49 protein-coding genes and 1 pseudogene (1 of these 50 running past the window's edge) are annotated in these 57,671 nt (G+C 37.8%); 5 read left to right on the top strand and 45 right to left on the bottom strand.

All coding sequences use genetic code 11. From position 1 onward, the window contains the following. Positions 1–561 precede the first annotated feature (561 nt). The 8 genes and pseudogenes from ACFFIX_RS14620 to pucL all read right to left on the bottom strand — a co-directional run bounded on the left by ACFFIX_RS14620 (position 562) and on the right by pucL (position 9,601). Entirely contained in the window at positions 562–1,317 is a 756-nt protein-coding gene (locus tag ACFFIX_RS14620) for an IclR family transcriptional regulator (protein ID WP_378935198.1), read from the bottom strand. A 1,025-nt stretch (positions 1,318–2,342) separates the two neighbouring features. Beyond that, positions 2,343–2,567 (bottom strand): hypothetical protein, encoded by a 225-nt coding sequence (locus ACFFIX_RS14625; protein WP_378935200.1) that lies wholly within the window; start codon positions 2,565–2,567, stop codon positions 2,343–2,345. A 116-nt stretch (positions 2,568–2,683) separates the two neighbouring features. Further along, entirely contained in the window at positions 2,684–2,848 is a 165-nt protein-coding gene (locus ACFFIX_RS14630; RefSeq protein ID WP_378935202.1) for a hypothetical protein, read from the bottom strand. Positions 2,849–2,956: 108 nt separating this feature from the next. Beyond that, the gene (locus ACFFIX_RS14635; protein WP_378935204.1) at positions 2,957–4,282 is read right to left on the bottom strand and encodes a nucleobase:cation symporter-2 family protein; all 1,326 of its coding nucleotides are present in this window, start codon (positions 4,280–4,282) and stop codon (positions 2,957–2,959) included. A 562-nt stretch (positions 4,283–4,844) separates the two neighbouring features. Then, a complete protein-coding gene (locus ACFFIX_RS14640) occupies positions 4,845–6,302 on the bottom strand; it encodes a catalase (protein ID WP_378935206.1) in 1,458 nt (485 codons plus the stop codon). 42 nt (positions 6,303–6,344) lie between these two features. Beyond that, positions 6,345–7,670, bottom strand: a complete 1,326-nt coding sequence (gene hemA / locus ACFFIX_RS14645) for a glutamyl-tRNA reductase (protein ID WP_378935207.1) — start codon at positions 7,668–7,670, stop codon at positions 6,345–6,347. Positions 7,671–7,772: 102 nt separating this feature from the next. Beyond that, the gene (uraH, locus tag ACFFIX_RS14650; RefSeq protein ID WP_378935209.1) at positions 7,773–8,132 is read right to left on the bottom strand and encodes a hydroxyisourate hydrolase; all 360 of its coding nucleotides are present in this window, start codon (positions 8,130–8,132) and stop codon (positions 7,773–7,775) included. Next, positions 8,129–9,601 (bottom strand): annotated as a pseudogene (pucL, locus tag ACFFIX_RS14655) (factor-independent urate hydroxylase). Before pucL ends, uraH begins: the two are co-directional and overlap by 4 nt. A gap of 254 nt (positions 9,602–9,855) precedes the next feature. On the opposite strand from pucL, the gene ACFFIX_RS14660 reads away from it, so the two are divergent. Next, positions 9,856–11,076 carry a PucR family transcriptional regulator gene (locus ACFFIX_RS14660; RefSeq protein ID WP_378935211.1) on the top strand — a complete coding sequence of 407 codons (1,221 nt, stop codon included), beginning with the start codon at positions 9,856–9,858 and terminating at the stop codon, positions 11,074–11,076. A gap of 131 nt (positions 11,077–11,207) precedes the next feature. On the opposite strand, the gene ACFFIX_RS14665 is transcribed toward ACFFIX_RS14660, so the two are convergent. From ACFFIX_RS14665 to ACFFIX_RS14785, 25 genes are all read right to left on the bottom strand, one after another. Then, on the bottom strand, positions 11,208–12,410 hold the full coding sequence (locus ACFFIX_RS14665) for a PucR family transcriptional regulator (RefSeq protein ID WP_378935213.1): 1,203 nt from the start codon (positions 12,408–12,410) through the stop codon (positions 11,208–11,210). Between the two features lie 336 nt (positions 12,411–12,746). Then, positions 12,747–13,730, bottom strand: a complete 984-nt coding sequence (locus ACFFIX_RS14670) for a quinone oxidoreductase family protein (RefSeq protein ID WP_378935215.1) — start codon at positions 13,728–13,730, stop codon at positions 12,747–12,749. A gap of 124 nt (positions 13,731–13,854) precedes the next feature. Further along, positions 13,855–14,466: a flavin reductase family protein gene (locus ACFFIX_RS14675; protein WP_378935216.1), complete on the bottom strand. Its 612-nt coding sequence runs from the start codon at positions 14,464–14,466 to the stop codon at positions 13,855–13,857. An 85-nt stretch (positions 14,467–14,551) separates the two neighbouring features. Then, positions 14,552–15,637: a tartrate dehydrogenase gene (locus ACFFIX_RS14680; protein WP_378935218.1), complete on the bottom strand. Its 1,086-nt coding sequence runs from the start codon at positions 15,635–15,637 to the stop codon at positions 14,552–14,554. 166 nt (positions 15,638–15,803) lie between these two features. Beyond that, positions 15,804–16,550, bottom strand: coding sequence for a sulfite exporter TauE/SafE family protein (locus ACFFIX_RS14685; RefSeq protein WP_378935220.1), 747 nt, complete (start codon positions 16,548–16,550; stop codon positions 15,804–15,806). Positions 16,551–16,729: 179 nt separating this feature from the next. Next, on the bottom strand, positions 16,730–17,380 hold the full coding sequence (locus ACFFIX_RS14690; protein ID WP_378935222.1) for a malonate decarboxylase holo-ACP synthase: 651 nt from the start codon (positions 17,378–17,380) through the stop codon (positions 16,730–16,732). Between the two features lie 11 nt (positions 17,381–17,391). After that, positions 17,392–19,077, bottom strand: coding sequence for a biotin-independent malonate decarboxylase subunit beta (locus ACFFIX_RS14695; RefSeq protein ID WP_378935224.1), 1,686 nt, complete (start codon positions 19,075–19,077; stop codon positions 17,392–17,394). Next, positions 19,070–19,366, bottom strand: coding sequence for a malonate decarboxylase subunit delta (locus ACFFIX_RS14700; RefSeq protein WP_378935226.1), 297 nt, complete (start codon positions 19,364–19,366; stop codon positions 19,070–19,072). Before ACFFIX_RS14700 ends, ACFFIX_RS14695 begins: the two co-directional genes overlap by 8 nt. 15 nt (positions 19,367–19,381) lie before the next feature. After that, positions 19,382–20,239 (bottom strand): triphosphoribosyl-dephospho-CoA synthase, encoded by an 858-nt coding sequence (locus ACFFIX_RS14705; RefSeq protein ID WP_378935228.1) that lies wholly within the window; start codon positions 20,237–20,239, stop codon positions 19,382–19,384. A gap of 14 nt (positions 20,240–20,253) precedes the next feature. Further along, positions 20,254–21,915, bottom strand: coding sequence for a malonate decarboxylase subunit alpha (gene mdcA, locus ACFFIX_RS14710; protein ID WP_378935231.1), 1,662 nt, complete (start codon positions 21,913–21,915; stop codon positions 20,254–20,256). A 14-nt stretch (positions 21,916–21,929) separates the two neighbouring features. Further along, complete coding sequence (locus ACFFIX_RS14715; protein ID WP_378935233.1) at positions 21,930–22,862, bottom strand: malonate decarboxylase subunit epsilon; 933 nt, start codon at positions 22,860–22,862, stop codon at positions 21,930–21,932. 27 nt (positions 22,863–22,889) lie between these two features. Further along, complete coding sequence (locus tag ACFFIX_RS14720) at positions 22,890–23,537, bottom strand: GntR family transcriptional regulator (protein WP_378935235.1); 648 nt, start codon at positions 23,535–23,537, stop codon at positions 22,890–22,892. A 533-nt stretch (positions 23,538–24,070) separates the two neighbouring features. Continuing rightward, entirely contained in the window at positions 24,071–24,973 is a 903-nt protein-coding gene (locus ACFFIX_RS14725) for an ROK family protein (RefSeq protein WP_378935237.1), read from the bottom strand. Positions 24,974–24,990: 17 nt separating this feature from the next. Next, positions 24,991–26,388 carry a 6-phospho-beta-glucosidase GmuD gene (gene gmuD / locus ACFFIX_RS14730; RefSeq protein WP_378935239.1) on the bottom strand — a complete coding sequence of 466 codons (1,398 nt, stop codon included), beginning with the start codon at positions 26,386–26,388 and terminating at the stop codon, positions 24,991–24,993. Positions 26,389–26,464: 76 nt separating this feature from the next. Then, the gene (locus tag ACFFIX_RS14735; RefSeq protein ID WP_378935241.1) at positions 26,465–27,916 is read right to left on the bottom strand and encodes an ABC transporter substrate-binding protein; all 1,452 of its coding nucleotides are present in this window, start codon (positions 27,914–27,916) and stop codon (positions 26,465–26,467) included. 41 nt (positions 27,917–27,957) lie between these two features. After that, the gene (locus tag ACFFIX_RS14740) at positions 27,958–28,812 is read right to left on the bottom strand and encodes a carbohydrate ABC transporter permease (RefSeq protein WP_378935405.1); all 855 of its coding nucleotides are present in this window, start codon (positions 28,810–28,812) and stop codon (positions 27,958–27,960) included. Positions 28,813–28,998: 186 nt separating this feature from the next. Then, positions 28,999–29,880 carry an ABC transporter permease gene (locus tag ACFFIX_RS14745; RefSeq protein ID WP_378935407.1) on the bottom strand — a complete coding sequence of 294 codons (882 nt, stop codon included), beginning with the start codon at positions 29,878–29,880 and terminating at the stop codon, positions 28,999–29,001. Between the two features lie 171 nt (positions 29,881–30,051). Then, on the bottom strand, positions 30,052–31,560 hold the full coding sequence (locus ACFFIX_RS14750; RefSeq protein WP_378935243.1) for a response regulator: 1,509 nt from the start codon (positions 31,558–31,560) through the stop codon (positions 30,052–30,054). Then, positions 31,553–33,349: a sensor histidine kinase gene (locus tag ACFFIX_RS14755; protein WP_378935245.1), complete on the bottom strand. Its 1,797-nt coding sequence runs from the start codon at positions 33,347–33,349 to the stop codon at positions 31,553–31,555. Before ACFFIX_RS14755 ends, ACFFIX_RS14750 begins: the two co-directional genes overlap by 8 nt. Before the next feature lie 83 nt (positions 33,350–33,432). Next, positions 33,433–36,573 (bottom strand): alpha-mannosidase, encoded by a 3,141-nt coding sequence (locus ACFFIX_RS14760; protein WP_378935247.1) that lies wholly within the window; start codon positions 36,571–36,573, stop codon positions 33,433–33,435. A gap of 19 nt (positions 36,574–36,592) precedes the next feature. Next, the gene (locus tag ACFFIX_RS14765) at positions 36,593–37,237 is read right to left on the bottom strand and encodes a YesL family protein (RefSeq protein WP_378935249.1); all 645 of its coding nucleotides are present in this window, start codon (positions 37,235–37,237) and stop codon (positions 36,593–36,595) included. 68 nt (positions 37,238–37,305) lie between these two features. Then, a complete protein-coding gene (locus ACFFIX_RS14770; protein WP_378935251.1) occupies positions 37,306–39,963 on the bottom strand; it encodes an endo-beta-N-acetylglucosaminidase in 2,658 nt (885 codons plus the stop codon). Between the two features lie 74 nt (positions 39,964–40,037). Next, entirely contained in the window at positions 40,038–41,366 is a 1,329-nt protein-coding gene (locus ACFFIX_RS14775; protein ID WP_378935253.1) for a glycoside hydrolase family 125 protein, read from the bottom strand. Positions 41,367–41,371: 5 nt separating this feature from the next. Next, positions 41,372–44,089, bottom strand: coding sequence for an alpha-mannosidase (locus ACFFIX_RS14780; RefSeq protein ID WP_378935256.1), 2,718 nt, complete (start codon positions 44,087–44,089; stop codon positions 41,372–41,374). Beyond that, positions 44,079–45,029, bottom strand: a complete 951-nt coding sequence (locus ACFFIX_RS14785) for an ROK family protein (protein ID WP_378935258.1) — start codon at positions 45,027–45,029, stop codon at positions 44,079–44,081. The genes ACFFIX_RS14780 and ACFFIX_RS14785 overlap by 11 nt, the downstream gene beginning before the upstream one ends. Before the next feature lie 426 nt (positions 45,030–45,455). Here ACFFIX_RS14785 and ACFFIX_RS14790 point away from each other — a divergent pair, with 426 nt between their 5' ends. Both ACFFIX_RS14790 and ACFFIX_RS14795 read left to right on the top strand, forming a co-directional pair. Next, positions 45,456–45,878 (top strand): hypothetical protein, encoded by a 423-nt coding sequence (locus ACFFIX_RS14790; RefSeq protein ID WP_378935260.1) that lies wholly within the window; start codon positions 45,456–45,458, stop codon positions 45,876–45,878. A gap of 121 nt (positions 45,879–45,999) precedes the next feature. Further along, a complete protein-coding gene (locus ACFFIX_RS14795) occupies positions 46,000–46,620 on the top strand; it encodes a PdaC/RsiV family protein (protein WP_378935262.1) in 621 nt (206 codons plus the stop codon). An 85-nt stretch (positions 46,621–46,705) separates the two neighbouring features. Here the strand turns inward: ACFFIX_RS14795 and ACFFIX_RS14800 are convergent, their stop codons facing one another. The 8 genes from ACFFIX_RS14800 to hutP form a co-directional block, all read right to left on the bottom strand. Further along, positions 46,706–47,068: a hypothetical protein gene (locus ACFFIX_RS14800; RefSeq protein WP_378935264.1), complete on the bottom strand. Its 363-nt coding sequence runs from the start codon at positions 47,066–47,068 to the stop codon at positions 46,706–46,708. A 73-nt stretch (positions 47,069–47,141) separates the two neighbouring features. Further along, positions 47,142–47,534, bottom strand: coding sequence for a C40 family peptidase (locus tag ACFFIX_RS14805; protein ID WP_378935266.1), 393 nt, complete (start codon positions 47,532–47,534; stop codon positions 47,142–47,144). Between the two features lie 118 nt (positions 47,535–47,652). Beyond that, the gene (locus ACFFIX_RS14810; protein ID WP_378935268.1) at positions 47,653–48,336 is read right to left on the bottom strand and encodes a cell wall hydrolase; all 684 of its coding nucleotides are present in this window, start codon (positions 48,334–48,336) and stop codon (positions 47,653–47,655) included. A gap of 532 nt (positions 48,337–48,868) precedes the next feature. Beyond that, on the bottom strand, positions 48,869–49,819 hold the full coding sequence (gene hutG / locus ACFFIX_RS14815) for a formimidoylglutamase (protein ID WP_378935270.1): 951 nt from the start codon (positions 49,817–49,819) through the stop codon (positions 48,869–48,871). Next, positions 49,785–51,029, bottom strand: a complete 1,245-nt coding sequence (gene hutI / locus ACFFIX_RS14820; protein ID WP_378935410.1) for an imidazolonepropionase — start codon at positions 51,027–51,029, stop codon at positions 49,785–49,787. Before hutI ends, hutG begins: the two co-directional genes overlap by 35 nt. Before the next feature lie 50 nt (positions 51,030–51,079). After that, positions 51,080–52,747, bottom strand: coding sequence for a urocanate hydratase (gene hutU, locus ACFFIX_RS14825; RefSeq protein WP_378935272.1), 1,668 nt, complete (start codon positions 52,745–52,747; stop codon positions 51,080–51,082). Beyond that, entirely contained in the window at positions 52,744–54,276 is a 1,533-nt protein-coding gene (hutH, locus tag ACFFIX_RS14830) for a histidine ammonia-lyase (protein WP_378935274.1), read from the bottom strand. The genes hutU and hutH overlap by 4 nt, the downstream gene beginning before the upstream one ends. 217 nt (positions 54,277–54,493) lie before the next feature. After that, complete coding sequence (gene hutP, locus ACFFIX_RS14835; protein ID WP_378935276.1) at positions 54,494–54,943, bottom strand: histidine utilization transcription antiterminator HutP; 450 nt, start codon at positions 54,941–54,943, stop codon at positions 54,494–54,496. A 338-nt stretch (positions 54,944–55,281) separates the two neighbouring features. Here hutP and ACFFIX_RS14840 point away from each other — a divergent pair, with 338 nt between their 5' ends. Both ACFFIX_RS14840 and ACFFIX_RS14845 read left to right on the top strand, forming a co-directional pair. Then, a complete protein-coding gene (locus ACFFIX_RS14840) occupies positions 55,282–55,788 on the top strand; it encodes a DnaA N-terminal domain-containing protein (RefSeq protein ID WP_378935278.1) in 507 nt (168 codons plus the stop codon). Positions 55,789–55,835: 47 nt separating this feature from the next. Continuing rightward, positions 55,836–56,087, top strand: a complete 252-nt coding sequence (locus ACFFIX_RS14845) for an alpha/beta-type small acid-soluble spore protein (RefSeq protein ID WP_378935280.1) — start codon at positions 55,836–55,838, stop codon at positions 56,085–56,087. A 103-nt stretch (positions 56,088–56,190) separates the two neighbouring features. On the opposite strand, the gene ACFFIX_RS14850 is transcribed toward ACFFIX_RS14845, so the two are convergent. The 4 genes from ACFFIX_RS14850 to ACFFIX_RS14865 all read right to left on the bottom strand — a co-directional run. Next, complete coding sequence (locus ACFFIX_RS14850) at positions 56,191–56,457, bottom strand: hypothetical protein (RefSeq protein ID WP_378935282.1); 267 nt, start codon at positions 56,455–56,457, stop codon at positions 56,191–56,193. Positions 56,458–56,484: 27 nt separating this feature from the next. After that, on the bottom strand, positions 56,485–56,820 hold the full coding sequence (locus ACFFIX_RS14855) for a hypothetical protein (protein ID WP_378935284.1): 336 nt from the start codon (positions 56,818–56,820) through the stop codon (positions 56,485–56,487). Positions 56,821–56,920: 100 nt separating this feature from the next. Continuing rightward, a complete protein-coding gene (locus ACFFIX_RS14860; protein ID WP_378935285.1) occupies positions 56,921–57,256 on the bottom strand; it encodes a hypothetical protein in 336 nt (111 codons plus the stop codon). Positions 57,257–57,274: 18 nt separating this feature from the next. After that, on the bottom strand, positions 57,275–57,671 hold the 3' portion of the coding sequence (locus ACFFIX_RS14865) for a YfjC family protein (RefSeq protein WP_378935287.1). It continues 431 nt past the right edge of the window; 397 of the gene's 828 nt are visible here — the last part of the coding sequence; its start codon lies beyond the right edge, outside the window; it ends in the stop codon at positions 57,275–57,277.

Consider the following 57,671-nt stretch of genomic DNA (forward strand, 5'->3'; position numbering starts at 1 on the left):
TCATAGTAAAGAGTTAGTAATAGTTCTGTTGCAGAAAGTGATCCTCCTGGATGACCACTTCCAGCATGATTGGTCATTTTAACTATGTGACGGCGAATTGTTTTGGTTAGATCATTATAAAATGCGCTTTTCTCTATCGAAAAAACCACTTTTATTCCTCCTTTTGTTTCGTAATAAGCAACGTCGTTTCTTTTTTTAATTAAAAAAATAAAGCGATTTGTTGCTTATTGACTAACTGTGTTCCTTATTTCGATATTATCATCGTTTTCTTAATATTTCAAGTATTTTTTTATTATTAAATTTTTCATAAAAATTGGTCGAAGATCAAAAGCTTAGAGCACTATCAAATAAGAGACTCTCGAGCTTTTTTGACGTTGGAAAGTGTAGAAAAAAGTGCGAATTTCACCGAATAATCGATAAGTTGAAAATTCCGAAGATAAATTAGTTGTTTTCGTAGATACAAAATATCTGAGATAAATCTTTAAATTTCGAAGATAACTCACCTATAATTTACTGCATTTAAAAAAGAACTGGTTTAATACCAATTCTTTTTTATATCATTTAATTGTCTGTGTAACCAAGCCGCTTGGAAATCTTTTTACCTATATCCACTATAATTGGTTTAATTTCAGCCAATCTTTCTTCAGTCATTCGGGTACTTGCTCCTGAAATACTGACAGCAGCAGTAATTTTCTTCCGATTATCAAAAATTGGTGCTGCAATACAGGTGATTCCAGGTTCATTTTCTTCAATTTCTGTACCAAAGCCTTCGTTCCTTATTTTTCCCAATTCTTTAAAAATAGATTCTTTATCTGTAATCGTTTGTTCAGTATGTTTTGATAAACCATACTTGTCAATTATATCTAAAATCTCATTTAACGGCAGATGTGCTAAAATAACCTTCCCAACACTTGAACAATGCATCGGGGCCCTTCTTCCTACTTGTGAATGTGTTCTAAGGGTTTCACTTCCCTCAAGTTTTTCAATATAGATTACCTCTCCTTGATCATATACGACCAAGTGGATCACTTCTTTAGTATATGATTCTAACTCTTCCAAAAAAGGTTTAGCTTGAGTTCTCAAGTCAATAGATTCAAGTAGCATCGAACTTAATTCTAAGTATTTATAGCCTAATCTATATTTTTTAGTTTCAGGATTTTGTTCAATGAATCCATGTTCTACAAGAGTACTTAATAATCTGAATATAGAGCTTTTATTTAAATCTAGGTTGGAGGCCAGCTCAGTAACACCCACCCCTTCTTTACGCTTACTTACTAATGAAATAATTCTTAACGCTCTATCTACTGACTTAACCATTTATATTAACCTCCGATTAAAGCCTAAATTACTTATCCTGTTTCTTTATCTTACCACAAGAGCAATAACGTCCTTATTTATACTAAAATGACCAACTGTAATCTTTTTAATTTCTTCATTTTATCAGAAAAAACGTTGCGTAGGAAGCAATAATGTTTTATCAAACTACCGCACTCAGTATTTTTAAATAGAATTTTACCATAAAGTCGCAACTATTCAAATATTTTAAAATTCCTTTTTGACTTAATTATTTGATTTGAAAGTAATTACTAGAGACATAACACCATTCAAAATTTATATTTTCTGATAAAACGAAAAGAAGGTATGACGCCATTACGAGCACCTAAGTGCCCTTATAGGTCAACCTTCTTTTGACGGGTTTCTTCTATTAAATAGTGATCTATTTAGAGTCTTTTTCATATTCCTTAACCAACTTATAAAAAGTCGTCTTTTTAACGCCTAATTCCGCCATGGCTTTAACTGCTTTCATTTCTCATGCTTTCCAAAAATCATAAACTTCTTTAAACTCTTCCGTAAAATCTTTTCCACTTTGTTTGTCAAAAAGATGTCTCAGACTCAAGGCACCAGGGAGTATGGATTAAAGCAAGTAAGCGGCCTTAATCCGAAATTAGAAAAGGAAAAGCTTTCTGAGTTTTGCCCGCTCTATCATGTTCGTACTGATTTTCGCAACCCTTCTCTTGCACGGTACAATGGATGAAGATGTCCCATATGAATAATCGCTTAAACAATCAGTCCCTTATCTCTAACTTATAGATTTGATTGCATCAACAAGTTTACAATTATTTCTCAAATATCGTACCCTTTTTGAATCTTGAAATGCAAACTTCATCAGAAGAATATATGCAATACCTGCCACAACAACGCCGATAATCCATGCCAGTTCCACTTTATCACGGTTTAATATTGATAGATTTTATAAGCTTAAATCAAACAAGAATATCCCAAAATATATTATTAAAATAAGAATAAGAAAAACCGGGCAAATGCCTCCCGGTCCTTTTTGTCTAGCGAATGTCCGATAGTTTGTACTCTATGCCATGTACTCCCTTGTAATATTCTGGATACATTTGTTCTCCGCATTTTTCACATGAGAACATCGGAGGAGTCGTCGGATCTCCACCATTCATTAAGTCAAAATCTTTTACTACATTTAAAGGGATCTCTTCTTTTTCATGACACGCTAAACAAACATAGCTGACTTTAATCCCTTTATTAATGTCAAAAAACAACTGTCCTCTAACAAATGTTCTTGTGACTCGACAGTTAATTGTTCGCCCTAAGTAAGCGATAGTATAGATTCTCTTCGGCCACTGTATAGGATTGACTTGGATCTACGATAATGATATCAGCATCTTTCAAAACCTCTATTTACCTTTCGTCTAAAATTAAAATGTTCTGCGGGTTTTGTAGCAATTGCAGAAATCTTTCCTTCTTTCACAGCTATATCAACTTGTTTTACTTCATCATAGAAGTCAACATTACCGTTTTTGATTATTAAATCATATTTCATGAATTTAAATCCTCCTCTTTGTTCACACATTGTTAGCAGATTGATAGAAAAAGGATAAATGATAAAATAACCCCTACAAACCAAGAAATATTAATACCCCAGATACATTTACGCCCCTAGTTCAATATCCGGTTCAATAACATCTTGATCATGTACTTCTTCCTCTCCTTTTCCGTTAAGTAAAAGATTTAAAACGAACAACACGAGGGTTCCCATAACGACCCCATTACCTACAAGCAATCTTGCCGTGTCCGGGAATAATACAAATGCGTCCGGAACGCCTTTTATTGCTAGGGCAGTACCAATTCCTACTGCAATTATCAATTGATTAGTAGGTTTATTCAAATCCGATTTACTAATAATTTTTAATGAGGCTGCAATTAACATTCCAAACATAGGAATCATCGCCCCCCCAAGAACTGGTGCTGGAATCATCGTAGTGACAGCCGCCACTTTTGGCACTAATCCTAAAATAATTAATATAAAACCCCCAGTTGCTACAACATATATACTAGTTACTCTTGTTAAGAAAACTAGACCTACATTTTGTGAAAAGGTTGAATGATTAAAAGAGTTGAAGATTCCGCTGAAAACTGCAGCAAACCCCTCTGCACGAAGTCCTTTTTTGACTTCATGCTCTCCAATTTTCTTTTCACAAACTTCTCCAAGTGCCAAGAAAACCCCTACACTTTCGATTGCAATAATAAGAGCAATAATTGTCATGGTAATAATAGAAGAGAGTTGAAAGGTCGGAACGCCGAAATAAAACGGTACAATCGGTGTAAACCAGTCGGATTGCCCCAATATTGAGCCATCCACTTTCCCCATGAAATAGGCGACAATGGAACCTGCTAACATGGCTATCAGAATTGATACCGCTTTCATAAATCCTTTGAAGAATGTATTTAGGACTAAGAAAAGTATTAATGTGAAAGCTGCTAAAGATAAATTAGAGAAAGAACCGAAGCTTTCCGATCCTGCACCACCAGCTGCGTTTCTCATAGCTACTGGCATCAGTGAAACCCCGATGATAAAAACAATAGATCCAGTTACGATATGTGGGAAGTAGGGTAGAATCTTACCTATTAACTGGGATGAAAGGGCAACAACTATACCAGACACAATAACTGCACCAAATACTCCCTGGATACTATGAATTTGCCCAATCGCAATAATAGGCTCAACAACTATAAATGAAACAGCCATCATTGCAGGCAATCTAATACCTACTCCTTTAAAACCAATAACCTGAATTATCGTCGCAACTCCACAAGCAAACAAATCAAAAGAGATTAAATAAACGAGTTGTTGTTGAGTTAAACCAATTGCAGGTGCAATGATTAAAGGTACCGCAACCGCTCCACCATACATAACACACACATGTTGTAGCCCTAACAAAATTAATTTCCAAATACTTAATTTTTCATCCTTCACATAAACCCTCCTAAATAAATTCCCTTTTCACTTCTCTTTTTTGTTTTATCTGCTAACTCTTAAATTCTAGTACTCTTTAAAAAATCGCAAATCAACGATCAAGTACCGGCAGATCTCTCTTTTATCCCTTTACATTAACAGGTGATTAACCTATCAACCGATTCCTCTCTTTCCATTCACACAGCCCTCTACATCAAATTAAAAGATGATATGGTTTCTGGTGAATCATGGGATGTAATATGTTTAGGGTTCAAAGTTACTTATTGAGATTTTTTATCTAGTCTAAGGTATATTTTTTGCTTCATATTAAGAAACTTTGTTTGGTGCTTTTTTACAATCTTATTAAAGTGCCAGACTGTGCGCTCTTTAGTATACTCAGAATATTCAGATATTTATTGTTCTGTACCACCTTATTTGTGAACCTTTAGTAGAAAAGATCATCTTTTTGATGATCCTTTCGCTCTGATATTGAACTTACATTTTAGAATAAAATGAGAATTGAGCTAAATTTCCGAATTAAGATAGTTTCAACTATCCGTGTCTCTCCTATTATATGTTCCCCCTAAGACGGAACATTAGCTAAGAATGAACGAATATCAACTTTCAAAGCTTCTGCTAGACGTTTGCCAAGTTCGGTATCGGCTCTAAAGAAATTACAAATAACAAGTAATTTTGTCTTTTCCTCGACTCCCTCGAGATCTCCAGATAGATTATTGATTAAGTTATCTTGCTCGGGTTTTGAAAATGTTCGGTAACGTTCTCCTGCCTGTTGAAAATCGTTTGATTTCTCAATTTTTTCACGGCTAACATACCCTTCAATCTTAGTTTCACTTTCTTTATAAATTGGGTTATCTACAGGCTCATCTTCATAACGGTTTGGTTGATAGTTAATCGTTGATACTTGTTGTCTAGTTTGCATAGAACCATCTCGTTGGTTGTTCCTAACAGTCGCATATGGGCAATTAACAGGTATTTGTAAATAGTTTGGCCCTAAGCGATACCGTTGTGTATCCGGGTATGAAAATAATCGTCCTTGTAATAGTTTGTCCTCCGATGGCTCAATTCCGGGTACTGTGGCACTCGGGGAAAACGCAGACTGTTCTACCTCAGCAAAGAAATTATCTGGGTTTCGATTTAGCTCCATAGTTCCCACTTCTAGTAGTGGAAAATCGTCTTCTGGCCAGAGCTTCGTTGGATCTAATGGATCAAAAGCAAGTGAGTCTGTTTCATCAATCTGCATAATTTGGACAAATAAATCCCATTTTGGATAATTACCTTTTTCGATATTGTCAAAAAGGTCCTTTGTTGCATGGCTAAAATCTTTCCCTTGTACTTCTGTCACTTCTTCTGCTGAGAAGTTTCGAACCCCTTGAAGTGGTTTCCAATGATATTTCACATAAACGACTCTACCTTGCGCATTAATCCATTTAAATGTATGAACCCCAAACCCTTCCATTTGTCGGTAATTCGCTGGTGTTCCATAATCTGAGAATACCCAAGTTAACATGTGAGTGGATTCTGGAGTTAACGACATGAAATCCCAATAACGATCAGGCGTTTGAATATTTGTGTTTGGTGCTGGTTTCAAAGAATGGACCATGTCCGGGAATTTTAATGCATCTCTTATGAAAAAAACAGGAAGATGATTCCCAACGATATCATAGTTTCCTTCCTCCGTGTAAAACTTAACAGCAAATCCCCTAGGGTCCCTGGCAGTCTCAGGTGATCCTTGGCCATGAATTACTGTAGAAAAGCGTACAAACACCGGTGTCTCTGTTTCTTTTTTCTGAAGGAATGCTGCCTGTGTATGGGTTTTCATGCTCTTTTTTGTAACAAACGTTCCATAAGCCCCTGCACCTCTAGCGTGAACGACTCGCTCAGGAATACGCTCACGATCGAAGTGAGCTAACTTTTCAAGTAAATGATAGTCTTCGAGAACAGTAGGACCTCCTCTCCCAGCAGTTCTAGAGTTTTGATTGTTTCCGACAGGAACTCCTTGGTTTGTAGTTAAATGACTCAAAGATTAAAACCTCCTCTTTCTTTTTAATTAATATATGAGTAGCTAAAGAGCCATTTCCTCATGTTGATACGCTTCTTTTATTTGCCCTATTATTTCCTCTTCTAAAGCAAATATTTTTATAAAAAGCTCTAAAATATCTTCCCTATCCTTTTGATTGCTGTGTGCTACCAATCCCTTTATTTCTTTAAGAGGGCCATGAATCATTTGATTTACGATTGATTTCGTGTGTTTACGGATGGTCTTTAGTTCTCTTTCACTAAGACTCGGTAATTTATTTTCGATACTCCTTAATGCCTCTTCTTGTATCGTAAATGATTTTGAGTGTAATGCGGTTATTAATGGAACTACCTCTAGAGAGTTCAACCAGGTTTTAAACAACACTACTTCTCCATCGATCATTTGTTCAATTTTTTCCGCTTCTTGGGCTCGTTTTTTAAGGTTAAATTTTACAATTCCATTCAAATCATCAATATTGTATAAGATGACATTGTCCAACCTATTAATATCAGGATCAAGACTTCTAGGCACTGCAATATCAACCATATATAAAGGGCGATGGCTTCTCTCTTTTAGGACCAACTGAAGGTCTTGACTGTTAATAATATAGTTCTCTGCACGTATTGTACTAAAAACAATATCAGCCTTTTTGATCGCTAGTGAAAGATCCTCAATCGCTAAAGCCTTAACCTTGAGTCGGTCTGCCAAACGCTTTGCTCTCTCATAAGTGCGATTAACAACCGTGATATTGCTAATTTTGTATACATCCAAAAGCTTTGCCGTTAGTTCACCCATTTTCCCTGCCCCAAGGATAACAACTGATTTATTGTCAAAATCTTCAAAAGTCTGCTTGATCAACTCTATTGCAGCATAACCTACAGAAACAGCATTCTTCCCTATACTTGTATTTGTATGAACACCTTTGGCAAATGTAATAGATTGTTTAAATAATCTATTAAATATCTTACCTGTTGCCTTAAGGTTTTGACTTTGGAAGAAAGAGCTTTTTACTTGTCCTAATATTTGTGTTTCTCCCAAAATCATCGAATCTAACCCACTAGCAACACGGAATAAATGATTCACAGCATCCTGCTTTTCTTTACTATATAAAGACTTTTCTAATTCTACTTTGCTTATATTAAACCAAGTAGATAAAAAGCTTTTAATATAATGTTTTCCTGTGTGTAAATTGTCTACTACAGCATAGATTTCAGTACGATTGCACGTTTCTACTATTACACATTCTTGAACACTCTTAGTTTTGTGCAACGTCTGAATCGCTATTGTTTTATTTTCTTCATTAAATGTAAAGCATTCCCGAACTTTCACTGGAGCTGTATTATAATTAATCCCTATTACGATGATGTTCACGACGATCAGCCCCGCTTATAGGTGAATCTAAAATAAAAGAGAGAGCTTTCGTACGGGCAGTTCCTCACTTTTAATTAGATTCACAATTAGTTGTTTTCAAGACTAACTTCCCCGATAAGTACTATATCCTCCAGGGGCCATTAATAGAGGTATATGGTAATGTGCTTTATTATCATTAATCCCAAACCGTATTGGAACTAGATCTAAAAATGGTTTTTCCAAAATTTCAAGATTTTTTGTCTGAAAATAATCTCCCACATAAAACAGTAGTTCATATTCTCCTATTTTTAAATCTTCTCCTTCAAGAAGAGGTGTTTCAACCCGGCCATCGTGATTAGTGTAAACAGTTTTAACAAGATTACGATTATTCTCACTTCCCAAGTGCCATAGCTCTATTTTTAATTCCTTCGCGGGTAAACCTTTAGATAGATCTAAAGCATGTGTTGTTAAGCGCCCATTCATGATTGAGAGTAGGCAGATTCAGGAGTTGACAGCTCCAATTCAAGATCTTCACGTGTTACAACGAACCCTTGGAATCCATATGGAGGACGTGGTTCAGTAAATACGCTACCTTCAGAGTTTGGAATTGTTTCCACCACCGTATCCCAAGTTCGGTTATTTGTTTCAAATTGAATTTCAGCCAACTGTGGGAACCGCTCAAGTACTCTTAAACCAATGTGATAGATTAATTGTTGAATCGACCGGTTTTCCAGTTGATGGAAAACAACTTGAGAAATATCACGGACTTGTTCTGCAGCTACATAACGTTCTGGATCTGTTCCAAGAGCATCAACTCCATTTGAATACTTCCAATTAATATTTAGATAGATAAATAAAGGACGATCGAAAGCTTCTGGTAAAGTTGTATATTCATCTTTAATAAAACCATAGAATGAACTTCCACTCACCTTAATTAAATGTACTTCAGCAACCCCGCTGGTTTGCTCGACAATTTTACTACCCTTTTCTGTTCGCTCTACCTCTACAGTTGTTGTTGCAAATTCGTTTCGAGAACGACGGTAAACAATGTCACTGTTCTCTAATCCAGTTTTTGAAGGTACTAGGACAGTATCAAAAGGAACTTCATTTGCAGTAATTCTCACAGCATCTAAATGAGGATATTTATCAAGAAAGCGCTCACAAACAAATGTTGTAAAACCTTCCATTGTTGAACCATCATATTGTGCCGCTTGTCGTTGGATAAAGTTTTTCATTGAATCTGTAGCTACTATCAGACTATTATCACCTTCTGTGAAAGAAGACAAAAACGCATCACCTTTAAGTGCTATTTGAGCATTTAAGCCAAAGATAACGTTAGTTCTGCCAGTAAAGTTTGACTCTGGAATAACTTTAACACCTGTTAAAGGTTTGGTGAAAGTACGAAAAACGAATACATCACCTTTACCATAATACATAGTCCTTTTTTTAACATTCTGATTATTCAACAAATAACTCCTCCTTTATACTTTAATAAAATCTTCCAGACGAAAGCGTGCAATCCGGTAAATTTGAGTTAGTGCCTCTTTTAATTCCAGATTTGTAGATAAAGACAAACGAGTATTTATAGATTCTCGTATTGACTCTTTTGTGTGGCCTTTTACAGCTAGAATAAATGGAAAATCAAACTTTTTTTTATACATTTCATTTAATTCTAAAAAATCATTGAATTCCTCTTGAGACAGGGAAGTAAGTCCAGCTCCAGCTTGTTCTTTTACAGAAGCGTCTGCCATTTTAACACGTGATGCTAAATCAGGATGGGCTCTAAGTAAGGAGAGCTTTTCTTCTGTTGTGGCTTGTTGTACAACACTTGACATACTCCAGTGCAAATGAGTAAGAGAACAATACGGGAGACAAAACCAAGCGCGTTCAGCAACCCATGGAGAGTGTTCAAAAATCCATCCAAGTTCCTCCGTAAAAGTCGCCTGGTCCATTTTATTTAATTCATGAATTTGTATAGTAAATACCTCCTTTCTTTTTTACCTACGGATAGTCTAGCCATAACCTTTTCTTAGATATTCTTTGATGATTACTATCATTTTATAACGAGAGGTTTTGTTAGTCATTAGACAAATAAGACAATACGTTCAACAAATAATTGTGCTTGGAGCACAATCGAAAGATATCAATAGTTTTGTCAACCTTGTTGACTATCTATAAAAAAGTATTCAATAATGAAAGAGAGTTGATGATAAAAGCAGAAAAGGTGATTATTTTGGGATTAACACTAACTAAAGCCCTAACTATTCCACCGTTAGACCGTTGTACAGTAGTTGCAGGAGTTCGTGGGCTCTCACGTCAAATTAGTTCGGTTAACAGCTATGATGCTCCAGATGTGCTAACCTGGTTAAAACCAGGGGATTTTGTGTTAACAACAGGATATATTTTTAACGATAAGTCGGAGTTAATTGCACTCGTAGATTCATTAGCGAAACGTAAATGTAGTGGATTAGCTATAAAGATATCAAGATTACCTAAAGCAATGCTAGAGGCTGCCAATAAGTTAGATTTACCAATAATCGAAATACCCGATGACTTATCCATTTCCGATTTGCTTGTTCCGATTTTAAGACAAGTTTTAATCGATCAGGGACAACAACACGAACTAGATAAAAAGAATGCTTTTCTTAAGAGATTAATAAACAGGGAGATGAAGAGCGAAGGGGCTATTTTTGCGGAAGGCGGAGTTTTGGGGTTGTTGCCAGCAGAAGGTTACCTTTGCTTGTGTATTACCCCCTCAACCTTAGGTAATTACTCAATGACCAACTTTGCTCGTCTTTTGAAGAAGATTGAAGTTACTGGAAGAAATATCGGTGTACATCTTTTTTCCGGTGAATTTGAAAATAAGCTTCTTGTCATCTTGCAATCTGCTGATGGAAAACATATCTCTCAAACGTGTCATACAGCTTCTGAGATTGCAGATATGCTCATTAATAGTTTGAATGATGAAGTTTTGGGGTTTCACTTACAAGTGGGGATTGGCACTTATCAAACTACGATTGTCCAACTTTTCCGGAGTTTACAGGAAGCATACCAAGCATTACAGGTTGGAAATAGACTAGCACCAAAACAAAATGTTTTTGATTACTCGACCTTACAGACTTATACAGTTCTTCAACATACACCCTTAGATATTTCAAAAAATTTCGTAAAAAGCGTATTAGGTCCTTTAATAGAATATGATAAAAAAACTAACTCTGAGTTAGTAAACACACTAGAAGTATATCTAGAATGCTGTCTTAGTCCAACTGATACAGCCAGAAGATTAGGTATCCATCGAAATACAGTCCATTTTCGAATAACTCGTATTAAAGAATTATTGAATATAGATCTAGACAATGGAAAAGTTCTATTTCAACTTGACCTTGCCATTCGTATGAACTATCTTTTACACACTTCACCAAAATAAACGTCTATTTTAGACTAGAATAATGTAAACACGACAAACAATCTATCTTATTCACCTGCAAGACACACCTTAGCTCTACCTTATATTGAGCTAAGGAATTAAGTATTTTTAACCTGTATAAATTATACTACCTAAGCTTCACCTAACAATCCAGCAACTCTTACCCCTAACTGCACTCTAAACAATGCGTCTCCATTCTTCAAATCAATCCTTAATAACTCTTCAATACGAGCAATACGAAATTTCACAGTATTCCTATGTAAATAAAGACTACGAGACGTTTCCTCGATTTTCCCTCTATTATTCAAAAATACTTTTAATGTTCTAAGGTATTCTGTATCATTTTCTCGATCGTGTCTTATAAGAGGTTCTAAAGTTGAGCCGTAATAGCTATTTAACATGATATCTGGTAGTTGTTGTAGTAAAATATCAGGTTCGAGTTCCGTGTATTCATAAACCTTTTCTACTTCTTTAGATCTTATTTGTAAACCCAACTGAAAAGCTCCCTTTGCTTCCTTAAAGCTTGAATATATATCTAATACGTCTTGCCTACCATTACCTATCCCCACTGCTATTGTTTCATTTGGAAATAAGTGTGTAAATTTATTTACTAACAGAGTGGCAGCTTCCTTGACTACAGATCTTAGTTGAGTCGGACATTTGCAGTTTAGAGGTTGAGCTATAATAATATAATCATCGAGTTTAACGACGAGCATTTTTATATTGATTTTAGCCTCCACCTCACTGACTAGCCTTATAAACTCAGCCGAAGAAATTGATGAAGGTTTGGAACCATTTTGTACTACACTATATAAAATATTAAAATGATTAAATAGGAACATTCCGTATTCCTGTAGCTGATTTACAATTGTATCTCGATTGGAGTGTTCTCCTATAAAAAGTTTGGTAAAAAAATCATTCTTTCTATTTTGTTCGTTAAGAAGGTTTTCCTTATAAAAAATTTCGCGTGAATATAGGATAAGTAAGTCTGACAAGGCTATATCATATGGAATCTCGAGGATTGGAAAATTCAATCGATTTGCTTCCTGAAGCATGGCTTCCGGAGTGGAAGACAAAAATCTTTTTACTTTTATTGCTAGACCCGCGCACCCACGTTTAGCCAATTCTTGAATCAGCTTTATCTGAGTATCTGTATCATCCTTAAAGACGTAACCTGTTGTAAGTAATAGGTCTCCTTTCTTTAACAATGTGGTATCAGGAGTATCCATAATACTAACAGATCGAATAATTCGATTTAACCCTTGCTTCCCTGCTACTAATTGACAACTTTCTATCATTTGAATATGCAAAGCTTTCGACACAGTAAAATGCATAATCAAGCCCCATCTCCAAAAATCTCTCTATTAAATCACGGGTAAACATTTTAGAGATGCTTATAAACCGTACTCAGCCCTCCATTTTTCTACTAAAAATATATGAAGAAAATATGTATATCACCAACAAGATATCTCAATAAATATTATAATGCTAACATTCAGAAAATAATATATAAAAAGGTATTTTCTAATCCTAGGCTACTATGTCCAAACAGCAAACAATACATTTCCCATAATTAATGAAAAAAGGATAATCCTAATTCATACAATATATATTTGCCAACTGGCATTTTCAAGTAGTATAGAACCAGTGTTACAATTGTTGGAGCATTCCTAGAGTCTGAGATCCAACAAAACTTTTCCAGTGCTCTGTCTGCTTTCCACCCACTCATGTGCTTTTGCGGCCTCTTCAAGGGAAAAGCGCTTTCCGATTTTCATGTTCAATTTCCCATCTGCTAAATATTGAAGCACATGTTTTGATGCATCGCGTAAGAGGTGTGGTCGTTTATCTCTAGTCGTCCCTAGACTAAACCCGAGAACTGATCGACAGCTTGAATGCAAATCGGTTGTTTTTAATTGCCCTGCAACTCCACCTGAGATACCGAAGTTAACTAATCGACCGTACCTTGCTAGACAAGTCAAACTTTTTTCTGACACCCATCCAGAGATCGAGTCTAAAATCACATCAGCTCCTTGCCCATTCGTTAATTCATTTACCTTTTCAGCAAAGTCTTCTTTCTCATAACAAATGACATGGTCTGCGCCCGCTTCCTGTGCTGCCGCAATTTTATGTTCATTTCCTACGGTTCCGATAATTCGGCCTGCACCTAATATTTTGGCCAATTGGATCGCCGTCGTTCCGATTCCACCAGCTGCAGCATGAATGAGTACCGTTTCGCCAGGCTCCATTCTTGCTACATCAGCTAGTAGCTTATAGGAGGTAAATGAAACAATTGGAAAGGCAGCCGCTATGTCAAAGTCCACGTTGTCGGGAAGCAAAAAAGTAAGTTCTTCATTAGCAACGACATATTCCGAATAGGATCCATTATTAGGAAAAGTGATGACCCGTTGTCCAACTTTCAAATGTTGAACGTCCGAACCTACCTCCTCAATTGTACCTGCTGCATCCAATCCTGGAATAAACGGAGGTTGTCCGGCACCATGATGTTTTCCGTATCTTGATTTAATATCGGCAAAATTAACACTAGTCGCGGCAACTCGAATTAATACTTGTTTTGATTGTATGGAAGGTTTATCAATGTCCATATATTTTAGTACTTCAGGTCCGCCAAATTCGGTAACAACCATTGCTTTCATTAAAAGTTTCCTCCTGGTCATTTAATATTGTAGGCTTTCTTTTATCTTAGTTTCACAAATCGATATAGGCTCAACATATTAGCGAATTTACAAAAAAATAACAATACTTAAAAATTTCTTCCTCTTACTTTGGCCTTTTTATCGAAAAAACTTCTCCTATCTTTGCATAATCATGACCAGCTAATCGACTGACTGCTCCCAGCTTTTCTTGATTGATTCTTCCTTTTTCGTATAAGTCCTTTTGAAGGTGATACTGAACGACCCTGCATATGAACAGTTCACATGCAGGTGCTTCATCATGTCCCCCTAATTCCAGGTACTTCTCTACTATGCATTCCATTCGAATTTTTGCTTCTTTAATTCCTGGAACGGAAATTTTCACACTCTCTATCGGTGTTAAATCTGCTATCTCTATTTCACTCTCGCTCGACGGGAAATTGCCTGACGTGACATTAATTTTTTCAACATTCGTTTCATCTGTAATATGAACGACTAATTCCCCATTCCTGATGATATTTCTTGAAGTATCCTTTCTGTTTCCATCCTTCCTTTGAATGGAAACAGAAATTAAAGGTGGATTGGATGACACAATATTAAAATAGCTAAATGGTGCTCCGTTTAATACACCCTCCTCGGAGAGAGATGTGATAAACGCGATCGGTCGTGGAATAATACTACCTGTCAAAATTTTATAATTATCTTTTTCGGCTAAGGACGAAGGATTAATTGAAAGCACAGATTTCCCTCCCATCTTTCATATTTCTAGTCTAATCGTTCATTGTCCATTAAAAAAAGTTGGTTAATTATCGATATCCTACTAACTAAGATGTTATTTGGAAAGAAACCTCAATTTTCTGAACAACTGCATCCCCAACTTCTTGAGTGCTTGCGGTCCCTCCCATATCTGGCGTCAGCACTGTCCCTTCCGACATTACTTGTTCCATTGCACTTAACAATCTTTTCCCCCAATCTTCTTGATTGAAGAAGTCTAACATTTGACTCGCTGACCATATGGATGCCAATGGGTTGGCAATTCCTTTCCCTGCAATATCTGGGGCAGATCCATGAATAGGTTCAAACATGGATGGGTACTCCCGTTCTGGATTTATATTTGCACCTGCTGCAAGGCCTAATCCCCCTGCTATAGCTGCTCCCAAATCGGTAATAATATCTCCAAATAAATTCGAAGTCACAACCACTTCAAAACGCCATGGCTGTTTCACAAAGAACATGGCAGCAGCATCAACTAAATAGGAGTAAGTTTTCACATCTGGATATTCCTTTGCTACTTCTTCAAACACTTGGTCCCAAAAGACCATGGAGTAATTCAATGCGTTTCCTTTACTAATGCTCGTTAGGGATCTTCCTTGTTTTCTTGCTTCTTCAAAAGCATAGCGAATAATCCGTTCAGTTCCAACACGAGAAAATATACCGGTTTGCAAAGCCACTTCATGAGGTTGTCCTTTAAATAACCATTCTCCAGCCCCTGCATATTCTCCTTCACTATTTTCACGGATAACCAGCATATTTATTTGCTCACGCGTCACATCCTTTAGCGGACATGGCGCCCCTTCCAATAATGTAATTGGGCGAATGTTCACATACTGATTAAACCCTTTACGAATCTTTAATAACAGATCCCACAACGAAATGTGATCAGGCACCCCAGGATACCCGACAGCACCCAAGTAAATGGCATCGAAAGACTGAAGTTGCTCGAGTCCATCATCAGCCATCATCTTCCCATGCTTTAAATAATATTCGCATCCCCATGGGAATTGGGTGAATTCAAACTCAAAAGACCCATCTAATTGTGCTACTTTATTCAAGATTTTTATTCCTTCATCCAATACCTCTGGGCCTATTCCATCTCCGGCAATAACCGCGACTTTATATTGTTTTTTCATCGTTTAATCTCCTATTCTAGGTAAAATTATTTGCCAAGTAAACCTATTCGTAATAGTACCAATGTCGTTGTCTTACATATCAGCATTCTATAGAAAAAACATTTAAAGGAAGATATTGAAAAAAGTGCAATCTTGTAAACAACTGTAAATAAACTCTTACTCTATTTTAAATAAGTAGCAGAATGACACCCCCGACTGCCGGGGTTAGAATTATTGAAGTTTTTAAGACCGTTTTTGGTGCTAGATTTGTAAATTTTGCTCCTATATAAGCTCCACACATGGTGCCGATTAAAACTTGTGCTAATAAAGAAAAATTAATTAATCCTTCAGAGTAATAGCCAATTCCTCCTCCGACAGCAGTGGGTATGATTATCAGCATCGTTGTTCCCACTGACTGACGAACTGTAAGCTTAAACAAAACCAACAGTCCAATTTGTATAAAAGGTGCTGATCCAATACCAAATGTCCCGGATAATACCCCAGTTACTATTCCTAATAAAGTAGCTTTAATCCAGGTCAAAAAATAGTTATCATTCATTTCTTGACTAGGAGCATTTTTTATAAAAAATAAGTTTAATAGGAGTAAAAGTGAGGATAATAATAACATACCCCCTGTCATCAAATTTAAAGAATGAGCAGGAATCAGTGTGATAATTTTAGCTCCAATATAGGAACCAATTGCCGCAAATACTCCTACAATCAAACCAATTTTTATATGTGTATTTCCTTCTCGATAATGACTATATGCACCTGACATGCTTGTAAATGCCATTCCTGCGAGAGATGTACCTAGAGCGATATGGATAGGAACATGAAAAGTTGTGGTTAATATAGCTATAACAAAACCAGCTCCTCCAGCTCCAATGAAACCAAAGAGTGTCCCAAGAATAAACATAGTTATAACAATAAGCATTATGCATTTATACCCATTTTTTTGGCAAGATAAGTTTCTAATCCACCTGCTGATACCATAAGCTTTTCCCCCTATATACTTTCTTGGATGGGCAATTCTCCATGATGGCATGTTAATAATGCCTTTCTCTCTCGTACTAAGACACTTAATTTATGGTTCTAAGCCTCTAACAAGCAGATCTATGAATCAACGGAAAGACAGAAAGATTTGACTTTCTGTCTTTCCATTGTCCTGCCGTTCTCAAGTGTACTAATTTTCATTAACATGGGGCCATCCATTGTTCGAAGCAGTACCGTCTTTCCTCCCAAAGTAGCATATTCACTTAATGAAAATGCCCCTTCCATCGCTTCCATCTGAACGTCAACACGAACCTGGATTTTTTTCAATTCCGCTTCTATTTCTCTGGCAAACCTAGTCGTGAACCCTTCTGAAAAGCGAATAACAATATCAATATCACTTGTCTTCGTAGTCGTCTCTTTTCCACTTACCAGCTCAAAACCAACACTTCCCACCGGTCCCCACGTGAGTGAATGTAGATTCATTAACTTACTGACCCGCTCCAGACAACAAAAAATTTCTTTAGAATGCTCGTTCCAATTCCTTTCTTGCGCTAGCTGTTCGGGCGTAATCCGTCGCACAATATGATCCACCGACAAGAAGGCAGCAAACCGTTCATTTCTCATCGAACCGCGCACACCAACCGACACAAGTCCTTCACTTGCACGGGCACGCCTCACCACTACAAAAGGTGCTTTAGCGATCGACTTTTCCACCCATTCTGGAAATGATGAATAGCAGATCAAATCCCCTATACCTTCAACTTCTAGCAAATCATGCGGGTTTAGTTCCATTGCTCATTCAACTTTTCTCTCACCAAAATTGATGCTGCCCTGCCAGACAAAGCAAAAGATGACGTTAAACGTACGCTTAAATCCATTGAACGTACCATGTATATATCTTCAATGGCACGTTCTATCTCTTTATAAATGATGTCACGGTCTTTTTTCTTAGGTGTGTCCGCTTCTACTCCATCCACTAACGAGAACAGAGCACCTAGCTGATCGAATGACTCAATATCATAAGCCATTGCCGGTACTTTTTTGGTTGCGGCTTCCAAGTCTTCAAGACTTCTCTGTGTAATTCGAGCCGCCGATTGCTTCGACATAACGTGTACATTCACGCCAGCATCGCGCAGTGCAATCAGTCGATTCGCTTGCAACCCATGTGACAAAAAAGCGCCGGAAATTGCGTTTCCTGGAATGAATGAAATCACTGGATGGCCAATTAATCTTGCGGAAGCATAAGCATCAACCGCTGCTGCACAAGCCTGATGAATGCCAAGCAGTTCTTCATGATAGCCATACGCCTGACTCGGAACATCGACGATTGCCACAATCGCACGCTTTTCACTATTTTTATCCTCTTTGATTGCTTCTCGAACATGGTTTGCGATTGACCATCCTTCCTGTAGACCGACTTCTCCTTTTCTCGCACGAGGAAAACGATTTTGAGCGTCAGGAACGACAGCAATAAACCGAACTTTCTTCTTCCCGATCACGGCGTCAGCGACTCGAACAGACGGTACATCCCCTATTTCCAGAGCGTCTCCACGCAGTAAATCAAACCATGTTTTCCCCCGCCCCGTGGCTTTATCTCCTTCTAAAAAAGGCGGATTTGATTGAACCAATTCTTTTTCAGACCGACTCCAAAGCAACTTCGCTTCATCAGGCGACAACCGCTTCTTTGTATTGACCAAATTCAAAAATGCTATGTACCGTCTTACCTTCTCTGTTCTAGGGACAAGAATAGTATCGTCCTCTATAATGGATGAAACCACTTCTTTAATAGCTTCGGTTTCATCTTCAATTAATACATCTGCAAAGCCTGAAGCTGTCCGCTGTTCCCCGCCAATCGTTCCCCAGATAAGCGGCCTGTCTTTCGAATCAAATTCACGAATACCCGCTTCCTGCTCTATTACTTCAGGTCCATTTAATCCAAGACGCCCTTCTCGTGTCATAATGATTGCACTGCAAAGACCTGCTGTAATGGACATCCCACCGAATGCACCAATTTTCCCAGGAATCACGGCGATAACGGGAACGTAACGGCGAAGCGCCACAATTGCTGCACCGATTTCAGCGATAGAAAGTAAACCATAATTTGCTTCTTGCAGTCTCACGCCCCCTGTATCAAATACCAACACAGGAATCGTTTTTATACCAGCCTCACAATCTTTTAGCGCCATTTCCAGTACTCCAGCAATTTTCGCACCGGACACTTCACCAATCCCGCCACCCTGGAAGTTTCCTTCAATTGAAATTACAACTGCTGGCTGTTCGTTTATTGTTCCTTTTGCGATAATAACTCCATCATCACTTTGTGGCACGATTCCCTGTGGCTCCAGATGAGGCGACTCTAGATCATCCCACGGGCCAAGCAATTCATTATATGTACCATCATCCAATATCCCATGAGCCCGCTCGCGTCCGCTACATTCTACAAAACTAGTTTTTAATGATCTACTCATTACTGCTCACCTCCAGTGCCTGCTCAAGACGGAATTTTACTACACCCGGTGTTGCGCCGAAGTCATTAATTTTCACTTTCGCTGCAACATCATGTTGTGCGAAAAAACGTTGAATAACGGATTCCCACGTATTTTTAAATCCAGTGATTCCTGTTCGAATCGTTACTTCCGTTTGAGAATCACCAGATGGTTCCATCATAATTTCAAGATCACCCGATCCGACGACCCCTACATGTGCAAATCGATTAATTTTTTTCGTTGCAGGAAACGTATATGTGATTCTTTCCAAATGAAGCACCCCCGTTTATTTTGAATATACATATTCTTCCTGTACTTCATCTACTGATTTATTTGCTTGAATTTTATCTAAAAACAGTGTAGCGGCCAGCAGATCAGCACTACCACCTGGAGAAATATTTCGTCTTATAAACTCCTCATCAAGTGTTTCCAGCCAGTTAAAATTGCCATTTGTTAAAAAACTAGCTGCCTCCCTTTTGGCAAAAGACAGAGCTTCAGGACCGCCCCGGTGTAAAATGCACGTATCATCTAGATGAGCGATTAGTGATAGAAGCGCATTTAACCTTGCTTTTTCTTCTATCAAACCGTTCTCTCTTGACCGATTTAACATAGGGCGCGAAAATTGTATAATATGCGGAAATCCTTGCTGTGCTTCTCCTCTCGCTCCTACTACACCGTATGTTGCAGTCACATTACGACCATTTGTACTAGTACTCGGACAATACCTGTCAGGAAAACGCGCTATTTCACCGGCTAATGTCACGATTTGTTCTATGGTACATCTGCCTTTTTCAATCGAGGCAGCTGAGACGAGCAGGCCAATCGCCCAAATAGCTCCTTTATGTGTATTCACACCGCAAGTTACTTCAAACATTCTTTTTTCGCCATTCCGGCCAATCGCGGCAATTTCTTCTCTTAAAGATTGTGAAGGAGTACGTCCGTAGCTGATAAATGCTATTTGCTCAAACGTATCAGCGAGCGATTCCGCTGATGTTCTCATCAATTGAATCGTTAAATCTCGGTGTGCACCGGTATTTACTCTGTCAACAAGACCTGGTTTTGGTGTAAGTTCCACTTCTTCTATCAATGAACGAACGGCTACTTTAGCGACTCTGAGACTGAAAGATTGCTTTTCGTTTTTCATTTCATTCCCCCTGTTTACCAGCTCCTGAATTTCGCCGGCGGTTCGTATAAACCATCAGACCATTCGACAATCTCCTCTACATTTTTTGCAGCAAGCAGTGACCGCTTTGCATCTGTTCTGCGAATCTGTAAATCTTCAGGAAATGCAATCAATCCTTCACGCCGTAATTCACCTGTTTTTTTCGAATCATGGCTCAATCCGATTGGTGTAACACCAGCTACCGCTGCTATGGCCTCTCTCCGTTTTTCCATGCTATCCGCTTTGTACAAATACGCAATTCCTTCTTCTGTGACAACATGTGTGACGTCATCTCCGTAAATCATGACCGGCGCTGTGGCTAGTCCAGAATCTTTTTTTACGTCAATCGCATCAAGGGACTCAACAAAAACAGGCTTATTTCCTGATTGAAATGTCTCTACCACTTGCACGACAAGTTTTTTTCCACGAGCTAACGGATCTTCTGACGTCATCATGTTTAACCAGGCCGGTGTTGAATGACGGCGTCCACCGGGATTATGCCCCATATTTGGTGCCCCACCATAGCCAGTCAGTCTACCACGTGTTACGGTAGAGGAATTTCCTTCTTGATCTATTTGTAAAGTTGAACCGATAAATAAATCAACCGCATATTGTCCAGCCATTTGGGAAAGAGTCCGGTTCGAGCGCAAACTGCCATCACGGCCAGTGAAAAATACATCGCGTCTGGCCGCTACATATTTTTCCATGCCTACTTCCCCTCCGAAACAATGAACACTTTCAACCCAGCCGCTCTCAATCGCCGGAATAAGCGTCGGATGTGGATTCAACGCCCAGTGTCTGCAAATTTTCCCTTTTAAACCGAGCGACTGTGCGTATGTAGGTAGCAGTAATTCAATTGCGGTCGTGTTGTACCCGATACCATGATTCAACGACTGTACTTCGTGCTTCTCATAAATACCACGAATGACCATCATCGCCTGCAAAATTTGAATTTCGGTAATGTGACGAGGATCACGTGTAAATAATGGTTCAAGCTCATAGGGTTTATCAGCAACAACAATATAGTCGATCCACGATCCAGGAATATCGACACGCGGGAGCTCATCCGTTAATTCATTGACCTGCACGATGACAATGCCATCGCGAAATGCTGCAGCTTCAACAAGTGTCGGTGTTTCTTCCGTGTTCGGTCCTGTATATAAATTTCCGTGTCGATCCGCTTTATCTGCAGCCACCAATGCGACAGACGGAATCAAATCAATGAAAAGGCGCCCATACAATTCAATGTAAGTATGAATTTCACCCATCGTCAATTGCTTATCTTCAAGCATTTGCGCCATCCGGAGACTTTGCGGACCTGCATAAGCAAAATCAATTTTCTTCGCAATGGCCCTCTCGAATAGATCAAGATGTTCTGGTCTTGAAATACTTGAAATAATCATGTGCAAATTAAATAACTTTTTGGGATTCGTCTGAGCAAGTGCTTCTGATAGAAACGAAGCTTGCTTTTGATTGTTTCCCTCAAGAACAACACGATCCCCCGGTCTAATTAGCTTTTCCAATGCGTCTACAATGTGGTTGGTTGGGATCACCATCCCGTCGACAAAACCTTTGACACTTTCCATTCGCTTCTTTTTCGCATCAAGTCGTGTGGTCCATGACCGTTTTTGATTTACTTCCTGTTTCGTCGCACCCATAACTAATACCCCTTTCATCCTTTCAATCGTTCGCGCTTTACTAAAAACTGACAATCCTCGAACCCATTCTCTGCTACAGATAACACTCTAGCATCTGTAAATTCCTTAGCCGCTAATCGTGACAAGACTGTTCCCGGAAGCATTTCGATAAACAGTCTCGCTCCTTTTTCATACAAAACCGTGGAAGCATCATGCCATTGAACAGCAGAAGAAACACTTTCAGCGAGATCCAGTCGAATGTCGACCGGATCAGAAAAAAGACGTGCCTTTCGATTCCCAGCGTATGGAATAACAGGCAGGTGAAATCTAATATCATGAAGCTCTTCAGTGAGAGCATCTGAAACAGATGCCAGAAGCGGGCAATGTGATGGTGTACTAACATTTAACATTGAGGCACAACGGGCACCATTTTCACGTGCATCATCTAGCACTTTTTGTATCCCAGGCAATGCACCCGAGATCGTTACTTGATCCAGTGCATTTTGATTCGCTACAAACACCGGATAATTTTTATCGAAGTGATAAGCAACAAGTGACTTCAGTTTATTAATTTCCATCCCAAGTACAACTCCCATGCCGTATCCTTCTGGGAATGCTCGTTCCATTAACTCGCCACGTATCTTGACTATTTTCACCGCGTCTTTAAATTCAATGACTCCAGCTGCAACCGCTGCGCCAAACGCACCGATGGAATGACCTGCGACAAAATCGGGTTTAACTCCTTCTGCTTCAAATGCCTTAAAAGTAGCTACCCCTGCAATCAATAAAGAAAGCTGCACCGCTTTTGTTGAAGCAAGTGCCTCCTTCGAATGAAGATTGAATACGCTCTCATTCAATGATTCTGTTGCTGTCTCCATCACACTTTCCACTGCAGCACATTCCGGCAAATCATTAAGAAGTCCTGGCTTTTGGGAACCCTGCCCCGGAAACAAAAAGGCAAGCTTCACGATATTCACCTCCTTAGATTTGATCAACTATGAATCAAGCGTTTTTTGAATGCTGGAGATCACATCTTCATTGTGTTTTGATAAAACTGCTGACAATTCTATCATGTTTTGTTCCTCCAACAATTTTATGATGATATCATGTTCTACAATGGACTTTTCGATATTTCCTTCTTTTGCAAAAGAAACGCTTTGAATTCTTAACAAAGGCCAGCCTAGTCGCGAGTACATATTTTTAATCGTTTCACTTTTGCTCATCGTAATAAGGCACATATGAAAAGAGTGATTCAATTGAGTATAGGAATAGACATCCTGGGCCTTTTTCATTTGTTCAAGAAGTTGATTCATCTCTTTTAACAAACCTTGATCTGTCCCGTGATTCTTAATTCGATCCATCCCCATATTTTCAAGCTTATTCCGAATTTCAAGTAGATCGTATATTTCATTTTCGGTATATTTTTTTACAACCGCTCCCTTTCGCGGAATTCTTTCGACCAGTCCATCAATCGCAAGTAGATATATTGCTTCACGAACTGGGGCCCTGCTCGTGCCGTATTCTTCCGCATAGATATGTTCCACTATTTTTTCACCTGGCTTCAATTCACCAGTAATAATTTGTTCTGTGATATGTTCTGCGATTGAATTGGATAATGCGTTATTCATGAAGTTCGATTTCATGGTGCAGCCCCTCCTTAAAATTAAAAAATAGTCGACTGTCGATTTTATTATACAAATAAATTAATCCCTATTCAATATTTTTAGAAAATTAAAAATAATGTTCGCTTTTTTTATTTGATACCTTTAAGATAAATTCTAGAATACAGTCGACTGTTGATTTTTTCTATTTTTGTAAGCGTCTCGCCTGGCTCATATTTGTGTTAATCGGAGGGTGACGATTTATGCTAGTTAGTTAGGTAGTGGGCGTTTTTTCGAACAGTGTGTGTGAGAAGACTCCGCTCCCTGATAGCATAATAGGTAAATTATTTCATTGACTAGGATCTGTTTATTGAATACAAAATGCCCCGAGTACATCAAGATCATTGTGCCTCCTGGGAAAAAGAGCCTCAGAGACTCATTTGAATATTTCCAGTACCTTTGTTTCGACAAGTGGGAACTTGTCGAACTCGACGCACAAAAACATAGCCAACTATTCTCTGTAGCTGGCTACGTCATAATCTAAAGATGTGAAGCTATCAGCTCTACTTCTCCCTTCACTTCACATTGCTTTTGCTTACACTATGAAAGTGATAAAGCGCCCCTATTTGGCCTGCTAGATTTCTAAATTTACATACATCTATCTCAGTAATATTGAGGATTTCAGGACGTATTCTGTCTAGTCGACCGATAATATTTTTTGCAAATCCTGTTTGTTCACTTATTCCACCCCCAAATAAAACCTTTTCGGGTGCTAGTGTATGTATAAGATTGGCAGTACCTATTGCAAGTGAATCGAAAAATGTTTCAATTTCCACTGCGATTGTCTTATCTTTTCGATTATAGCGTGCAAATAACTCTTCTCCTGTTAGTTTTTCACCAGTATTAAGATATATTCGATTTAGTAGATTCCAAGTGGATCCTAATCTACTAAACGTACTGGTTTCATTAAGAGTTTCGAGAGATTGAGTTGAATCCAAAATCATGAGACCAACTTCACCAGCCATTCCCTTTTTTCCACGCCTCAATTTCCCGTCAAGGAATATCCCTCCCCCTATACCAGTTCCTATGGTTATACAAATAAAACTATTACATTCTTGCCCATTGCCTTTCCATTTTTCAGCTAAAGTAGCACAATTCGCATCATTTTCTACTTCGATTGGTAAATTAATGGCAGCAAGTTCTTCCTTTATACTTTTACCTATAAAGTCAGTTACTTGGCCTGCATAATGTACATAACCGCTCTCAACTTCAACTGCACCTGGTACGCTTAATGCTACTCCACTAAGGTTCCATTTGCTTTTATACTTTTCAGTTGTATCAATGATCAGCTTAAAAATATCTCCTTTGCATTGATTGGGTGTTGGGCATGAAGAGCTCTCTAATATATTTGCATGTTCATCCATCACTGAATATTTTACTGACATCCCACCAATATCATAGACAAGATACACTTCCATAACACACTCCTAATCAACTAAAAACCATTATTTTCTGTTAATTTTTTGAACCAATAACCACTTTTCTTAATTGTTCGCTTATAGTCATCCTGTAAGTCAACTGAAACCAAACCATATCGATTTTTATAACTATTCAGCCACGACCAATTGTCTATAAATGTCCATACATGATACCCTTTCACATTGACACCTTCATGCAATGCTTTATGTATCCACTTTAAATGGTCTTCGTAAAAGGAAATTCGATAATCATCCTGAATCACCCCATCTTCGTTATTGAAGCGATCTTCTTGCTCAACCCCCATACCATTTTCTGAGATAAAGCATTCAATATTCCCATAGTTTACTTGGATGTTTTTTAGAATATCGTATACCCCTTTTTCATAAATCTCCCACCCTCTATACGGGTTCACTTTCTTCCCTGGCATGTCATAATAATCAAAGTACCGTTCAGGCATGAATGGAGCATCTGGGTTCGACATGCTTTCCTTCGCTTTAACTCTTCGCGGCTGATAATAATTAATTCCCAAAAAGTCAACCGTATTTTCATCGATGATTTTCAAATCTTCAGCTTCATATTTCGGTAAAAAGTTTTCTTTCTGTAACATGTCAACGAGCTTCGCTGGAAACCTTCCTTTGACGGATGGATCTAAAAAGGAACGGTTAAATAGTAAATCTGCCTTTTCAGCTGCATCTACATCAGCAGGTTGATTACTGCGAGGATAGGAAGGCGTAACATTTAAAATAATTCCAATTTTGCCTCCAAGTGATTGTTCATGGTACACCTTAATTACTTTTGCAGAAGCTAAGATAGAATGGAACCCAACTTGAACAGCCTTTCTGAAATCACAAAGTGCTGGATAATGATGTCCATATAGATAACCGCATTCAACAGGAACAATCGGCTCGTTATGTGTGAACCATTTCATAACACGATCGCCAAATTCAGAAAAACAAGTGGTAGCAAATTGTACATACGCATCAACTACAGAGCGGCTTTCCCAACCACCCTCTTCTTGCATTGCCATTGGCATATCAAAATGGTACAGATTTACAAAAGGTTCAATTTTGTATTCTAGTAAAGTGTTAATGACATGATTATAAAAAACGATCGCCTTCTCATTTACATCCCCACGACCATTTGGAAACATGCGGGACCATGAAATCGAAAAACGAAAACTGTTATGCCCCGTTTCTTTCATGAGCTGAATATCTTCTATAAATTTCGTATAAAACTGGGAAGTAATATCCGGTCCAATCCCCTGATAAAAACGGTTCGGCTCGGTTTCATACCAGTAGTCCCATATGTTTTTCCCTTTGCCATCTACCTCGGAAAACCCTTCCATTTGCGTTGCAGAAGATGCAGAACCCCACCAAAAGTCTTTAGGAAACACAAATTCCATGTTTGCACTCATATTAAATACCGCCTTTCTATGTAAAAAAGCAAGCCGGAAATATCATTTCCGACCTTGCTCTCGTTTCTATTTGAACCTATTGGTTATCTTTCTTCCACTCATCATATTGTTTTTGCATTTCTTCTAATACCTTATCTAAACCAGCTTCTTTAAACTTCTGATTTGCCTTTGGTAAAAATTCTTCAGGGTCGACACTACCAGTTAGTAAAGCTGGCGCAAATTCGTTTGAAACATTTGAAATTGCTGCGATCTCAGTTCGAACAGGATTGGTATCAAAATAGAAACCTAAACTTGGTGCTGCTATTGAAGCATCATTGAATTGCTTAAAAGAATCCCATTTATCTTCTGGATCATTTTCGTATAATTTAAGAATGAAATGGTTTCCTAAAGAATAACTAGGCATATTGTAGCCATCAACCCGAGCTGGAAGGTCTTCGATTTTACCATTTTCAAGCTCTTCATAATGAACACCTTCAATTCCTTTATCAACTAAGTTACGAAGATATGGATCTGTATTTAACAGATTTAAGAACATCATCGCGCGCTCTGGATTTTTCGATGTTGCTGAAATAGATTGGATAGCCCCTGTTACTGAGTTATTAAATGTAATAGGCTCATGCATTGGCTGAACAGCTATATCATATCCCGCTGAACGAGACCATAGTAATTCTGCAGTTGGTTGATACATTTCTTTACGAACGAACCAGTTTTCTACTTCTAACGGCCACGGATCAGTACTAGTAGCTGCATCCGCTTTTATATAGCCAGATTTATAGTATTCATGCATTGTTTTTAACGTCTCCATCATAACATCAGATTCAAAGATATTAACAACTTTATCTGTATCTCCATCCAATGAAAACGCAAAAGGCATTTGATCCTCTAACACATAATCAAATGGTAAATATGGCTTAAACGTAGCGATTGGTGTAAAGCTTGATTCATTTTCCTTCACTGTTTGCAATAATGGTTCTAAGTCTTGTAAAGAATTAACACTTGAAATATCCATATCGTATTTATCAACTAAATTTTTATTGAATGCGTACACACTCTGCTGACCTACTTCTTTGTTAGAAGGAATACCATAAAGCTTTCCATCAATTTTAGCCCCCTCTAGAAAAGCTGGGTCAAGAGTCTTTTTTAATTCTTGTCCATGTGTATCAAGAAGAGCATTAAGATCTTTGAATGCTCCTTTTTGCGCATTTAATACATAGTTTCCACCTGCAGTATATGCAATATCAAAAGATTCACCTGAAGCAATCATAACCTGCATTTTTTGATCATAATCACCCCAGTCAATTTGTTTCAATTTAACTGTTGCGTTAATTTTCTCTTTCGTATATTTACTTACTTCTTCAAATACTTTATCAGTATCTTTTTGAGGTGTTCCGATCGTGTACCATGTAATTTCATAAGGTTCATCTTTTCCGTCGCTACTTGTTTTTTCAGAGCTGTCACCCTTACATGCAGCCAAGACTGTAGTTAAACTTAATAGTAGTACTAGTAAAAAAGCAAACTTCTTGTTCATCGTGTAAATCCTCCCTTTTTTTGTTTTACTGCCTAGCGTATTTATTCCTTGACACCACCAATTGTTAGTCCCCTAACAAAGTATTTTTGGAAAAATGGATAAGCAATCGCTATCGGCAATGTCGAAATAACAACCATCGCCATTTTTGATGCATCTTGAGGTATTTCACTTAATAATTCATTTTGTAAACCGCCTGCCAGCGTATTTTGTCTTAAGAATTCTATGTTGTTCTCTATCTTCATCAGTAACGATTGTAGTGGTACCAAATGCGGTTCATCGATGAACAACAAGGCATTAAACCAATCATTCCAGTATCCCAACGTACTAAAAAGAGCGATGGTTGCAAGCCCTGGTAATGAAAGCGGAATAACTATTTGGACAAAAATACGCAATTCACTTGCTCCATCAATTCTAGCTGATTCCAGGATTGATTCTGGAACAGACCTTTGAAAGAAGGTTCTCATAATTAAGATATAAAATGCGTTCATTGCAAGTGGTAAGATCAATGCCCAAATAGAGTTGCGTAAATCAAGAACCTGTGTTGCAACAATATAGAAAGGAACTAACCCCCCGCTAAAAAGCATTGTAAAGAAAGCCATAAAAGTAAAAAAACCACGATATTTAAATTGCTTTCTAGAAATGGCATAGGCATATAAAGAAATCATAAGTACACTGACAATTGTGCCTAGTATTGTTATGACAATCGTAATTGAATAAGATTGAAGCAATTGTTCCTTCATTTGCCATAAGTATTGATAAGCTTCAAGACTCCAAGTTTCAGGTATAATCTGATATCCATTTCTAGATAACGTTTCTTCATCAGTTAAAGAGATCATGATTACATATATAAATGGAAAGATACACATTAAGGAGAATAATCCTAGTACCATATTCATTAATACATTAGGAAATCCACTTAAACCATGTGGTGTGTAATTTTTTTTGCGCTTCCCTTTTTTGTTCGGTTGATTCATTTTGTTCAGCACATTTTCATTAGTTAATGGAGTAGGTTGAGGGCTAGATTGATTTATCGTCATTATGATGTGCCGCAGAACCGCGGCTCCCTTCTTTCTCTCTTAGTTTTAAAATAGTGCATATTCTTTATTAACCTTCCGGACAAGATAGTTGGTCAGCATAACTAAAGTAAAGCCTACAATTGATTGGTAAAGACCGGCGGCCGTACTCATACTAATATCTCCCATTGTAGTTAATCCCCTAAAAACATACGTATCTATTACGTTGGTTACTGAATATAGCGGACCAGAATCACGAGGAACCTGGTAAAACAAACCGAAATCTGCGCTGAAAATTTTACCTATATTTAAAATAGTCAGAATAATAATGAGCGGTGTGATCATTGGAATCGTAATATTACGAATTTGTTGCCATTTATTTGCACCATCTATCATAGCAGCTTCGTAATAGTTTCGATCAATCCCCACGATTGCTGCTAAATAAACGATACTCCCATAACCGACACCCTTCCACATACTTGTTAGCACGATAATAGAGGGCCAATACTTCGCTTCGTTATACCAGGAAATAGGGTCTCCGCCAAACCATACTATTATGTTATTTAGTAAACCTCTGTCCACACTTAGAAACGTGAATACAAAATAACTAACAACAACCCATGATAAAAAATGCGGGAACAACATCCCAGTTTGATAGATTTTCGACAACCTCTTATTTGCGAGTTCACTTAGAACAATTGCCACAAATACTGCCAATATAAGGCCGACGATAATAAAAACTAAATTATACAGTACCGTATTTCTTGTAATGATCCAGGCGTCATTGGTATTAAATAAAAACTTAAAGTTCTCCAGTCCCACCCACTCACTATTTAGTAAACTTGAAATAAATCCATTCGAGTCATAGCGAAAGTTTTTAAATGCAATGACAGTTCCAAACATCGGAAGATATGAGAATAGTAATAGCCAAATGGTTCCCGGTAAAACCATGAGGAGCCACACGCGATTTCTATAAACATCTCGGAAGAAATTCTTAATCCGATTCACAAAGTCCCTCCTCTCTTTTATTGAAAACCCTTACATACTTATATTAAGTAAAATTCTAATTTTTATATAGTTAACAAAATTAAGATTTACTGTACTTATTAAATATTCAATTTTTTAAGAGCTGATATTCATCATTCTCCAGGCAGAGGGAGTGATGCCAACTACCTTCTTAAACTGCTTATAAAAATAGGCAGAATCAGAGTAACCAACTTGTTTTCCAATAATACCTGCCTTTAAATGAGTTTCTCTCAATAGTTTTTTTGCTTTTTCAAGCCTCAAATGGTTCATATATTCAGAAAATACCAAACCAGTTTCCTTGTGAAAAAGCTGCCCTAAGTAGATTGAGTTTATATGAAATTTAAAGCTTAAGGTTTTCAGGGAAAGCTCTTCATCAAAATGCTCTTGAATATATTGCACAACACTTTGAATAATTGGACTTCGGTGCTCCGGTTTTTGATCTAATTTCCTAATTATATTACTTGCAAAGTCAGTAAGAATTTCGATTAGTCGGTTAATTGAATAGGCTTCTAGAATTTGTTTCACAATACCCACAGTTTGATTAATTGTATGGGATTCTACCTCTTTTTGCATAGTCGTAACGATCTCAATTGCGAAGCCTCTAATAACCGTTGGAGCAACCTTTTTTCCAGATGAATTGATTTCATCAAAGGCTCCCTTTATCCACAGAAATGCCTTTTCTTTTTCTGAAGCGACAATAAATCTTTTTAGATCATCCCATTTATACGAAGTTGAGAGATTTGTTTGTGTATATTTTGTTGTTAATTCCTCCGTTATAAACCCACTTTCTTTTAGTACTAATCGAAAGTTTGATAACTCCTTAGCATGCTGATAGCTTTTGCAAATTTCTTTTATTGAACAAACAAATGATCCAATACTAATATGGTATCTTCCACAATTATTTGAAGCTAGTAACAAATTCAAGTTCTCAAGCTTTTGCTTAATCTCATCTTCACTTGTAGATGGAACCAGAAGGATGAGTTCTCCGTCAGGATTAATAATACAAACAGACTCAATCAACTCCTCAATTCTATCTCTAATAAACGAAATATTTTGAGATCTGATCTTATCTGATAGTTGTATTAATACAACAGACAGATTTTGTCCACTAAAATCCATGTTATATAACTCTATTCTTTCACGCCATTCCTTCACATCAATGTCTTGAATTAAGCCTCTCCAAATTGTATTATCTCTTAAAATCGTATAAGCCTTTTCATTATTTGAAGACTTATCAAGCTTCTCTATGCTGTTCATCAACGTCGAAAGAAGCTCTTGCTCATTTACTGGCTTAAGTAGATAGTTTTCGATTCCAAGTATCATCCCTTTTTTCACATATTCAAATTCTTGGTATCCAGATAGGACAATATATTTTATGTCTGGATACCATTTTTTTGTTTTACTAATTAACTCCAATCCATCCATGATCGGCATCATAATATCAGTTAAAAGTATATCGACATGACAGTCCCCTAGCTTTTCAAGAGCCTCGCTTCCATTAGAAGCCTCACCAACCACCTTCAGTCCATAATCCTCCCATGGCAATAACGCTTTCATTCCTTCAATAATCAATGGTTCATCATCAACAATAAAGACGTTATACATGTGATATATCCCTCCTCGTAGCTGGAATTTTAACGACTACACAAGTTCCTTCCCCTTCAATACTATTAATCTGAATTCCGTAATCTAGTCCATATTTTAACTGTATCCTTTGATGAACATTACTTAATCCTATTGAACCTTCAGAGGTAGTTGACCCTTCTAGCAATTTAATTTTAATTGCCTTTAGATTATCCAGCGGAATCCCATTTCCATTATCTTCAACCTTTATTTCAATGTCATTTTGCTTTCTTTCTACGTTAATGATTAATTCATTATGATTTGTTACTTTTCTAAATCCATGAATCATGTAATTTTCAACAAGAGGCTGAAGGGTAAATTTAAGAATTTCTTCATCTAAATTTTCTTTGGGAATTTGGTAGGTTACGTTCAAGCGATTTGGAAATCGAACCTGAATCAAGCTGACATACTCCCTGACAAGTTCAATTTCATCTGAAATTTGAACGATTTCTTTGTTACTTAAAGAATAACGAAACAACTGTCCTAAGCTATAAATCATATTACTCGTTGTTTTTGAACCGTCTGCAATTGCCTTCATGCGAATCGCTTCTAGAGTGTTATATAAAAAATGAGGCTGTATTTGTGATTGAAGCGCTTTCATTTCAGCCTCTCTTTGTCGGATATTTAATACATAAACATCCTTAATATATCTGTTCAAATCATCTAACATGTCATTAAAGCTCTCAGATATTGTTGTTAATTCATCTTTTTCTTTACTATCTGGTATTCTGATTTGTAGGTTTCCTTCTCTGACCTCATGAATGGCTGCATCTATTTTATTAATTCTTCTAGAATAGGATCTCATGACAAAGTAGGTCACAGAAATCGCTATACAAGAGAGTAAAATGGTAAATAGTATCATATATCTATGAACAATCGTTAGATTCTTTATCTCTTTTTCAGGGATGACTCCCACGTATAAGTAACCCATTTGTTCATCAGCTAATGTATTAATATAATAATTATTTTCCTTTCCCTTCGCTTTTGTAAAGTTCGTTTCAAATGCTATATCCTTCAATGACTCAGGAAGCGAAGAGTTAACTGATGAGTATAGATATTCTCCGTCTCTTTGAAAAATATGGACTGAGCCTTTAAATTGAGACCTTCTAACATCAATTAAATCTTGAATTCCCTCTGGATCATAGTAAACCGTTATTTTCCCTATTTCATCAAGAGTAGCCGGGTCATTTATGGAGCGGGTTATTTGAAAGTTGTTAGATATATCTCTTTTTGAGTACCCAGGGTGTACTGCTAAACCCTCTTGATTTTCCAGTTGCATCTGATTTTGATTCACATATTGATTCCATCTAGTGTGATTCTTCACATATGTATACTCTGTACCTGAGTTAGTACTTTTTAGGCTCACGGCATTGATATCAGAGTCTTGCGTGAAATACGCTTGAAAGAATGTATCAAGGTTGTTAGGGACAAATGAAGAGCTTTCACTGTATTTATCCAATCGATATGATAAGTACGTACTATAATCATTTTGTAGTCCGAATGCAATATCATTATATATGAGATCCTGTTTTAAATATAATTCCTGCATAACTTCCTGCACGTACTCCCGTTTTTGATTGAGATTCGATTCAATACGTTCCAGAGTACGTGTACTTGCGTCCATTTCCTTCTGAATAATCACTTCTGTATAATAGTGCGATAATAAGACGAGTAAAAGAAACATTGTTAAAAGGGTCGTTGCGGAATAATAGATTAAAATTTTGTTAAATACTTTGTTCGTTAATCGCTTTTTCACTTTACGTGTGAACATTTCTTTTTCCCCCAATGCTCACTTACTCTAAATTCAATCTGCTCGGAAAAGTTAATAGTGACCTTTCCGACAGATTAAATTTATTATTGTATTAGTATTTTATCAGAAAAATAGACAACTATTGTTTTAATTTCGTATGGATTTATCTCCAATTCAATTTTTCCGGTTTGCTCCATACCTTCCGCTTGTTCCATTAAGTTTGATTCAGACCATCTTGAAACGTTTTTCGGGAAATCGATCAAGACATTTCCACGTCGTCCTTCATACTCATGAAGGCGAATAATAACCGCGGCATCCTCCTCTTTTTTCTTTATTGCATCGACCTGGACATGATCATTAGTAAGATTCATAAATGAACGTTCCATTGGTAGAAATTCTCCTCTAACAACTTTCATGGGATTATTTAAAAACCAGGCCTGCTTAACTGTCTCCCCCGCTCTCCAATCACCAAGATGTGGCAGCAACGAATACGTAAATGTATGCTCTCCCTGATCTGCTGTTGGATCAGGATAGATTGCTCCTTTTAGTAAAGATAGGCGTATGGTTTGATCTTTGATGTCATAACCATATTTGCAATCGTTTAATAAACTCACTCCGTAACCTGTTTCAGAAAGATCTGCCCACTGGTGGCCAACTGTTTCAAAGCGTGCCATATCCCAGCTTGTATTCCAATGTGTCGGTCTTTTTACATTTCCAAATTGAATATCATATGTTGCTTCTGTTGATCGAATATCAACTGGGAAAGCTACCTTCATTAACTTACGTTGTTCATGCCAATCCACTTTTGTTTTGAAATCAATTCGTCTGTTATGAGCATAGAAAATCATATCTTGTTCAATTAACGAGCTTTGATACTCCCATTTCGTCCGAATAACAGTACGAAGTGGTCCGTTTTCAACAACTTCACTTGATATAACATCACGAATTTCCTCCATTTTTTCTTGGTAATACATATCAATGTCCCAAGCATCATGTGCCAATGGTTTATCTTCAAATATTTGAAGGACATTCCCCTTGTTTTGTTCCGTTTGTACTTCACGCTTCGCATCCTTATCGAAAATCCGTGTCAATTGAAGAGAATCATTCCATTCAAGGATATAAAAAGGTGTTTCGACCATGTTCTTTTCAAAAAGGAATGGCGTTTCCTCATTAAACTTATGATCTTGCTCGAATTGTATTTCCACTGCACCAAAAACCGATGGCTTCTCTACCTCTACTAACCAACCATGCTCCGTTTGTTGGCTATTTAGAATATGACCTGAATCTGAGGTCCATTTCCCAGCTACATTATTTGTTTGATCATATTGAATGAATACGCTTTGTTGATCTTGCCACCCCGTCGCATTAAAAACTGTATAGGTTTGCTCTTTAGGATTGATTAAGTCGTTTAGGTTGCTTTTTTCAATTTGTTGTTGAATTTTCTCTGCTTGTTCGTATTCTTCTTTTGCATCTTCATAGACTTCCCGAATAGATGAACCAGGGATAATATCATGGAATTGATTTCGTAAAATAATTTTCCAACCTTCGTCAAGCTGATGTTTAGGATACTTTTCCCACGTAGATATTAAGGAATTCCACACAGACAACCATTCTGATTCTCGATAGCTTAACTCGAGTTTTCGATTCATTCGTTTAGTGTATGCTTGACTAGTATAGGTTCCCCTATGGTATTCAAGATACAATTCCCCGTCCCATGTATGAACATACTCATCTGTCTGCTCAATGTTTTCTTGTAATTTTTTAAAGTAATCTCCTGCTTTTGTTGTCTTTACTTTTGGCAGTCCTGGCATATTGTCAAACCTGCGACGAAGCTCAATCATCTCTCGGTTGACTCCTCCTCCTCCATCACCATAACCATAGGAAAGAAGTAAATCTTGGTTAATATCTTTATTACGGTATGAATTCCATGCACCGTTTACAGTTTTTGCAGTAATCAGCCCATTATATGTATAAAACCAGGAATCTGCTGAATTCCAAGGTTCAGGCGTAGTAACGAAATGGGTTAATATTTCCGTTCCATCAATCCCTCTCCACTTGAACGTATCATGAGGCATACGATTGTACTGATTCCAGCTTATTTTTGTAGTCATAAATGTATTGATTCCCGATTTTTTTAGAATTTGAGGTAGTGCCCAGCTATATCCAAATACATCTGGAAGCCATAGGTATTGACAATCTACGTCAAATTCCCGCTTAAAAAACTTTTTCCCGTACAAAATCTGTCTTACTAGCGATTCACCGGATGGAATATTACAATCTGCTTCTAGCCACATCGCACCCTCAGTTTCCCAACGTCCTTCTTTTACTCGTGTTTTTATATTTTCATAGATCTCCGGATAATCTTCTTTGATATACTCATACAACTGTGGCTGGGTTTGAAGAAATAAATATTCAGGATATTGTTCCATTAATCGCAATACAGTCGAAAAAGATCGAGCCGCCTTTTCACGTGTGTGTTTTAATTGCCATAGCCAGGCAACATCAATATGTGTATGACCCACACAATGAATCGTCACAGGATGATGCTTTTCTATTTCATTAAGACGTTCATTCAATTCCACTCTAGCACTCTCACAGCTTTTATAAAAAACTTCATCACCTGGTTTGCTCCAATTGATCTTCATAAAAGCTTGATTTAATGCTTTTATAATCGCATGTCTTTCTGGTCGTTCATCCCCCAGTTCTTTTATCGTTTGCCATGCTGCAAGGGAAGTATAATATAAATCATCGACTGCATCGTCTAACCAAGCCAATTTAGACATCTCAAGGGTATAGGTTTGTTCTCTTGGCTCACCTCCACCTTCAAGCCCAGACCAGAGTCTGAAATCTAATTTGAAAGTACTTCCGGTCTCATCTGATGGAAGAAATACTTCCTGATGGTTGGAATCCACACCTTGATATGGTTTTCCATTTAAAAATAATAATGATTCAAAACCTGAATTATTCCCTCCGCCTGTACGTCCAAAATCAAATAAACCAACAACTTTTTTACCCTTCCATGCGGACGGTAGTTTTACATCTGCATGAAGCCAAAGATACCGGTCACGACCTGTCCATTGATCCCCAATTTGTAGGGTGGATTCACCTTTTTCAATAGGTGGATATGTACCAATCAGTCCTTCATCTTCAATTGCATGATACTCACCAATCTCAATGCCATCGCGATAGCGATATTGTGCTAATTCTTGAATTCTTGCTTCTAGCTTTCTTTCTACTAAAAACATATATTCTCCCCATTCCTTATTAGTTTAGGATTTCTTCTATCTTCATTTGTTTGCCTATTTTTGTTTGCTGATTTTCTAGAGTATTAAATCTTTTTAAGCATACATTCATAATCCAATACGCAGGAAATACAGCCGAAATAAATGGGATTAGCCCCGGCATATTCTTAAGTAAGTAACCAATAAATAACAAGCCCATACCAATTAGTATTGTGGAAGAGGGACTGATGAGAGAAATGATAAATGACTGTTTTATATACTCTTTTAGCGAGTACTGATAATGAACATACAGAGGGAAAAAATGAATGATCGCATTCATATATAAAAGAGTGATAAAGCTAATAAACACGTAAAGAATAACTGAAAATATTCCTACCATGCTTTCAGCAATTTTTAAATCGATATATAACATAAGCCCAATAACGCCAAAGAACAGTCCAATCGTATTTGAACGGACAAATTCTTTCCTAAAGGTTTCTTTGAATGTCTTCAAAATGGAAACATCTAGATCTTTCATCTTCCACTTCCGAGTAACAGTAAACAAAGCAACAGTCGCTGGCATAATGCCAAAAATCCCTAATCCAGCCACAGTAAATACAAACCATAGAATATTCGTCCATATCAATCTAACAATCCATTCACTCGTTTCAACAAGCATTCTCTCCATCTTTTTCATCCCCTTCTACTTATGGTAAAAGGAAAGGAGAAAAATCCCCCTTTCCAATTATGGTTTACTTAATATCCGTAAGCTTCTAATTCAAATATTCTCGTTGCTTGATCTCCACCTTGTGTTGGTTGTTTGATAGATAGTCGTACATATCTAGCCTCTGTAGCTGGAATAGAATGTTCCGATATAGCGGCTGTATTATTCGTGACAGACACTACTTCCGACCAATTTTCACCATCAAGGCTACTCTCAATTGTAAATGCTTCTGTGTTAAATGCTGCTGGCTCCCCGCCTGCTTCTGCATGTTTGACAACAAACTTTGATAGAGTATACGTTTTGCTTAAATCAACCTTCATCCAATGGTTTGCTCCAATCGCACACCATTTGCTATTATTCGTTACGATCCCATCAACCGCATACATTGGCCCTTCACTTGTTGCACACGCCCCGCTAGCAGTTGCTGTTTTGTTTAAAGCTACATTTGTAATGTCTTTTGCGTCTTTAGAAACTGTTATATATTCATCTTTTGTAAGGAGGTTCTCTCCCTCGCTGTTTTTCGCAACAAGGGTGACTGAATACAGACCTTCTTCTTCAAATGTAACAACTGGATCGTTCTCCTTACTTACTGATGGTGTGGCTCCTTCAAATTGCCATTCAACTTCTTCTGTTACCTCAGAAGAATTGTTGAAAAACTGGACTTCCTCACCTGGTGCAGCAACTGTTTTGCTTACACTAAAATCTGCCTTAGGCAGTGGATAAGGAGGCCATTCAAATGTTATGTTAGCTGATTTACCACGTTTATATTCTGTATTGACAGCAACAACTTCTAAGGTCGTTTTAGTTTCCTTTCCACTTCTTCGTAAACCTGAAATGTAGTAAGCATGATTCGGCACTGCTCCAATAAATTCTTTATTTCCATTTGGAAGCTTTCGATAAATTTCATAATGCTGAATATCGGCTTTAACTGACTCCCAATAAACTTCCAGATCAGCATATATACCATCTGAGAATGTTTGATTTTTCAACTTTACTTCCTTTGATGCACTAGGAACCTTATTGTCGTTGTGTTTATTCGTAACCTTGATTTCCCCTATATTGATTTGATAATCGTCAATCGTTTCTTTCCCATCAAAGAATAAAGAGATTGTTGCAATTTCTTTTCCTTTGTATTTTTTTAATTTAATCGTTTCCTCCATCCACTGATTTCGACTTTTCTTCTTCACATCAAAAAATACAAAATCGTCAGGTTGATCCACAAAACTTACGCCAAGCTTCATGTTAGGATTTTTCAACTTTGTTTTGTATGTTACAGAGATTTCTGTATCCTTTTCAATGGGTGAATTCATCTTGTAAAGCTTCACATGTGTTGCATTTTCTTTTGAAAGGTTTCCAGTAACTTTCAGTGAGCTTCCACCATAAAACGCTGTATCCCAGTCGAAGTCGACATTTAGAGGCTTCCCTTCACTTTCTGTTAACCAGCGCCATGTTGGCAATATATCTTGTAAACTACGATTATTCCATTCATCTTTACTACGTATTGCACCATCTACTGCAAAGAATTTCCCGCTACCTGTATTAAAATGTGTGACAAACGGAAGATCTTGAATGACCGTTTTAGCTGTAAAGTAGTGAGCCATTCCCTTCCAGTCACCATTTTCACCTGTTTTGCGAGGATCTCCAGCTTCCCCTGTCCAGAATTCTTGTTCTTTCTGATAGAACTCTTCAATAGTTGTCGCTGTTTTGAATGCCCAGTCAGGTCGATAAATTCCTAATGAAGTTAATGGTTTTTGTCCTTCTGGAAAAATGCCATTCCAATCAATTTTTGTACTGGTACCATTTGCCTCTACATCAATTCCAGCGTATAAGTCAAATGGACTTCTACCAATTTCAAGTGCCTTGTCGTAAGAAGACTGTTGATTTTTCCACCAGAAATTCAAGAACATACTGTCTGAAATTCTGTCATTTCCTTCTTGTAAGAACATTTTATTTCGATCTGTTAAATGATTTTGCCATTTAATAGAACCATTATCTATCATGGAGTCATACCACATAATGTGCATATCTTCGGGCTTATTATCTTGAAGGTATTTTAGAAACTCTTTCGTTTTCTGAGCAGTTTCAGTAGTTCCACCTTCTGTCTCCTGGTTGATAAACCAGCCATCAAAGCCGTAATACTCAGCAACCTCTAGCAGTTTATCAGCTGCGGGAAATGATCCATCCTCACGCTGAGTGAGCATTTGATCTACCCATTCTTCTTGCCCCCCATACACCTTTGGAGGAAAGAAAACATTCCCTAAAATCGGAACCCCATTTTTATGAGAAGCATCAATTACATCAGCGCTTGGAGGAGTTATAATCCCTTCTCCAGCAGAACCCGCCCAGTACACCATTAAATCAACGTACTGCCAATAGCTAAATGTGTTAGCAAAAAACTCTTTTCCACCTTGAGAAGGAACACCACTCGTATTTGGATTTAGCGCTGATAATGCAACCAATTTCGATTCAGATTGTGAAGTTTCATTCACACTGAACAGTACTTCCCTATCAGTTAAAGGTATCGTACTTCTGTTATATACAGCATCAGGATCACTTTCCGGACTCCACTCTAATAATGCTTCAGGATACCAATAAGAGGATTCAGGTTGTTTTGCAAAACCCGTTAATGGTTGCACACAAACTAATAACAAACCAAAGAGCAATGTGGTAAGAACATATCTCGTTTTCAACAAAAATCCACTCCTGTTATTTAGATTGTTTTATTCATCCTGGTAATAACTTAAATTAGATATCGTGTGTTGGTTTAGACATTCTTTTCTTGTAGCATTTTATAAAGCGGACTACCTTTTACAGCACAACCACATAAACTTAATACAAATTCACTAAACATCGAATTTGCCCACGAAAACCACTCTCTCGTAAATTCCTCGGGTTGGTCTGAATTAAAGCCCTCATGCATAAACCCAGTTCCTCCATCCGTTTGCTTCATCACCTCCAGGATTCTTTTCTTATCGGAAGTATTGATAGATGTCATCCCCTCAATTGCTAATGAAATATGCCATATATAATGATCCGGTGTATGGGGACTCCCAATTCCATTGGCTACTTTTCCTTCATAAAAATAAGGATTATCTCTACTCAATAAAAAGCGGCGGGTATTCAAATAGGTCTTATTATCAAATTCACACCAACCTAGATAAGGTGCTGACAATAAACTAGGTACGTTTGCATCATCCATTATGTGGTACCTGCCCATCCCGTCTGTTTCATAGACATACAAATCTCCATAAATCGGATGCTCTACCACTGCAAATTCTTCAATTCCTGCTTTTATCTCAAATGCTAACTGCTCACATTGTTTTGTCAGACTTTCATCCTTCAAAACTTCTCTGCAAATTTCGGATGCATAATGCAGCACAACTACCGCAAACATATTTGCAGGGATTAAATAACCATATAAACATGCATCATCACTTGGTCTAAATCCACTCCAAGTCATTCCTGTTTTCTCCGTTTTAGAACCTTTTCCATCTCTGTTCAATGTATCTGATTGTCTAACGTTTGTTCTTTCAAAGCTATACGGCGAGTCCTCTTCATGATTTTGTTCCACCTTCCACACATGCAAAATCTTTCTTAATGCTTGCTTGAATGTGTGATCAAAGTGTGTGACTCTTCCAGTTGACTTCCATAACAGATAAGAAAGCTGGATTGGATAGCAAAGTGAGTCAATTTCATATTTACGCTCCCAAATTTCCGGTAACATGTCTGTCTTATCATCTTGATGACCTTTACCATTTGCTGTTTCATTAAACGCATTTGCATAGGGGTCCTGAAGGATATAGTTCATTTGACGTCGAACAACACCTTCAATTAACTCAGCCATGTCTTCATCTTCTTCAGCAGCCAGTAAATAGGGACGAACTTGAGCAGCAGAATCCCTTAACCACATAGCTGGAATATCACCTGTAATCACAAACGTCGTCCCGTCTTCTTGAGGCTTTAACGTTGTTTCGTACGTATTAACAAAGCATTGTTCAAACATCTCCTGTAGCTGTTTATCCTCAGGAAAATGCTCCTTCACCTTGTTAATTAAGCGTGTAAGTGATTGTGGTATTGTTTTCTCAGTATTCATTACTTTCACTCCTTTACTTGCCAACCAAGGCTAATAATTTCAAATGGCTTAACTTTTTCTTGAATTTGTACGTTTTCACACTGCTTTTCCATGCTTTCAATGATCGTACTTATATAACCGGTTGTTCCTTGCATTAGTTGAGCAGTAACCATTGTTTCTTTATCAGATATGTTAAACCAACGAGCAATTACATCATCTCTTTCTTCCGCTAACTTGATCGAAGATATCGCTAATGATTCACCCTCCCATGTGAAAAATGTCTTTTCTTCTGGAAGTGTTCCATCGTGTACATCTGTTTGCACAGCGATCACGGGCACGCTGAAATCATACGCTACTTTGAATGCTTCTGACTCAACCACTGTTCCTTTATGAGGGATGATCATCCATTCTGCATGGTGCGTGCCTATACACTGAGCTTCCGGTGTCGGAAATAGACCCCAGTCACCCAACTCAGAAGTTGCCCGAAGAATTGTCACAGCAATTGTCTGTTGTTCATGAAGGATTTCGTACTCATGTAAGCCTTTATTTGCTATTGTTATCCCATGCTTTCCATCTGTCATACTTACAAAAGCCTGTTGATGATGATCAAAGCTAGGATTCTCCCATTCTTGTTCAGGGGTATTTGGCCGTTTTACCAATTCAAAAATACTATCTGCATAATGCTCGTTCGTAGATAGTTCAGTTGGAAATAGAACACGAAGACGATGATCCTTTGCTTGGTTATCAATTGTGACCTTAACAGAAGGTCCTTTCGCTTTTTGATCTAACTGAATGTGTGTAGTTAAGCGAATTGTTATGTTTTTATTAGAGCGACCTGATTGTCGATCTTTATGCCAAACAAGTCGTTCTTTTTCCCTTTGAAACTGTTCATCCGCTTCTTTAGGTATTTCCCAATCATGAACGATTTCTATAATGGAACGTACTGGGTGATCTTCGACTACTCTTATTTGAGCTTGCAAATCTTTTGTAGTAAGGGGAACTTCACCATTTGGCTTCCTAAACATATATTCATTACCAATATCCCCGCTATTCTCATAGATTCCTAAATGTTCAAATACCTTCCCCGTCTGTTTGTCAGTCAATGTATAGGAACCATTATCGTGAATCGTTAAATGGACAAATTCATTCTCTATTTCACGAGCATTTCGATCAATCGTTGACTGTTCACTCTGTTTTGTCTCCATGGTTGGTTGGATATAAAATGTTTTATATCCGTAGGCTTGAAGATCTTCAGCTAAGAAAGTTATTTTGAGTACTTTTGCATAATACGGACGTCTGAACCTATCATCTGGTAATTCATATCCGAAGCGTATACCAAGATCCTTACTATTGCAGAAATATTCTGTGCCACATTTATCAACTAATTTGATACTCGGTACCTCCTTCGAACGAAGATAATCTGGTATCTCTGAAAATGGCATATCTTCAAAATAAACCTTTTCTATTTCAATCTCCTTTTCAACAACCACATCTCTTGTATTACCTGATGTATTAAATACAACAAGTGGAATCAAATTCTCTTCGATATTACTTTGTTGTGTTGAAATATGGGATACAATTTCATTGGTTTTTTCTTCGATAATCGTTGCAGCAGTCTGAAGAACCTTCTCAAATCGTGTTACCATTTCTCGATGGACCTCGTCGACACTACAACCACAAATACTGTCATGTGGATGATTTTCCATCAATGTTTTCCAAGCATAACGTAAATAATCACGAGGATATTCATTACCTAGGAAATATGAAAACACAGATAGTGGCTCAGCTACTTTTTCCAAAAGGGTTTGACACTCTTGATTCATCTGCTTTAAATAAATTCGAGCAGAAGCTGTATTCACGAGAGTTGACCAACCATCCGTGCGTTGATTTCGCAGTTCTCCAGTTATTGTTTGTAATTGTTCTGGTAACGATTGCTGAAGTGCATCCATATAATCATCAAAATTAGAGTGTACAAATGTGACATCCGGGAAAAGCTCTTCTGCCACCTTTATCGCTTCCGCAATATTCACTTGAACGGGCTGATGATCGCAACCATTCATAAAAAGAAGATGTGGTGCTGAAGAATACTTCTTAGCATCACTTAGTTTCCTATCCCAATACTGCTTTGCACTGTTTATGTCTACTGGAATTTCATTTCCGTTTGAATACCAATTCGCAAACAACACACCAACTACGGCTGAGCCATCAGGAGACTGCCATTTAAGCTCAGAATAGGGTGACTCGAATGTTTTCGCATCGCTGACCATATTATTAAACCCCGTCGGTTTTACACCTCTCCCAAATGCAGCTGTGTTAATACCCGCTTGCTGAAGCAATTGAGGCGCTTGCCCATAAATGCCAAATGTATCCGGGAAATATCCTAGCTTAGAAACAGCACCATATTCCTTTGCATCTAGTAACCCATATAACATATTTCGAACATTAGCTTCTGAACTTGTTAAGAACGCATCCTGCAACACATACCACGGACCAATATGGAGCTTTTTTTCTTGAACTAATTTTTTAATTACTTCTTTTTTTGTAGGTCGTATCTGCAAATAATCCTCTAAAATAATTGTTTGCCCGTCCAAATGAAAGCTCTGAAAATTTTCTCCTTTTTCGAACAAATCTATAAGTGTATCCATCAATTTCACTAAGTAATAACGATGCTTTTCAAAGGACATATACCATTCCCGATCCCAGTGAGAATGAGAAATAATATGTGCAGTCGTCTTAGATTCCATTCGGTATCCCTCCAATATCTTTAACCTCCGACAAAATGGAAGCCGCAGCCCCCTTCATTCCTGCCAATGAACCTTGACTGGCTTTTTCTATTTTTAGAAATTGACTATGTTGGTCTAAAAGATAGTTTGGTAGTTTTTCTCTTACCATTTCAAAATAAGCTTGCTGTCCGATGATGACACCACCACCTAGTATGAGCAATTCAGGATTCAAAGTTTGAATTACCTGACTAAGTCCCAATGCTAATTGAGTTGAAGCCTCCTCAATGACCGATAGCGCTAATGGTTCATTTTCACTAGCTTTAACAAATAAATCCTTGCTGTTCCAATTGGGGTCAACCAGCTTTCCCTCTTTTATCAGTCTTTGCTTCCAAATATTATTCAAAGCAGTCCCAGAAGCAAGTGTCTCTAAACACCCATACTTCCCACAGCCACAAATTGGGCCATCAGGCAAAATCACGCTATGACCAATCTCGCCAGCACCAGATAAAGCTCCCTCATATAACGAACCATTTATGATAATTCCACCACCAATGCCGGTACTAACTGTTACATACAGGACGTGCTTGTATGTTTCTCGATATGTAAAAAAATACTCTCCAAAAGCTGCAGCATCAGCATCATTTAATAGTCTTATAGGCAATTGGAAAGCGCTATCAATTTTATCCACTAACAAATAGCCATGCCAGGATTTAAGATTTGGCGGACTTAGTACAACACCTCTTCGCGGATCCAAGGGACCTGGACAACCAATTCCGATTCCACTAATTAGGAATTTATTCAAGATTTCCGTTAAGTACGATATGATCTGTTCTGTAGCAAAATCTGGGCCCATTTCCACTTCTGTAGGAAATTCAAACTTTGCTAGGACGTTACCATCCTCTTGTACAACTCCAATCGCTATCTTGGTTCCACCAATGTCAATGCCAATAGCAGCTTTCATGTACATTCTCCCTCTTCCAAGTTTTCTTCATAATAACGATATGTTTCAGCTAGTCTAGAGTCAACCATTGTGCGGAAAGTGATAAGGTTTTTCCATATAATCTAAAATTTATCCATATTTTTTGGGGAGTGTTGATGTAAGGAATTTCAAAAATTGGCCGACCGAAAAAAAGTGATTCCTTACAAAGGTTACCACTTTGTGACATATTCTAATTCAATCACCTATAAACAAAATTTCCCCTTTACTATCCTCTTCCTCAACCCCTGCTTCATTCCTAATAATTGATGGTCTTAATTCTCTTAACTAGTAATCGTTTCTTTATTAGTTGAAGCCTGTACCTAGGAGCGCCCAGTCACAAACCAAAAACCTTCATATCCTGTAGGGTATTTATCACGACCTAAAAAAAGAAAGAGGAGATCTGCCAACATGAATCCATTTCAGTATTATCCCGGCTATGTGCCACAACAAATGAACCGCTATATGGACAATAACTATGATCCATATATGTACCAACAACCAGCAACTGATGAAATGATGAATTATTATTACAATCCATATGTTCAACAGCAAGAATTTGAAGATCCTGATCGACAACCGCCCCAAACTCAGGCACTAGAACGCCGTATACGTGCGCTTGAAAGACAGAATGAACAGCAGACCAAAGAACTTACCAGACTAAATCAAGAAATCACTCGTTTAAATAAAGAATTGAATCGTGTTAATCAGGAAATTAACCGACTTAATAAAAATGATGAGCGTCATACACGCCGCTTGAATCGTTTGAATCAGAGGCTACGTGCAGTAGAAAACAAACTTAGTATACCGTTTTATGCCGAAGATGGTTTTTAATGATTTTTTAATATCAAAAGCAGTAGAAGTCGATAAATCCACTTCTGCTCTTTTTTTCTTATTTTCAACAAAACCCTATAGGTGAATAAACTATGATGAGACTATAAAAGGATTTGATAAGATGGAACGTTTTCGTTTACCAGTAAAAATTTCAACAAAAGCCATCACTTCTCCTAATTTATCAATCTTCTACCCACAGCTATTGCTTTCTAATAAGTACATCCAACAAAAAGTAAATGAAGCCATTTACCGTAAAATGTATGCAATGTTTTCTAAAGTGAATGAGCAAGGATACTATCAACCTGGTGTAACTGAATTGCTGGGTGACTTTGAAATTAAAAATAATCAACGGGGAATCGTGAGTCTGACCTTGAGTATTTTTGCGAATATGCCGACACTCGCTCATCCTGTAAATTATCTAGATTCAATCACAACAGACGTTAGAACGGGGAAAATTTATCGGTTAAAGGATTTATTTAAAGCTAACAGTGACTATAAACAGCGAATTAATGAGTTAATTGAAGAACAAATCAAAGACCGGGACATTCCACTTCTCGAACCGTTTAAAGGCATTCAACCTAATCAAAAATACTACATTGCAGACAAATCACTGATTATATATTTTGACGAATACGATATTACGCCTGGGTATGTTGGGTTTCCTATGTTTCCGATTGCTAGTTACAAGCTGCAGGATATGATCCTAGACAGTAGTCCACTTGGAATAATGGCTGTCGGTTAGTTTTTATATAATCGTTTTTATATACTTCTCGTACAACAATAAAAAACGTTGATCAAAAAAATCAGCGTTTTTCCTCTTAAAAATATTAAATGAAATCTGATTGATTTTTACGAGCTCTAACGTTTGCAAGATTACTTTGTTTTGCTATTTGGCATTGCTGAGTTGTAACAACTGGTAGCTTATTTGGTGATATTGGGTACATCAAGTTATTTCGATTTTGGATGATAGAATCGATTTGTTTATTGTTAAAAACATGCCTATCTAAAATTGAACTTGCATCTATCTTTTGTTGGTTCGCACTAAAATATAGTCCTCTTAGTACAAAGGTTATACACCCCTCCCAAACAAGATTGGCTTTTTGAATATCTTGATGTACTCTCTGCCTATTTTCACTTTGATTAGCACCATTAACGAAAAACGCATATACATCAACTGTATGGTTAGACACCTCCAAAACTCCTTTAATGATTAATTTAAAGCCAGGTATACCTGATGGATTCGAAATAAATAAAGGCACTTCTTCATATCACTCTTTTTGCCCCAATAAACACTGTTTTCCAATAGTTCTCTAAATCTGAAATTTTCACTTTCTTCCCTTCTCGGTAGGTATGGAGGATTTTATTTCCTCCTAGATAGATTGCAACGTGTCCAATTTTAGCTACCCCTTTTTTCTGCTTTCTTTTCGTAGTTGTAAAAAAAAGTAGATCTCCTTTTCTCAACCTATTAAATGGAACTTCTAGACCTATTTGAAATTGTTGACGAGAATTCCTTGGTAGTGGAATACCTGATAATCCGTATACATACTGAGTGAATGAACTACAATCGAAATTTTTAGTTTGAGATGGAATGGCATTAAAAACATAAGGCCTACCTAGAAATTTTAGTCCAGTTCGAATCAATTTATTAACGAGCATACGATCCCTCTTAACACATTATTTTTAACACTATATTAAAGTGTCACTTTGGATGAATAGTCAAGAATACTAGCTAAAAAAAAAAGGCACGTACAGCAAAGTCTGCTGCCCGAGCCTTTTAAATAGCAAATGCATGGTTTCCAATTTTCTTTACTACTTCACGAGTGAAAATCCAATTACTTGTAGCTGTTTCTGGGTTATAAAAATAAACGACTTCTTTATCCAGTTCACCATTGTCCACTGCTTCTTCAACAGCTTCGTGTGCTTCCTTATCTGCTGGTTCATAAATCGAGTCATTTTGCACAGGTTGAAATGCATTTTCCTCAAAAATAACTTCTTCTACAGAATCAGGAAATTGTTCGTGTTCAACACGGTTTAGCACGACATTCGCAACGGCAACTTTACCCGCAAATGGCTCACCTTCTGCTTCTGCATGAACAAGACGCGCAAGTAAATCTTTTTCTTCATTGGTAATAGTGGTGTCCTCGGCTGCATCCACATCTATTTCAGGAATGTTTTTGTCCTGAACCGCAGCTACAGCTACCGCAGTTGTAATTATTGTTTCCTGATCTCCATCTAGAGTAACTTCTGTTCCGACAAAACGTAAATCTTGGGTATTTTCATTTGTTATTGGAGCATCATTCATATCTAGTCCATATTTTTTACCAAGTAGAGTTAATGTGTCACCAGTCTGTACTTCTGATACTTCTGATACTTCTGATACTTCTTCTGCTTCTGTTTTAGTAGGTATGAGCATGAAAAGAACCATAACCGAAGTGATCATCATAAGATAATTTTTCATCTGTTAACCTCCTGTTAATCGTTTTTATTAATCCGAACAGGGCATGACATATAGGCTAACAGGTTTATTAGTTTGTTTCATTAGTAAATGATTGGAAAAAGATGAATTAGGAAGGTATTATGTAGAGAAGATAGGTGAATAAGTTGGAACTAATGTTCCCTTTTAGTTAGAAAAGTGCTAAGATTAAAACTAGCAACTACATAAGCAGGTGGGCGGTTAGCCACTTCCCTTGAAGGGAGGTGGCAAAAATGACAACATATGAAGCAATGTCTATTGCACTGTATTCAAATTTAGTTTTGATAGGTGTAGTAACGATTGTGGTTATGTTAAGTCAAAACAAAAAGAAGTAATCAGCCCATCCTCTCCTAAAGGTTTTGGGTGATACTTCTTTTTTGATTCTACATAAAAACTTTGGGTTAGCCGCTCATTTTACGGCATGTAGTTGCGGAGATCAGGTGTTAGCGCACCTGATCTCTTTTTATTGTTATCTTCATTATAAATAAATTATACCTGATAATCAAGGAACTCCGACTTAATTCCTCCTACCAAATCCCATTAAAAACGTAAGCACACTATAAGCAGCTAATCTACTTGTCATATCCCGAAAATCTAGCGTCGGGTCGATTTCAACAATGTCCATCCCACATACTGATGGTTCCTTTGAGAGCAAACTAATTGCTTCAATTATCATCTGTGAGTCCATTCCACCAGGGCCAATCGCAGGACAGCCTGGGGCATAGGCTTGATCCATTACATCCATATCGAGCGAAACGTAAATTATTTCAACCTCTTTTTGAAGCTTAGCTATGATATCTTTCAAGATTGCTGTTATTCCTCTTTGATAAACGTCGCTCATTGGATAAACGGTAACACCGTTTTCTTTCGCATAATCTGAATAGACTTTTCCATTTGAAAAATCTCGGATGCCGATTTGATAGAGATGCTTTCCTTGTATTGCACCATGTTCAATCAGCTGACGAAACGGAGTACCGTTTGATGGTCCACCGTCCTCAAGATTGCACAGGTCATGATGGGCATCAAATTGAATGATACCCACTTTCCCATGTACCCTTTGAAATGCTTTGACAATTGGTGCTGTGATCGAATGATCGCCTCCTAAAAAAATCGGTTTCATACTGGGACTTGATTGCAAAATGGTTTCGATCGAGCTTTCAATTCTACGATGAGATTCCTCTAGGTTTGTTACATGCATTAATATGTCGCCAAAGTCGGTAATTGAACTTGCGATCAGGTCAGTATCTTGTTGAATAGAATACGTCGTAAAAGCGTTCATCATTTTCCGGATCGTTTCAGGAGCGAAGGATGCACCTGAGTGGCTAATCGACGGTTTTGATAAAGGAACGCCGATTAAACCTAACCCTTCCACCGTTTCATTTCCCCATCTTTTTAATAACTCACTAGCTCGATGGATGCCGGAATCTTTAAATTTAGCTTCGTGTGTAAGATAAGGTAGATTCTCCATTTTGCTCTCCCTCCTCATACACAATTTCGCCTTTTTTGATCACTGTTTGAACGTGATTAACACCGAAATGATACGGAATATATTCGTAATTTGTTGCATTCCACAGAACAAGATCTGCCTGTTTCAGTGGTGCGATGATTCCACGTTCATCCCCTAAGCCAATGGCATGAGCGGCATTAACGGTTACTGCATTCCAAATTTCCTTTGCTGTCATTTTTAATTGAATGGCCGCAAACGTCATAATGAGCTGAAGATTTTCCGTTGGACAGCTTCCTGGATTAAAGTCGGTTGCAAGTGTGACTGCTACTCCTTCCTCGATCATTTTTCTCGCTTTTGCATAACTGCTTTTTCCTAAATAAAAGCATGTTCCAGGAAGTAGGCAGGCAATGACCTTAGCGTCTGCTAATTTTTTAATCCCTTCTTCTGAAGTACCAACTAAATGCTCTGCACTGATTGCGTCTAGTTCAGCAGCCAGTTCTGCACCACCTAGAGGATCGATTTCGTCGGCATGTATTTTGACATGGAAGCCTTTTGCCTTTGCTTTTTTTAAAAAGTGGCGCGATTGTTCAATTGAGAACACACCCGTTTCGCAAAAAATATCTACGAATTGTGCTAGGTTCTCTGATTTAATTTCATCTAATAGAGATTCCATCACATCTAAAAACTTTTCTGGGTTATTTTTATATTCTTCTGGAACCGCGTGAGCTCCTAAAAAAGTGGAGACAAGGTCAACAGGATGATTGTCGTTTAGCTTGTTTGCAACACGAAGCTGCTTTAACTCAGTTTCTTTCTCAAGACCATAGCCGCTTTTTGCTTCAACTGTGGTGACACCAAAGGCTAGCATTCTAGTAAGATGGAATGTTGATTTTTGATAAAGTTCTTCCTCGCTCGCATTCCTTGTTGCTTTTACTGTTGATAAAATGCCTCCCCCTTGTTTCAAAATCTCTAAGTACGGCACTCCTTTTTGCTTTAGACTCATTTCATGTTCACGAGAACCTCCAAAAACGAGATGTGTGTGTGGATCAATTAATCCTGGGGTTACCAGCTTGCCTTCACAATCGACTCTTGTTTTTGCTGTCCATTCTGCTGCTTCAACGTGGCTTCCAATTTTTGCTACGACGCCTTCTACTATTGCAAGAGCCGCATTCTCATGAATAACGAGCTGATCCATAGCTTTTCCTTTTCGAGGGCCACTTTCCCCGTAATCCATCGTTAACAGTTGGCCGATGTTTTCTAAAACAATGTCAAAGTGTTGCAATGTCATTCCTCCTCTAACCTCTCCTGCATGGGAATTTTCACGTTTTTTTCTTTTGCAAACTGTTGTGCAGTTTCATAACCTGCGTCTGCATGACGGATGATTCCCATGCCTGGATCTGAGACTAGTACGCGCTCGAGTTTTTCTTTTGCCACTTGAGATCCATCTGCAACGACAACCATTCCAGAATGTAACGAGTATCCCATTCCTACTCCTCCACCGTGATGGAATGAGATCCAACTAGCACCTGCTGCTGTATTGACTAATGCATTTAAAACCGCCCAGTCGCCAATTGCGTCGCTGCCATCTTTCATTGCTTCTGTTTCACGATTTGGTGAGGCTACAGAACCACAGTCCAAATGATCACGCCCGATGACAATAGGAGCTTTTAATTCTCCAGTTCGAACTAATTCGTTAATCGCGAGGCCCATTTTGACTCGTTCTCCGTACCCAAGCCAACAAATTCGCGCTGGCAAGCCTTGAAATGCAACATGTTCGTGCGCCAAATCAATCCAACGTTGCAAACCTTTATTTTCAGGAAAAAGCTCCTTAATTAACCGATCTGTTCGATGAATATCGGCAGGATCACCTGATAATGCCACCCATCTGAAAGGTCCCTTGCCCTCACAAAATAGAGGACGGATGTACGCTGGAACGAAACCTGGGAAATCAAACGCATTTTCAACACCTTCATCCTTAGCGACTTGACGGATGTTGTTTCCGTAGTCAAATACAATGCTTCCTTTCTCCTGTAAGTGCAGCATGTATCGAACGTGCTGGGCCATTGATTGCTTTGCTTTTTCAATGTATAAATCTGGATGATCCTTTTTCAACTGATGAGCTTCCTCTAATGAAAGACCGTGTGGGAAGTAGCCGTTTAATGGATCGTGAGCTGACGTCTGGTCCGTTAAAATATCAATTTTAATGTCTTTTTTAATGACCTCTGCTAACACATCCACTGCATTTGCGACAAGTCCAATCGATAACGGCCTTCCTTCTTCTTTTGCTTCGCTTGCCCAATAGATTGCTTCTTCTAGAGAGTGAGTCATTTTGTCACAATATCTTGTAGAAAGCCTCTTTTCAATTCGACTCAGGTCAGGGTCAACCCCAATAACGACGCCTCCATTCATCGTGACGGCAAGTGGCTGTGCTCCACCCATTCCACCCAGTCCTGCAGTCATAGTAAGTGTGTTTTTAAGCGTTCCGTTGAAGTGTTTGTTTGCAACAGCGAGAAAGGTTTCGTACGTTCCCTGTAGGATCCCTTGTGTTCCAATATAAATCCAGCTTCCTGCCGTCATTTGTCCATACATTGTTAATCCCTTTTTATCTAACTCATGAAAAGTTTCCCAGTTTGCCCATTTGGGGACGAGTACTGAATTTGATAAAAGAACACGTGGTGCATGTTCATGTGTTTTAAAAATCCCGACAGGCTTTCCGGATTGAATCAGAAGAGTTTCATCGTTTTCTAAAGATTTTAATGATCTGACAATTCCCTCGAATGCTTCGATGTTTCGTGCTGCTTTTCCAATTCCTCCGTACACGATCAGTTCCTCAGGCTTTTCTGCAACCTCAGGATCTAAATTGTTCAACAGCATACGAAGTGCTGCCTCTTGCTCCCAGCCTTTGCATTCTAGTGTTGTCCCTCTGTTTGCGCCGATTTGTTTCGCTTTCATTTAACGATCTCCCCTTTCGTATCCTGACGATTAATTAGTACTTGTTCTAAATCGGTATTCAGTAGCCACGCTGTTAATGCTTCGATATCCTTCGAAAAAACGCGGTCCTTCGTGATTGCCGGAACGATCTTTCTTCCAAGCGCATGTAGAGTTCGAGTCGTAACGGCCATTTTCTCTGTACCTCTGAACGTCGCTGCTTCCATTGCACAAATTAGTTCGATCGCTAGAACACGTCTGCAATTTTGGATAATCGCGTAGGCATGTCTGGAAGCGATTGTCCCCATGCTAACGTGATCCTCTTGATTCGCAGAGGAAGGAATGCTATCCACACTTGCTGGATGCGCGAGCGTTTTATTTTCTGAAACGAGTGAGGCCGCACAATATTGCATAATCATCGCACCAGATTGTAAGCCTGGCATTGGACTTAAAAAAGCTGGTAAGTCATTTAACTGTGGATTGACAAGTCGCTCAATTCTTCGCTCAGAAATATTCGCTAATTCTGCTACCCCTACCTTTAAAAAGTCCATCGCAAACGCAATCGGCTGTCCATGAAAATTCCCACCAGATAATACTTTTCTTCCTTCATCGAAAATGAGTGGATTATCGGTTGCAGCATTCATTTCGATTTCAAGCTTATCTTTTACATAGTCGAGCACCTGCCAGCTTGCCCCATGAACTTGAGGAATACACCTTAAGGAGTAGGCATCCTGAACTCTTAATTCACCTTGATGTGTGACTAAAAAACTTCCTTTTAAAATGGAACGTACACGCTCTGCAACTTGGATTTGTTCTCGGTACCCTCGTGCAACATGAATATCCTCATCAAACGCGTCAATAATCCCTCTTAATCCTTCAAGTGTCATTGAAGCGATGTAATCAGCTTGAATTGCAATCGCCTCAGCTTCGATGTAGTTTACCAATCCCATTGCCGTCATTGTTTGTGTGCCATTGATTAGTGCTAATCCTTCTTTCGCTTTTAGAGTTACAGGGGATAATCCTGTTAGTTGAAATGCTTCTCCTGTATCCATTCTTTTTGCTTTGAAAAACACTTCTCCTTCCCCAATGAGAACGAGGGCCATATGTGATAAAGGCGCCAAATCTCCGCTAGCACCTAATGATCCTTGCTGTGGGACCACGGGGTGGATTTGGTGATTTAGCAAGTTGATAAACAGCTCTAGTACTTCTTTTCGAATCCCGGAAAACCCCTTCAACAAAGCATTCAAGCGTAGTAACAGCATCGCGCGCGAGACCTTTTCTGGAAATGGTTCTCCCACCCCACACGCATGACTGCGAATTAAGTTTAATTGAAGCTCCTCGACATCGTCTGCTTCAATTAAATGATCACTAAATTTTCCAAAACCAGTTGTGATACCGTAAACGACTTTTTTCTGGCTGACAATGTTTTCGACCGCTCCACGGCTTTTTTCAACTTTAGCCCAAATTTGATCTGGAACATCTATCCGTTCGTTTTCATAAACAATTTTTTTCGCTAGCTCAATGCTTAACAAGGACCCTGTTAGCTCGATCATTTTTGTTCCCCCTTTTTTGTGAATGTAATCGTCTTGGCTCAGAGCAGTAGGTGGCTGCGTAACTATTTGGATTCTCACGCGAATACTGGATTCTCGTGCAATTATCCTTAATCCATCCACCAATCCCATACAAAAAGGAGGCCATACCAATGGAAACACCTTAAAATGGTGTTTTCCATTGATACAGCCCCCTGCTATCTAATAACTATGGGCGCATCTATATGTGATTAATTCCTAAACCAATCGCTTCGTGCTCGGAGCCTTTTACTGGTGCTCCAATTGTTCCGTAAAGGGCAATGGCGATCCATTCTCCTTCACTTTCTTCTACATACGGCTTTCCACGTACAACGGCAAAGCGCAATCCGACCGTTCGGAGTACACTTCCCAATAAAACTTGCCCTCTTGTCACACCATGAAGTGCTTCCATGATTGCGTGATAAAGTGCATGTGTTTCTCGGTATCCTTCACTAGAAATCACACCTTGGCGCTTTGCTGCCGTTTCGATTGCAGCCACCACTTTGTGCGTTTCCATTGATCCCGTTTTGCCTTGACAATAGGTAAACCCTTGCTGATTTAGCTGTTCCAGATAAAGCGCTGCTTCCTCTTCGCTACTCAAAGCTAAAAGCATCGCATTTCGTCCCATTCGTTGATCAGGTTGTAAGTTCATTAAGTTCTCTTTTCATACAGAATTTTCTGAATAACTAATAACTTATTGCTATTGTATGTTGTACCGAAATGTTTTGTCAATAAGATAATAGTTTTAAAGCTCTATATTACTGAATAGTGGCGGTATTTTCCTTAAAGTTGATTGACTACATGTACTTATCTTGCTGAAAAAAGTGTATCCATTATATTCTAAAAACTGCTCTAAACTAACAAGTACACTTCGTTTATTTTCATTATTTATTAGTAAATAACAATTCATACAAGGTCAAAAGGGATTGATAATTATGTTAAAATAAATGAGTTAAAACCAGTTCAAAAATAAAAGGAGTGATAAAAAAAATGAACCAGCAAATTTGGAAACAGGTCTTGCAAATTGCCGCTGAAAGAATCTCAAAACCGAGCTTTGAAACTTGGCTAAAATCATCTAATCTAGTAACAATAGACGAAAAGAGAAAAACCGCAACTGTTTCAGTAGAAAATGAATTTTGTCGTGACTGGGTTGACGTGCGTTACAAGAGCCTTCTTGAAAATATACTCAACCAGATAACGAATACTGTTTACACCATTATTGTAATATCAACAAACTCAAACAATCTTACTACTGAACCAGATCCCCTCGGCTTGCCTATTAACAAAAACTACACATTCAGCACATTTTCAGAAAATCAAGGTAATCAATATTCTAATAGTTCCTTGAATGGCCGACTAGAGACGGAAAAATCAAGTACAACTTACACAAAAGAATTACTGGAAAAGATTCTTATTGAACAAAAACGCACAAACGAGTTATTAGAAAAAATAGTAACCTTGTCAACTGAGGATCAAAGAAGTAATCCATTAGAATAGTTTTTTCCTCACTGGTCATCCTACTATAAAAAGGATGGGATCATTATATGACCAGAAGAAATAAATTACTTGTCCCTGAGGCAAGACAAGCTGTTGATCAGCTGAAAGCAAATGTTGCGAATACAAAAGACCCTGCCAATGCAAAATTTGAAATGGCCAATGAGGTTGGTGTTCCATTAACAAAAGGAAACAACGGAAATCTAACTTCCAAAGAAGCTGGAAAAGTTGGCGGTCGTTTAGGTGGGAATATGGTAAGAGAGATGGTTAAACTAGCTGAGGAAAAGCTGAAAAAACAATAAAATGAGCTGGTGATTCTTTAAATACTTTTTGAGGATCACTCGCTCTTTTTTGGCTTTATTCCACTCGGGTAATAATATCCTATGAAAGCTACCAATCTTCTTATCATACAAAAACTCGCCAACCAAGAACAACAACAACTAGCATAAACCCACCTACAATTCTTTTATAAGTTGGGTTAGACCAATGGTTGGTAGTAAAACTCAGAGCCGCGGCTAATGCAGCAGCTATTCCAAAGAGGTATACACCTCCTAAAATGATCGGATTACTATTCGCTACAAGCCCATCTTCAACAAAAATTCCTAAATAAACAATAAAAAAGACGACATATAAAAAACCTATTAACATAACAGCAGCGAGGAAATCCTTCAAGTTATCACGTCCTTGCTTGTGTTACTTTTATGTATAAATGAATCCTTCAATCACCCTTAACAAATAATCTAAAATATCATAAACAATGATCCCAATAATCATATAAACAAATGCATAACCCAGTAAATAAATTCGCTTTAAAAACCAATTATGATGGTCCACGCGTTTCCCTGCCCAATAAGCAATTCCAAAAAAGGTAGCAGTAAAACCATTTGCAATCTTTAAGAAGAAATTATTTGTATTATGGAAATAACCCCATTCATACCAATCTATCATTAGACGCCCCCCAAAGAAGATTGCTAAGAAATATCCTCCTTGAGAAGCCAATATGCCCAAGATGGCAATACGAACTAATTCAGTCATAGTGCTCCTTTTTTATCTTGATCTTTATAAGAATTAATTTCCTGTTTCATTTTTTTATTTACCCTATCGTTTCTCCTGAAATAAAGAGCATTTTGGATTATTATGTATAAATGAATCCATCAATAACATTTAGAAAATAATCTAAAATATCATAAGCAATCATCGCGATAATTATATAAACAAATAGATAGCCCATTAAATAAATTCGCTTTAAAAACCAATTATGATGGTCCACGCGTTTCCCTGCCCAATATGCAATTCCAAAAAAGGTAGCAGTAAAACCATTTGCAATCTTCAAAAACCAATTATTTGTATTAAAGAAATAACCCCATTCATACCAATCAATCATTAAACGACCTAACAAAAAGATTGTAACGAAGTATGCTCCTTGAGAACCTAATATGCCTAAAGCAGCAATACGAACTAACTCTGTCATAATAACTCCTTTTAAAACTTAATTTTTTACTGCCTTATTTTTCACTTTAATTAATTGTCTTGAGTATGACTGAACACCTTCAAGGATTTCTTCCCATTTTTGATCATCTGCATGCTGAATTTTTAAAGGTAGCTCCTTTTCATGTTCGTATTCTGACAACCAAACTCCTTTTTCAGCTTGAAAGAAAAAAACAATATTCTCCATGTATAGCTGACTCGCTTCATCAATTGAAAATAGAGAAATATTTTCCATTTGGTGCTTATGAGCTGATAAGTCTACAAGGAAGTGTTCAAATGCTTCTTTTTCTTGAGGATTTCCTTTGAATTTTTTCTCAACTAGCTTTTGTTTTTTGGGGTTGCTTAAAAGATCAAACGATTTATCCGATAAATTAAATGAAAGTTGATTTTGATTTTCG

It is taken from the genome of Metabacillus herbersteinensis, from assembly GCF_042433335.1.
Classification (GTDB): domain Bacteria; phylum Bacillota; class Bacilli; order Bacillales; family Bacillaceae; genus Metabacillus; species Metabacillus herbersteinensis.

Coding starts and splice junctions, on each gene's coding strand:
- ACFFIX_RS14785 (WP_378935258.1), bottom strand. CDS start 45,029: ATGAAAGCTGCTATTGGCATTGACATTGGTGGAACCAAGATAGCGATT.
- ACFFIX_RS14685 (WP_378935220.1), bottom strand. CDS start 16,550: ATGCTTATTGTTATAACTATGTTTATTCTTGGGACACTCTTTGGTTTC.
- ACFFIX_RS14695 (WP_378935224.1), bottom strand. CDS start 19,077: ATGAGTAGATCATTAAAAACTAGTTTTGTAGAATGTAGCGGACGCGAG.
- ACFFIX_RS14660 (WP_378935211.1), top strand. CDS start 9,856: ATGATAAAAGCAGAAAAGGTGATTATTTTGGGATTAACACTAACTAAA.
- ACFFIX_RS14840 (WP_378935278.1), top strand. CDS start 55,282: ATGAACCAGCAAATTTGGAAACAGGTCTTGCAAATTGCCGCTGAAAGA.
- gmuD (WP_378935239.1), bottom strand. CDS start 26,388: ATGAGTGCAAACATGGAATTTGTGTTTCCTAAAGACTTTTGGTGGGGT.
- hutU (WP_378935272.1), bottom strand. CDS start 52,747: ATGAAAGCGAAACAAATCGGCGCAAACAGAGGGACAACACTAGAATGC.
- ACFFIX_RS14750 (WP_378935243.1), bottom strand. CDS start 31,560: ATGTATAACGTCTTTATTGTTGATGATGAACCATTGATTATTGAAGGA.
- hutG (WP_378935270.1), bottom strand. CDS start 49,819: ATGGAGAATCTACCTTATCTTACACACGAAGCTAAATTTAAAGATTCC.
- ACFFIX_RS14680 (WP_378935218.1), bottom strand. CDS start 15,637: ATGAAAAAACAATATAAAGTCGCGGTTATTGCCGGAGATGGAATAGGC.
- ACFFIX_RS14805 (WP_378935266.1), bottom strand. CDS start 47,534: ATGCTCGTTAATAAATTGATTCGAACTGGACTAAAATTTCTAGGTAGG.
- ACFFIX_RS14725 (WP_378935237.1), bottom strand. CDS start 24,973: ATGGAAGTGTATCTTGTCTATGATATTGGTGGGATGTCAGTAAAATAT.
- ACFFIX_RS14795 (WP_378935262.1), top strand. CDS start 46,000: ATGGAACGTTTTCGTTTACCAGTAAAAATTTCAACAAAAGCCATCACT.
- ACFFIX_RS14670 (WP_378935215.1), bottom strand. CDS start 13,730: ATGAAAGCAATGGTTGTTACCGAATTTGGCGGACCTGAAGTACTAAAA.
- ACFFIX_RS14630 (WP_378935202.1), bottom strand. CDS start 2,848: ATGAAATATGATTTAATAATCAAAAACGGTAATGTTGACTTCTATGAT.
- ACFFIX_RS14855 (WP_378935284.1), bottom strand. CDS start 56,820: ATGACTGAATTAGTTCGTATTGCCATCTTGGGCATATTGGCTTCTCAA.
- uraH (WP_378935209.1), bottom strand. CDS start 8,132: ATGAATGGGCGCTTAACAACACATGCTTTAGATCTATCTAAAGGTTTA.
- ACFFIX_RS14845 (WP_378935280.1), top strand. CDS start 55,836: ATGACCAGAAGAAATAAATTACTTGTCCCTGAGGCAAGACAAGCTGTT.
- ACFFIX_RS14720 (WP_378935235.1), bottom strand. CDS start 23,537: ATGAAATCGAACTTCATGAATAACGCATTATCCAATTCAATCGCAGAA.
- hutP (WP_378935276.1), bottom strand. CDS start 54,943: ATGAACTTACAACCTGATCAACGAATGGGACGAAATGCGATGCTTTTA.
- ACFFIX_RS14745 (WP_378935407.1), bottom strand. CDS start 29,880: ATGGTTTTACCGGGAACCATTTGGCTATTACTATTCTCATATCTTCCG.
- ACFFIX_RS14755 (WP_378935245.1), bottom strand. CDS start 33,349: ATGTTCACACGTAAAGTGAAAAAGCGATTAACGAACAAAGTATTTAAC.
- ACFFIX_RS14790 (WP_378935260.1), top strand. CDS start 45,456: ATGAATCCATTTCAGTATTATCCCGGCTATGTGCCACAACAAATGAAC.
- ACFFIX_RS14760 (WP_378935247.1), bottom strand. CDS start 36,573: ATGTTTTTAGTAGAAAGAAAGCTAGAAGCAAGAATTCAAGAATTAGCA.
- ACFFIX_RS14810 (WP_378935268.1), bottom strand. CDS start 48,336: ATGAAAAATTATCTTATGATGATCACTTCGGTTATGGTTCTTTTCATG.
- mdcA (WP_378935231.1), bottom strand. CDS start 21,915: ATGGGTGCGACGAAACAGGAAGTAAATCAAAAACGGTCATGGACCACA.
- ACFFIX_RS14860 (WP_378935285.1), bottom strand. CDS start 57,256: ATGACAGAGTTAGTTCGTATTGCTGCTTTAGGCATATTAGGTTCTCAA.
- hutI (WP_378935410.1), bottom strand. CDS start 51,029: ATGGATTACGGGGAAAGTGGCCCTCGAAAAGGAAAAGCTATGGATCAG.
- ACFFIX_RS14620 (WP_378935198.1), bottom strand. CDS start 1,317: ATGGTTAAGTCAGTAGATAGAGCGTTAAGAATTATTTCATTAGTAAGT.
- ACFFIX_RS14705 (WP_378935228.1), bottom strand. CDS start 20,239: ATGAAAAACGAAAAGCAATCTTTCAGTCTCAGAGTCGCTAAAGTAGCC.
- ACFFIX_RS14780 (WP_378935256.1), bottom strand. CDS start 44,089: ATGGAATCTAAGACGACTGCACATATTATTTCTCATTCTCACTGGGAT.
- ACFFIX_RS14765 (WP_378935249.1), bottom strand. CDS start 37,237: ATGGAGAGAATGCTTGTTGAAACGAGTGAATGGATTGTTAGATTGATA.
- ACFFIX_RS14665 (WP_378935213.1), bottom strand. CDS start 12,410: ATGCATTTTACTGTGTCGAAAGCTTTGCATATTCAAATGATAGAAAGT.
- ACFFIX_RS14775 (WP_378935253.1), bottom strand. CDS start 41,366: ATGAATACTGAGAAAACAATACCACAATCACTTACACGCTTAATTAAC.
- ACFFIX_RS14735 (WP_378935241.1), bottom strand. CDS start 27,916: ATGAACAAGAAGTTTGCTTTTTTACTAGTACTACTATTAAGTTTAACT.
- hutH (WP_378935274.1), bottom strand. CDS start 54,276: ATGATCGAGCTAACAGGGTCCTTGTTAAGCATTGAGCTAGCGAAAAAA.
- ACFFIX_RS14740 (WP_378935405.1), bottom strand. CDS start 28,812: ATGAATATGGTACTAGGATTATTCTCCTTAATGTGTATCTTTCCATTT.